Here is a 54,366-nt window from a genome sequence, read left to right on the forward strand (position 1 = left end):
AGCAGGAGCAGGAGCAGGAGCAGGAGCAGGAGCAGGAGCAGGAGCAGGAGCAGGAACAGGAACAGGAGCAGGAGCAGGAGAGCGCCGAGGGCGACCCGGGCTCCGGGGCGGCCCGGTGACTGCGGAGTCCGGGACGCCTCCCGAGCCCCAGCCATCCCCCGAGTCCCCGCTGACCCCCGAGCCCCAACTGGCCTCCGAGATCCCGTCGGCCTCCGAGCGCGTGGTCGGCGTCGGCCCGCACCCGCGCCCGTGGCCGGAGGGCGACCACTTCGATCCCGAGCTCCTGGCCGCCGGCGACCGGCGCAACGTCGAGGACCATTTCCGGTACTGGCGGCGCGAGGCGATCATCGCCGAGCTCGACACCCATCGCCATGAGCTGCATGTCGCGATCGAGAACCTCGAGCACGACGCGAACATCGGCTCGGTGGTGCGCACGGCGAACGCCTTCGCGGTGGGGGCGTTCCACATCGTCGGCCGACGTCGCTGGAACCGGCGCGGCGCGATGGTCACCGACCGCTACCAGCACGAGATCCACCATCCCGACGCCGCGCATCTCATCGCATGGGCCCGGGAGCAGGGGCGACCCCTCGTGGTGATCGATCTGGTGCCCGGGGCGATGCCCCTGGAGCGCACGGCGCTGCCTCGCAACGCCCTGCTGGTGGTGGGCCAGGAGGGCCCCGGAGTGAGCGCCGAGATCCTGGACGCCGCGGACCTCGTCGTGGGCATCACCCAGTTCGGATCCACGCGGTCGATCAACGTGGCCGCGGCGGCGGCGATCGCGATGCACAGCTGGATCCTGCAGCACGCGGAGATCCCCGACCTGCCCCTGCGCTGAGGGCGGTGTCCGCCAGGGACCTCCGACCGGTGGTCGCCCAGCGCACTGTGGAACAATGGGCACGATCGAACGACCCTGCGCGGCAACTCCACGCCGCCGGTCGTCTCAGACCCTCTTCAGCGAAGGAGAATGCCCCATGGCAGTCGCAACCCCGGATCAGTACGCAGAGATGATCGACCGCGCGAAGGCGGGCAAGTTCGCCTACCCGGCTGTGAACGTCTCGAGCTCCCAGACGGCCATCGCCGCCCTGCAGGGCTTCAGCGATGCGAACACCGACGGCATCATCCAGGTGTCCTTCGGCGGCGCCGAGTACCTCTCCGGTTCCACCGTCAAGGACCGCGTCGCCGGCTCGCTCGCTCTCGCCGAGTTCGTGCACGCGGTCGCCAAGAACTACCCGATCAACGTCGCGCTCCACACGGACCACTGCGCCAAGGAGGTTCTGCCCACTTGGGTCGAGCCCCTGATCGAGTGGGACCTCGAGAACCGCGTGAAGAAGGGCCTGAACCCGCTCTTCCAGTCGCACATGTGGGACGGCTCCGCCGTGCCGGTCGACGAGAACCTCGAGATCGCCGAGCGTCTGCTCGAGAAGTCCGTCGAGGCCAAGAAGATCCTCGAGATCGAGGTCGGCGTCGTCGGCGGCGAGGAGGACGGCGTGGTCGCCGATGTCGATGGCGACAAGCTCTTCTCCACCCCCGAGGACGGCCTGAAGACGGCCGCGAAGCTCGGCCTGGGCGAGCGCGGTCGCTACCTGACCGCCCTGACCTTCGGCAACGTGCACGGCGTGTACAAGCCGGGCAACGTCAAGCTGACCCCGTCGATCCTGCTGGACATCCAGAAGGCCGTCGGCGCCGAGTACGGCAAGGACATGCCGTTCGACCTCGTCATGCACGGCGGCTCGGGCTCCTCCATCGAGGAGATCCAGACCGCTGTCGACAACGGTGTCATCAAGATGAACATCGACACCGACACCCAGTACGCCTTCACCCGCCCGGTGGTCTCGCACATGTTCGAGAACTACAACGGCGTCATGAAGGTCGACGGCGAGGTCGGCAACAAGAAGGCGTACGACCCCCGCGCCTGGGGCAAGAAGGCCGAGGCCGGACTGGCCGCACGCCTGGTCGAGGCAGCGGAGAACCTCCGCTCGGCCGGCACCCACGTCTGAGCAGTCGTGAGCTGAGCTGCCGCTGAGCAGCACTGGTCAGCGCGCGGGTCACTGCGCAGGCCGCACGACACAGGAACCCCGGAGCTTCGGCTCCGGGGTTCTGTCGTTCCTGGGGGCGTCGCCCCCGGGCCGATGACGACGGGAGCTGGCTATATAGCCACCTCGCGTCACCATCAGCCCGCCGACGACACAGCCCCGGACGTCGCCACCTGCTGCAGTGGGTCGGCTCAGCTATGCAACGGGTCGGCTCAGCTATGCAACGGGTCGGCTCAGCTATGCAGCGGGTCGGCCCAGCTATGCAGCGGGTCGGCTCAGCGGTGCAGCGGCTCGACTCACCAGCGGTTGCCGGCGGCGCGCCCCATGACTCGCTTCAGGGCGGGCAGCACATCGGCGAGGAAGACGCCGGCGATCACGATCCCGATGAGCATGAACAGCATCGACGTGCCGCCGCGGCCGATGGGATAGGGCAGCGAGAGGAAGCCGAGCAGCATGGCCACGCCCGTGAGGACGCACCAGAACACCTTGGTGCGCTTGCTCGCGGCGACGTAGGCGTCGGCGCGGAAGCGCAGGGCGTTCACGAACGCCCAGACCTCCACAGCCAGCAGGGCCAGGGAGAGCACGAGGAAGATCCACATCTGGATGACAGCGACCATCGGATCAGGATACGGGGGCCGGCTGGGCGGATCCCGGATCCCGGATCCCGGATCCCGGATCCCGGATCAGCGTCGGCGGTCCGGATCCGAGCGGTCCGAGATCAGCAGCTCGATCGCCTCGGTGGTGGCCGGCGGCTCCAGGGCTCGCATCTCCTGCGTCATCGGCCTCGGACCGATCGCATCGCCATCGGCGGCGACGACCAGGCTCGGCAGGAACTGTTTGGCCTCGACGGAGGTCAGACCGGTCGCCTGCAGCAGGTCGATCGCGAGGGAGCGCAGCTGGATCGCCAGGGTCACGCCCTCGAAGTGCCCGGCGCGGCCGGGCCGGACGCCCTCGTCGTTGCGCAGGAGCATCTCCGGAGTCAGGTACGAGCAGAACAGGCGCAGCTTGCGGCGTGCCGTGGTGAAGTCGACCTCGTCGTGCGCGACCGCGGCGGCCAGCTCCGTGACGGCATCGCGTGCGGCCAGCAGCGCATCGGCCAGCGTGGAGTGCGCATCCCCGTGCACGGCATCGAGGAACTCGGTCTCCCGTCGGGCGATCACCCGCATGTTGCGCATCGCCCGGTCGGAGCCGATCAGCAGGTGCTCGAGGCGTCCGACGTCGCCGGCATGGCGCAGCCCGGTGGGGGAGAAGGTGGCCATCTCGTTGGCGACGTCGTTGGCGAGCATCCACTCGTCCGTGTACTTCTGGGAGGTGTCGCGGATCGTCACCAGCGCGGCCTGGGCGACGCCCCGGTCGCCGCTGCGCGCGGCCAGGGCCAGCGAGACGAGGGTGTCCTCGAGCTCCTGGTAGAAGGAGATCGCGGCGCGGCTCTGCAGGCGCCGGGGGTCCCCGGAGAGCAGCAGGTGGATGATGATCGCGACCACCACACCGGTGACCGCATCCAGCACCCGGCCGCCCGGGGTCATCCCCGGCGTGATGGGCATGATCATCACCAGCAGCGACTGGATGGCGGTCTGGAAGCCGAAGAGATTCGACTTGTCGATGAAGCGTGCCGTCATCCCGGCGCAGAACACGACCACGAGGATCTGCCAGGTGCCGGATCCGATCACGGAGCGGGCGACCTCGCCCAGCAGCACCCCGAACATCACCCCGGAGGCCATCTCGACGATCTTGCGCATCTTCTTCTCGATGCCGAAGCCGATGATGATGAAGGCGACGATCGAGGAGAAGAAGGGGAACTCGTGGTTCCAGAGCAGGCCGCTGATCGCATAGGCGAGCGCGGCGGCGACCGCGGCGCGGCCGACGGTCAGGACGTCATTGCGGCCGCGGCTCAGGCCGGTGCTGAACCAGCCGACGACCGCGCCGCGGGCCCGCTCGAGCCGTGACGGGTGGGAGGCGCTGCTCGGGCTCATCGCCGCACCGGATCCTCGAGCCGCATCTGCAGCAGGTCCTCGAGGTTGAAGGTGTCGCCGTCGCGTGCACCGCGACCTACCACCAGCGGTGCGAGGGTCGGCTCGGGGGAGGAGCCCTGCAGCCGTGCCCGCAGCCCGCCCTCGACCCGCATCACGTAGTACCGGCCCTCGGCGTCCACGGCCAGCGACTGGTCCTGCTTGAGGTACCAGCCCTCGAGCGCGGTGCGGATGCTGCCGGAGCCGGTGTAGGGCTTCGCGCGCAGCGGGATCGGGGCGATGCCGGCCGCGCGGAACTGCTCGATCGCCGCTCGGATGATCGCGGTGGCCTTCTTGTGCTCGGCCTGCCGGGCGGCGTGCAGCGCTCGCTCCTTGACCGCGAACACCTCCTGCCGGTGTCGGGTCCAGTCCTGCTGGTCGCCCTGTGCATTCATGCGATCCATTGTTCCAGGTCCGCGTGACGAGCGCTCGGGGAAGCCGTGGCCGGGCCGTGCGAATCCTGTGGTGGGGACGTGCACGCGCCGGAAGATGTCAGCGTCCCGGCGTGGCTCCGAGCTTGGCGGTGGCCGGGCGTTCGCCGTGGTCGCGCTGGACCACGATCGGCTCCTGGGAGGCGTCGAGCCAGATCGACGCCTCGTCCTGGTCGTCGGACGCGCCGATCACGACCTGCACCGACAGGGCCGCATCCAGCGGGACCGCGCGGCGCACCACGGCGAGGGCGATCGGGCCGAGGTCCGCATGCAGCGCCGCGGAGGTGACGGTGCCGACGAGCTTGCCGTCGGACCCACCCAGGCGCACCTCTCCGCCCGGCGCGGCGGGCACGTCCCGGGAGCCGTCGAGGTGCAGCATCACCAGGCGGCGTGGCGGCTGCCCGAGGTTCAGGACCTTCGCGACGGTCTCCTGCCCCCGGTAGCAGCCCTTGGTGGTGTGCACGGTGGTGCGCAGCAGATCCAGCTCATGGGGGATGGTGCGCTCGTCGACCTCACGGGTCGCACGGGCGCGATGATCGGCGATCCGCAGCGCCTCCCAGGAGCTCATCCCGGCCAGGTGCTCTGCGCGCCACGGCAGCCCGGGCAGGAACTCGGCCTCGAGCACGGTCAGCACGGCGCCGACGGGATCCTCCGGATCCGGGCCGTACGCCACGCCGCCCGGGGCGACCTGCGGCCAGGCCTCGGACCAAACGGCGACGGGATCGGGAAGGCCGAGCTCGGGAAGCACCTCGGCGGCGGGTGCCAGGGCGCCGAGGACGCGCAGGTCATCACGGTCGATCAGCTCGACGCGCGCCGCGAAGCGCATCATCTCCAGGTAGGTGCGCAGGCCGGCGCGCCGCCCGGCGTCCAGCACCAGCAGCAGGGCGTCCTCGTCGAGGACGACCGCCGAGGCGAGGTGCTCGACGCGACCCTGCGGGGACAGCACGGCGAGACTCGAGGACGAGCCGACGGGGGTCCCGGCCAGAACCTGCGAGGTGATCGTGGTCATCCAGGAGCGGGCATCCGCTCCCCGCACCTCGAGCACCTCGAACTGGCCCAGGTCGACGACCGCCCGGTGATCCAGCAGGCGGCGCTGCTCCCGCAGCGGCGCACCGTAATGGGCGGGGACGGCGGCATCGGGGCCCTTGCCGAGCACGGCCCCCGCGCTCAGAAGACGGGGAAGGGGTGAGGACGGATCAGGCACGGTTCAGCTCCACGGAGAGGTAGGGGGCCATGGTCGACCCCTCGGTGTCGGTGGCGGGGACCCGGTGCTCCCACAGCCACATGAGGCGACCGTTGATGTACCCGAACATCCGGGTGTCGGTGACCTCGGCGCCCTCCTGCGCGGCACGGGCGAGCTGGATGCGTGGTCCACGGACCTCGCCGGCCCAGCTCTCCTCGGCGCCGTCGCTGCGCTCGAAGCGCGCCTGCAGCGCATGGGACACGAAGGCGGCCGGGTCGCCGGGCTTGGCGGCACGCGCCGCGGCGAGGTCCTGACCGGGGACGGCGTCGCCGACGGACCAGATGCCGTCCTCGCGCATCAGCAGCGTGCGCTCGCCGGATCCCGCGGGGGCGGGCGCAGCGGCGTCGTCCCGGGCGAAAGCGCTGGTGGGCGGCAACGGTGCGGGGTCGTCGACCTCGTGGATCGTGGACCGCCAGGCCAGGGTGCCGTCCTCACGGGCGGTGCAGACCAGCTGCTGTTCGATGCGACGGTCGGGAACGTCCGTGTCCCCGGGGCGATGCACCGCACCCTCACCCGTCCAGGTGCCCACCAGCCAGGCCAGCGGGTACAGCGATTCAGGGAGCGAGGTGTCGAGCGAGATGGGCATGGGGGCTGCTCAGACGATCAGCGGTTGAACAGGCGGGTGAGCACGAGGATGGCGAAGGCCAGGGTTCCGAGGCCCACCAGGACCACCAGTGCGATGAAGAACAGGGAGAGAGCGCTCATACCCGGAGTCTATCGCCCCGGATCGACCCGTGAGGCATGGGTGGTGACCGGCACAGATCAGGGGATGAGGATCACGGCGAGGTGGGCGACCACGCCGATCGTCGCCACGGGGACGGCACCCACCGCCAGTGACGGAAGCGGTTCCTTCGCGACGAGCGAGGAGCCGACGAGGAGCTGTGTGCAGGCGGCACCGATCGCGGTCAGGAGCCCGGCACCGATCGCGATCGGCAGCGCGATCCCGGTCAGGCTCGTGGCGAGCAGGGCGGTGATGCCGGTGCCGGCGGCGAGGGCGACCACGAAGCGCAGCGTGGCCGGCATGGGGGCGATGTTGAGCAGGAGCGTCGCCGCCAGACCCGCGGTGATCGACGCGACCAGGCCCTCGCGGCCCAGCTGGACGGCCTCCACCTGGGCGATGACCCAGCAGGCCGCGGTGCCGGTGAGGAACACGCCGGCGACCGTCCCGGTGAGGGAGGCCGTGAGCTCACGACGATCCGCGCGGAGCATCTGCTGGACGAACGCCGCGAACACGCCGATGGCGCAGACCATCAGGATCCCGGACACGGGCGTGAAGCGCTCAGGGGCGGAGACGGCGACGGCGGCGCCCGCGATCCCGACCGTGGTGATCACGATCCGTGTGCCGAGGGCGGAGGGAAGCTCCAGGAGATTGGGCCAGCCGATGCCCGCCAGCAGAGCGATCGCCCCGACGGCGATGCCCATCAGGACGGGCGAGGCGGGGCCGGTGAGGGAGACCAGGGTCAGCAGGAGCGCGAGAGCGGCGCTGAGCGGGGCGCGCTCGGGAGCGGTCATGATGCCTCCCTCGCACTCGGTTCCGGTCTCTTCGCAGTCGCCGACGAGCGTGGTCGGACGGGCGCTACAGTGTCAGTCTACGAGTGCCCGCAGGCAGGGGCATACTCGGCACCTCGTTCTGATGCTCGGAAGGACCTCATGATCACGACGGCTGCCTTGTCGCAGACCCACCGCGACGCGGCCCGTGACCTGCTCGATACGGTCACCGCCCACGATGGAGTCGCCCCTCTGGATGAAGCGGCACGACTCGCTGTCGCCGGGGGAGACGCACACCATCTCCTCCTCGAGCACGAGCCGACGGGGGAGGCCGACGGCGATCGGCTGCTCGGCTACGCGAGCGTGCTGACCGACGGCACGGTCCAGGGCATGGTCCATCCCGCGCACCGCCGACGCGGGCACGGCACCGCGCTGCTGCAGGCGGCCCTCGACCTGCACGACGAGCCCGGCGTGTGGGCACACGGTGCGCTCGAGGGGTCCCTCGCGTTCCTCGCCGCCGCCGGTCTCCAGGAGACCCGTCGGCTGCTGACTTTGCACCGCCCGCTCGACGCCGATCATCCCCTCGCTCCGGTTCCCGCGCCGCGGCTCGAGGGGCTGCACCTGGATGCCTTCGACGCGGACCGGGACGCGGACCGCTGGGTCCAGGTCAATGCTCTCGCCTTCGCCGACCATCCCGAGCAGGGCGCCCTGACCCGCGCCGATCTGGACCAGCGCATGGCCGAGCCCTGGTTCGACGCCCAGGACATGGTGGTGGCGCGCTACGAGGGAGAGCTGGTCGGCTTCGTCTGGATCAAGCGCGAGGCGCCCGAGCAGGCCGCGAAGGGCGGCGCAGAGCCGACGGATATCCAGCCGTCGGACGCGGAGATCTACGTGGTCGCGACGGACCCCTCGGTGCAGGGGCAGGGTGTGGCCGGCTTCCTGCTGGCGGCGGCGCTGGAGCGGCTCCGGACCGCCGACGTGCCGGGCGTCGAGCTGTACGTCGAGGCCGACAACGCCCCGGCGCTGCGCCTGTACGAGAACTGGGGCTTCGTCGTCTCGGGCCGCGACGTGCAGATGCGTCCGACAGGGAAGGGCTGATCGATGCGCGTTGCTCCCGGGAAGCCGCCCCCCGTCCTCGCCGCCGGTGCCCTCACCTGGCGCGAGGGGAAGAAGGGCCTCGAGGTGCTGCTGGTGCACCGGCCCCGCTACGACGACTGGTCGATCCCCAAGGGGAAGCTCGACAAGGGGGAGACCTTCCCCGAGGCCGCCGTGCGCGAGGTCGTCGAGGAGACGGGGTACCGGGTGCGTCTGCACCGCCCCCTGCCGGCCGCGGTCTACCTCCTGCCCGACGGTCGCACCAAGATCGTGCAGTACTGGTGCGGCACCGTGCGGGCGAAGTCGGCCCCCGGCCCCGTGGATGCCCAGGAGATCGACGAGGTGAAGTGGGTCCGTCTGGACGCGGCCGAGAAGCTGCTGACCCGTCAAGGGGACCAGGTCTGCTTGGCGACCCTGCGTCGTTTCCAGCAGGACGTGGAGCTCGTGACCGTGCCGATCATCGTGCAGCGGCACGGCGCGGCCCGTTCCCGCGCGAAGTGGCGCAAGGGGGAGGCGAGCCGCCCGCTGAACTCGAAGGGCCGCAAGCAGGCCCTCGCCCTTCCGCCGCTGATCGACGCCTTCGATCCCCGCAGCGTGCTGAGCAGCCCGTGGGAACGCTGCGTGTCCACCATCGAACCGCTGGCCCGGGTGGAGGGCCTGAAGATCCGCACGAAGGACGAGCTCACCGAGCACGCGCACCAGGAGCACCCCTCCCGGACCCGTGCCGTGATCGAGCGAGTGCTGCACGAGGGTCGGGGCACCGTGGTGTGCACCCACCGCCCGGTGCTGCCCACGGTGATCGGTGCCGTACGGGCCGTCGCGCAGGCGAGCGCGGCCCTCGAGCTCCCGAAGTCGAACCCGTTCCTCGCCGCGGGCGAGGCGCTGATGCTGCATACGACGCCGCAGGGAGCGGTCGTCGCGATCGAACGGCACCTGCCCAACATCGAGTGAGCGGTCGCCGCCGCGGCAGGGCGAGGGGACGCCGCAGCGAACGGACGCCGCGGCGCGAGAACGCGGTGACGTGAGAACGCCGTGACGAAGGCCGACGGACGAGGGACGAGGGACGACGGACGACGGACGAGGGGACGATCAGCATGAACCAGTGGGACGTGAACTCCGGAAGGTCTGACGACCGGGGGTACCCCGAGAACCAGGGGACGAGCTGGGACGGGTATCCGGCTGCCGACCCCTACGCGACGGGACACCTCCCTGAGGGGCAGCACGTGGAGGGACCGCGCGAGACCGATCCCTACGCGGTCGTCCCGGAGGGGTCCGTCGGCCCCTCTCCCTACGACCCCTCTCCCTACGGCCCCGCTTCCGTCTACCCGGGGACCGGCTATCCGGGTCAGCCCGGGACAGGCCTCGCCGGAGGGCCCCAGCACGCCGGCTACCCGGGCGGGCTGTACGCCCCGCTGCCCGCGACCTCGGGGTCGGCGATCACCGGATTCATCCTGGGGATCCTCTCCTTCCTCCTCTGCCCCGGACTCCTGGCTCCCGTCGGCATCGTCTTCTCGATCCTCGGGATGCGCGACACCTCACCTACGCGCGGCACTCCCCGCGGCGGCCGCGGCCTTGCCATCGCCGGCTTGGTCCTCAACATCCTCATCCTCGGGATCCTCCTGCTGATGGTGCTGCTGTTCGTCATCCTGGCCGCCGTGGAGTCGGCCTGAGCACTTTCCGCTCACCTCGTGATCGCCTCCTGGCCAGCCCGTGGCCACCGGGGCCGGGTGCCGCCGTGCACCAACTGTGACCTGATCGTCCTTACCCCCTGACCTGCGAGTTCATGGGGACTATCGGGCTGTTCATCTGGAGTTCATGCAAGGGCGGGCGCGGTGTCACCTGCGCTCCTTAGCGTCAGCGGCGTCAGACATCCCCGCACGACGTCTCCACATCTTCTCGGGCCCTCGGCCCCCGAAAGGACCTGCAGTGAACGTTCGCAAGAACAAGCTCGTCTCCCTCGCCGCGCTCAGCCTCGTCGGCGGTCTCGCCCTCTCCGCCTGCGGCGACTCCTCCGGCGCCGGGAGCGACGGATCCGACGGCGGCGGCGCCGCCGCGGGCGGCGGCTACGCCGAGCTGACCGGCAACCTCGCCGGCTCCGGCGCCTCCTCGCAGCAGAACGCGCAGACGGCCTGGACCGAGTCGTTCATGGGTCTCACCCAGGCCGAGGGCGGCGACCTCACGGTCACCTACGACCCCACCGGCTCCGGCACCGGCCGCGAGCAGTTCCTCAGCGGCCAGGTCAAGTTCGCCGGCACCGACGCAGCCCTGGAGGAGGAGGAGCTCGCAGCCTCCGCCGAGGTGTGCAACGGCGAGCAGGCCTTCGACCTGCCCGTGTACATCTCCCCGATCGCCGTGGTCTTCAACATCGAGGGTGTCGACTCGCTGAACCTGTCGCCCGAGGTCATCGGCGCCATCTTCGCCGGCGACATCACGAACTGGAACGACCCGAAGATCGCTGCGGACAACCCCGACGCCACGCTTCCTGACCTGGACATCGTCCCGGTGCACCGCTCCGACGACTCGGGCACCACGGAGAACTTCACCGAGTACCTCTCCGAGACGGCCCCCGATGCCTGGACCCACGGTCCGATCGAGACCTGGCCGATCGAGGGCGGCCAGTCCGGTGACGGCACCTCCGGCCTGATCTCCACCGTCGAGGGCGGCAACGGCACCATCGGCTACGCCGACGCCTCCCAGGCCGGCAACCTCGGCACCGCCGCCATCAAGGTCGGCGGCGAGTTCGTCGAGTACAGCGCCGACGCCGCGGCCAAGGCCGTCGACGTCTCCCCGCGTGCCGAGGGCCGTGAGGACAACGACATCGTCGTGGACCTCGATCGCACGACCGAGGAGGCCGGCACCTACCCGATCGTCCTGGTCTCCTACCTCGCGCTGTGCGGCTCCTACGCCGACTCCGCCGAGGGCAACGCCGTGAAGGCCTACGCCTCCTACCTCGTCTCCGAGGAGGGCCAGCAGGTTGCCGCCGAGAACGCCGGCTCCGCGCCGCTGTCCTCCGAGATGTCCGCCGAGGCCCAGAAGGCGGTCGACGCGATCTCCGTCGGCTGATCACTTCTCCTGCGCGCGGGTGTGCCGCCCGGCCGGTCCTGGCCCGGCGGCACACCCGCGCCACCGCCCCCCACTCCGTGAGCTCCGAGGAAGGCCCCTGTGAGCACCACTGACGTCACGCCGAAGACCCCGGAGGCGACCTCTCCCTCCATGGCGAGCAGCCGCCGCCGCATGGGCGACTCGGTCTTCTCCGCCCTGAGCATCGGCTCGGGCCTCCTGATCTTCGTGACCCTCGCCCTCGTCGCCGTCTTCCTCACCACCGAGTCGATGCCCGCCGTGATGGAGAGCAAGGAGATCATCGGGGATGCCTCGGCGTTCTCCCTCCTGGAGACCACGCTCCCGCTGATCTTCGGCACGATCCTCGCCGCGGCGATCGCCCTGGCCATCGCGATCCCGGTCTCGATCGGCATCGCGCTGTTCATCTCGCACTATGCTCCGCGGCGGCTGGCCTCCGGCCTGGGATACATGATCGACCTGCTCGCGGCAGTGCCGTCGGTGGTCTACGGGCTCTGGGGCGGCATCTGGCTGGTCCCCAAGCTCGAGCCGCTCTACCTCTTCCTGAACTCCACCCTCGGCACCTGGCCCTCCTGGCCCGGCTTCGTGCCTTTCGTGGGCGGCGAGCCGGTCGTGGCCCTGTTCGCCGGCGACCCCACCGCCCCCATGCGCAACCTCGCTTCCGCCGCGATCGTGCTCGCCGTGATGATCCTGCCGATCATCACGGCCGTGGCCCGCGAGATCTTCCTGCAGACCCCGCGCCTGCAGGAGGAGGCGGCTCTCGCCCTCGGCGCCACCCGCTGGGAGACCATCCGCACCGTGGTCCTGCCCTTCGGCAAGTCCGGCGTGGTCGCCGCCTCGATGCTGGGCCTGGGCCGTGCGCTCGGCGAGACCATGGCCGTGCTGATGATCCTCGCGCCCGGCGCGACGTTCTCGTTCCACATCCTCGAGGTCGGGATGCACCAGTCGATCGCGGCGAACATCGCCTCCAAGCAGGCGGAGGCCTCCGGCACCGACATGTCGCTGCTCATCTTCACCGGCCTGGTCCTGTTCGTCCTGACCTTCATCATCAACGCCCTTGCCCGCTGGATCGTCGCCCGCAGCGGCGTCAAGAGCTGAGGTCCCCATGACAACCACGAGCACCAAGGGCCCTGCGGCCCCGCCTGAGCAGACCGGGTCGCCGGTCCTGCGGCGACCCCACGACGAGCGCCGTCTGCCCTGGTTCCACCTGGTCCTCACGGGCCTGGCCGGGCTGCTCGTCGCGGTCGCGCTGCTGGCGATCTTCGATTCGCTCTCGATCCCTGCGGCGATCCTGCTGGGCTTCGTCCTCCACCTGGCGTTCGGGTACCTCTACTCCCGGATCCGTGAAGGGCGACGCTGGGCGACTGATCGGCTGATGACCCTGGTGGTGATCGGTGCCTTCGCGATCGCCATGTTCCCGTTGGTCTCGCTGCTCTGGGCCGTCATCGGCCGGGGCCTGACCCGCGTCCTCGCCGCAGCCCCCTCGCCCTTCGCCTTCTGGACCACCGACATGTCCGGGATCATCGGCGGCGCCGAGGCCGGAGGCGTGGTCCACGCGACCATCGGCACCCTCCTGATCACCCTGTGGGCCTCGATCATCTCGATCCCGATCGGCCTGTTCACCGCGATCTTCCTGGTCGAGTACGCGGACCAGGGCTGGCGCCGGGTGCTGGGACAGGGCGTCACCTTCCTCGTCGACGTGATGACGGGCATCCCCTCGATCGTCGCGGGCCTGTTCGGACTCGCCCTGTTCATCGCCTTCATGCCCGACCAGAGCGTGCGCATGGGCATCATGGGCGCGGTCGCCCTGTCGCTGCTGATGATCCCCACCGTGGTGCGCTCGAGCGAGGAGATGCTGCGCCTGGTCCCGATGGATCTGCGCGAGGCGTCCTATGCGCTCGGCGTCCCGAAGTGGCTCACCATCGTCAAGGTCGTGCTGCGCACCGCGATCGCCGGCCTCACCACCGGCATCACCCTCGCGATCGCCCGGGTGATCGGCGAGACGGCCCCGCTGCTGCTCACCGTGGGCATGGTGACCTCGGTGAACTGGAACATGTTCGACGGCCGCATGGCCACGCTGCCCACGTTCATCAACCAGCAGTACCGGGCCGGCAGCGCCAACTGCATGAACGACACCGTCACGAACCCGGTCACGCAGGAGGTCTACGCCTGCTCGATCACGACGAACATCGATCGTGCCTGGGCCGCGGCCTTCACCCTGATCGTCATCGTGATGGTGCTCAACATCGTCGCCCGACTGGTCAGCTACTACTTCTCCCCGAAGCTCACCCGCTGAGCCGTCGCTCCACCCGAAAGGACCCCTGATGGCAGCCCCTCAGCCGATCAACGTCGAGGACCTCAACATCTACTACGGCGACTTCCTGGCCGTGGAGGGCGTCGACGTCCAGATCCGCCCCCGCTCGGTGACCGCCCTGATCGGGCCCTCCGGCTGCGGCAAGTCGACCTTCCTGCGCACGCTGAACCGCATGCACGAGGTGATCCCCGGCGCCTACGCGCAGGGCAAGGTCGAGATCAACGGCGAGAACATCTACGACCCGCGCGTCGACCCGGTCAACGTGCGCCGTCGCGTCGGCATGGTCTTCCAGAAGGCGAACCCCTTCCCGACGATGTCGATCCGCGACAACGTGCTGGCCGGCGTCAAGCTCAACAGCCGACGGATCTCCAAGAGCGCGGCCGAGGAGCTGCTGGAGGGCTCCCTGAAGGGCGCCAACCTCTGGAACGAGGTCAAGGACCGCCTCGACAAGCCCGGGATGGGTCTCTCCGGCGGCCAGCAGCAGCGCCTGTGCATCGCCCGCACCATCGCGGTCAAGCCCGAGGTCGTCCTCATGGACGAGCCCTGCTCGGCGCTGGACCCGATCTCCACCCTCGCGATCGAGGACCTCGTCCACGAGCTGAAGGAGGAGTACACGATCGTGATCGTCACGCACAACATGCAGCAGGCATCCCGCGTCTCGGACCGCACCGGCTTCTTCAACATCGCGGGCACCGGCAAGCCCGGTCACCTGATCGAGATCGACGACACCCAGCAGATGTTCACCAACCCCTCGAACAAGCAGACCGAGGACTACATCTCCGGCCGCTTCGGCTGATCCTGCCGATGGGCCGTGGGTGTCCACCCAGGGTCTGACATCAGGGGCGGGATATCGATCTCCGGGTCGACGCGGAGTCGCCCCCGTGCGCACGATGCTGGGATGCATGAACACCGCTCCGTTCCCCGCATCCGCTCCGTTCCCCGCACCCACGGACACCCCCGTCGGCCCGTACCAGCCGGCACCCGCCGCGACGCCGGCGAACGCCGTGCCCGCGGCGCAGCTCCCGCACACCGCCGGCCACGCACCGGTCCAGCACCAGGGTCACCCGGGCTTCAGCGCGGGGCACCACGCCCCGGTGCTCTCTGCCCGGCACCTGACCATGACCTACGGCACGACGGGGACCGCGACCCACGCGCTCGCCGGCGTGGACCTCGACATCGCCCGGGCCGACTCCCTGGCGGTCATGGGCCCGTCCGGTTGCGGCAAGACCACCCTGCTGCACATCCTCGCCGGGATCCTGCGCCCCACCTCCGGCACCGTCCAGCACGACGGCACCGATCTCGCCGCTCTCGGCGACCGAGCGCGCACCCGACTGCGCCGCAGCGACTTCGGCTTCGTCTTCCAGGATGGTCAGCTGCTGCCCGAGCTCACGGCCATCGAGAACGTGATCCTGCCGCGCATGCTCGCGGGCGTCTCCCGCCGTACCGCGACCGCCGAGGCCGGCGGCTGGCTCGACCGGCTGGGCCTGCAGGGCATGCACGAGCGCCGGCCCACCCAGCTCTCCGGCGGGCAGGCTCAGCGCGTGGCCATCGCCCGCGCCCTCGCCGGGCGCCCCTCGGTGGTCTTCGCCGATGAACCCACCGGTGCCCTGGACCAGGCCACCGGCCAGGCCGTGCTCGACATCCTCGTCCAGTCCTGCCGGGACTCCGGCGCGAGCCTGGTCATGGTCACCCACGACGCGAAGGTGGCCGCCGTCTGCCGCCGCACGGTCGCCATGCGCGACGGCCGCATCGCCCAGGAGTTCGTCCGCCCCGACGCCACGGCACAGGGAGTTCCTGCCCAGACGTCCGCCGCCGCGTCCGTCGAGCCGTCCGCCTCCGCGTCAGTCCGGCAGTCGGCGCAGGCAGCGGCCCAGCGCCTTCAGCAGGGCGAGGTGACCCGATGAGCACGCTGCTCGGCGCCGCGCCTCTGCTCCTGCGCCGACGGGGCGCGCTCGCCGATGTGCTGCCCGTCATCGCCTTCGCCGCGGCGACCGCGATCATCGCGACCGTCGTCGGCGGGGCCGCGGCCTTCGTCGGCCGTCTCCCCTCCGGAGAGGCCCCGATGACGGGCGAGGCCTCCATCATGGGGTTCCTCGTGATGTGCGCGATCATCGCGTCCGTGCTGCTGGTGCCCAGCGCCGTCGGCCTCGGCGGATCCGCCGCCCGGCTGTCCCTCGCCCGGCGCGAGAAGGACCTCGCCACGATGCGCCTGGTGGGCGGAACCAGCGGCCAGGTCGGCTCGGTGGCCGTGCTCGACGTCGCCGCCCAGTCGCTGCTCGGCGCGCTCATCGGACTCGGCGCCCACCTCGCCGTGACCCCCGTCCTGACCCGGCTCGACTTCGGGATCTCCTCGTTCACGGTCGGCGACCTGCTGCTGCCCTGGTGGGCCTATCCGGTGCTGGTCGTCGCGCTCGTGCTGATCGCAGCCGGTTCGGCCGCGGTGTCGCTGACCGGCGTGATCCTCAGCCCGCTGGGCGTGGCTCGCGACTCCCGCGTGGTGCGCATGTCCGTGATCCGGGTGATCATCTGGGCCGCGCTGATCCTGGGGTTCGTGGTCTTCATGAACGTCGGAGGGCAGCTGCTGGGCAACGCGGGAGGCGGGATGGCCGTCATCGCGATCATGGTGCTCTTCGTGGCCGCGATCGTCGCCGGCATCAACGTCGTGGGCCCGTTCATCGTCTGGATCACGGCGCGCACTCTGGCCAGGATCGCCCCGACACCGTCGCTGCTGGTGGGCGCACGCCGCCTCGCCGGTGACCCCCGGGCCGGGTGGCGGGCCGTCTCAGGTATCACCTTCGCCTTGGTCATCGCCGGCTTCCTCACCATGATGACGACATTGAGTGAGGCCTCCTCCCCGGAGGAATCGATGATGTTCGTGGCCATGACCACCGGCGGGCTGCTCACCCTGGGCATCTCCGCGGTGCTTGCTGCCGTGAGCACCGGGGTCTCGCAGACAGCCCGGGTCATCGACCAGGCCCCTCGCCTGCGCGCCCAGCACATCGCGGGCGCCGAGGTGGGCCAGCTGCATCGGGCGCGGCTCGCCGAGATCGCCGTGCCCGTCGGTCTCAGCTCGATCATCGCCACGGGCACCGCCCTGCTGGTGCTGACGACGTTCCTGGGCGGGGCCCCGAACGATCCGATGATGGCCGTGCAGTACCTGGTGTGCGTGCTCGGTGCGTATGCGCTGGTGATCCTGGCCGTGCTGGTGGGCTCCCCGCTCGTGAAGCGGTACGCGATGCGCACTGCCTGAACCGTCTGGCCCGTCTGAACCGTCTGAAGCGTCTGAACCGGACTGAGCTGTCTGAACCGTCTGAACCGTCTGAACCGTCTGAACCGTCTGAACCGTCTGAACCGGACTGAGCTGTCTGACCGGGCTGAACTGTCTGACCGGGCTGAACTGCTCGACCGGGGAGAACTGTCCGATCCGTCTGGGCCGCGTGGGCCGGGTGGAATGGCTTACGTCGCGGGTGACCAGGCGGCCTCGAGACCGCGAGCGGCCGACCCCTTCCCGGGCCGGCCGCTCGTCCTCGTCGTCCCGGCAGAGCTGTGTCATCGCGGTGCCGTCATCGCGGTGCCGTCGACGCGCATTCGCCGGGACGCAGGCCACTAGGGTGGAGCCATGAATCTTGAGTCTGTCGCCCCGAACGCCGTCCCTGAAGGTGCGCACCTGATCGATGTGCGCGAACAGTCCGAATGGGATGCGGGCCATGCCCCCACCGCCCAGCACCTGCCGGCCAGCACGCTGATGGAGAACCTCGACAAGCTGCCCGAGACCGATGACGAGCTGTACATCGTGTGCCGCAGCGGCGGCCGCAGCTTCCAGGTCGCCCAGTGGCTGAACGCCAACGGCTTCGAGGCGATCAACGTTGCCGGCGGGATGGACATCTGGTTCGAGTCCGGCCTGCCGATGGAGTCCGATGGCGAGGGCGACGCCTTCGTCCTCTGAGCGAGGTCTTCCGCCTGCGACGACACGGAGCGAGAAACCGCCCTTTCCCCCCAGGCGGGGTGGGCGCGTGGAGCGTGATCACGCTGAGGGCGCAGCCCGTAAGACCACGGTCTGACACCGGTGGGGGGATATCGATCCAGGGGCCGATGTGCCTGCAGGGGTGCGGGCAGGATTCTGGGGCGCATGAACATCGCGCCGCTGGCATCCTCCGCCCCGACGGGCCCGAGCACCTCGATGACCGCGCTGCTGGCCACTGCGCCCCTGCTGCTGCGCCGCCGCGGCGCCCTGGCGGACATCCTCCCCGTCATCGCCTTCACCGCCGCCACCGCGATCATCGCGACAGTCGTCGGCGGGGCCGCCGCCTTCGCCGCTCGCACCCCGTCCGGAGAGACGCCCATGACGGGCGAGGCCTCGATCATGCGGTTCCTGCTGATCTTCGCAGTGTTCGCCTCGGTGCTGCTGGTCCCCAGTGCCGTGGGGCTGGGCGGATCGGCGGCCCGGCTGTCCCTCGCCCGCCGGGAGCAGGACCTCGCCACGATGCGCCTGGTGGGTGGCACCGGCGCCCAGGTCGGCTCGGTGGCCGTGCTCGACGTCGCCGCGCAGTCGTTGCTGGGGGCGGTCTTCGGGCTGGGGGCGCACCTGGCGGTGACCCCTGCACTGGCCCGGCTCGACTTCGGCATCACCCCCTTCACCGTGGCGGAGCTGCTGCTGCCGTGGTGGGCGTACCCGCTGCTGGTGGTCGCTATGGTGCTGATCGCTGCGGGCTCTGCCGTGGTATCGCTGGCCGGAGTGGTCCTCAGCCCACTGGGAGTCGCCCGTGACTCCCGGGTGGTGCGCCTGTCCATCGTCCGCCTGGTGATCTGGGCACTCCTGATCGCGGGCTTCATGATCTTCATGAACATGGGCGGAATGCTGCTCGGCTCGGTCGGGGTCGCGATCATGATCCTGTTCATCGGGGCGATCGTTGCCGGGATCAACGTGGTGGGACCCTTCATCGTCTGGGTCACCGCACTCGTTCTCGCCAAGATCGCCCCCACGCCCTCGCTGCTGGTGGGCGCACGCTGCCTCGCCGGAGACCCCCGGGCCGGGTGGCGGGCCGTCTCAGGTATTACCTTCGCGCTGGTCATCGCGGGGTTCCTGACCGTAATCGCGACCCTGGGGGAGGCCTCCAGCCCTGAGGACGCGATGATGTTCACCGCCATGACCACCGGAGGCCTGCTCACCCTGGGGATCGCCGCGGTGCTCGCCGCGGTCAGCACCGGCGTCGTCCAGACTGTCCGGGTCATCGACCAGGCCCCACGCCTGCGCGCCCAGCACATCGCGGGCGCCGAGGTGGGCCAGCTGCATCGTGCCCGCCTCGCCGAGATCGCCGTCCCCGTCGGTCTCAGCTCGATCATCGCCACGGGCACCGCACTCCTGGTGCTGACGACGGTCTTCGGCGCACCGAGCGATCCGACGATGGCTGTGCAGTACCTGGCGTGCGTGCTCGGCGCGTATGCGCTATTGATCCTCTCCGTACTGGTGGGCTCGCCGCTCGTGAAGCGGTACGCGACGCGGGCCGCCTGAGCGGTGCGCGCGGCTGCGCGGCGCGCGCGGCTGAGCGGCGCACGCCGCACCGACCCGCCCCGACGGTGCGCTTCTGATCGATGTGCGCGAGCGGTCCGAAGAGGACGCGGGCCATGCGCCCACCGCCCAGCCCCCACCGCCCAGCACCTGCCGGCCAGCACACACCGCCCACCGCCCACCGCCCAGCACGCTAGCGGAGAGCCTGGAGAAGCTTCCCGAGACCGACGATGAGCTGGACATCGTGTGTCGCAGCGGCGGCCGCAGCTTCCAGGTCGCCCAGTGGCTGAACGCCAACGGCTTCGAGGCGATCAACGTCGCCGGTGACATGGATATCTGGTTCACCGAGCGATCCCGTGCCCTGAGCGACCCCTCCGCCTGTCGCGACACGACGGTGGGCACCCGCCGAGTCCACGGATTCGTGTCACCGGTGGCACGTTTCGAGGGAATCGGTGGCGGTGTGCGCTCGCCCCGTCCGCCAGCTCCCCCCGATCGCTCTCAGCAGCTCCCGGAGCCTTCCAGTCCCACCGATTCCCTCGATTCGTGGCATTGGCGGCACGTTTCGAGGGAATCGGTGGGCGTGGTCCTGGCTGTGGCGATGGCGATGGCGATGGCGATGGCGATGGCGATGGCGATGGCGACTGCGGCTGCGGTCGCACCCCTGCCGGGGCGCGGAGGCGTGACGCCGCTCAGGTGCTGATGAGGTTCTTCAGCAGCGCGTAGCCCACGAAGGCGAACACGTCGATCAGGGTGTGCGCGACCACGAGCGGCATCGTGCGCCGGGTACGACGGTAGAACTCGCCGAACACCAGGCCCATCGCAAGATTTGCGAGGCCCGGGCCGATCCCTTGGTACGTGTGATAGGCGCCGCGCAGCACTGCGGAGGCGATGATGATCTTCCGACCCGACCAGCCCAGCCGCTCCAGGCGCTGGTAGAGGTAGCCGACGACGATGACCTCTTCGAGTACGGCGTTCTTCAGCGCGTGCAGCACGAGCACCGGCACGGTCCACCAGTGGGTGTCCAGCGCTGCGGGGATCACCTCGACGGTCGCCCCGATAGCACGGCCGATGTAATACACCGCCAGCCCGGGCAGCCCGATCCCGGCCGTGAGCGCCACGCCCCAGGCCAGGTCCTTACCGGGCTGGCCGAGATCCAGGCCCAGATCCTTCAGGGCCTGGGCGAGGGAACCGGCCGTGATCGCGAGCAGCAGCACCACCAGCACGACGGGCACCAGCGTGAACGTGATCGAGAGCAGCTGGTAGAAGAGATCCAGCCACGGGTTCTCGCGGATCGATGTGTTCAGCGAGGTCGACTGCGTGGACAGCGGCCCGGCGGCAAGGGCCTGCACCAGCGCGATCAGCGAATACACGGCGCTGCGCCCCAGGGAGAGGGCGAGGACGACGACCACCTCGACCCGCACCCAGGTCCTGCTCGGAGTCACGGTCTGCACATTGCCCATGGTCTCACCGCCGAGGCGCCCTGTGCCCTGTGCCCTGTGCCCTGTGCCCTGCGCGGCGCCCGGTGCCTGCCGGATCGCCTCCGAACCCGGTCATGACAGACTCGGAGCATGACTGATCTTTCGCAGAACCAGGCCGCCACCAGCGATTCCCGTCCGGCCGTGCTCATCACCGGGGCGAACCGCGGGATCGGCCGCGCCGTCGCCGACGAGCTCGCCGCGGACCACCACCTCATCCTGGGCGGTCGCGACGAGCAGGCGCTCGACGAGCTCGCCGCGCAGTTCCCGTCGGCCCGGACCTTCGTCGCCGAGCTCACCGACTACGAGGCCGTCGCCCGCGCCGTGGACGGCCTCGATCTGCAGAACGGCCTCGCGGGCGTGGTCCATTCCGCGGGGATCCTCGAGAACGGCACGGTGGAGGAGTCCGTGCCGGGCCAGTGGACGCAGTCCTTCGAGATCAACGTGGTGGCCGTCGCCGAGCTGACGCGGCTGCTGCTGCCGCCCCTGCGTGCCGCCGGCGGCACCGTCGTGATGATCAACTCCGGTTCCGGGATCAATGCCGTGCGCACCCGCGGCGCGTACAGCGCCTCGAAGTTCGCGATGCGCGGCCTCGCCGATTCGCTGCGCGCCGAGGAGCGGGACAACGGGGTGCGGGTCACCTCGATCCATCCGGGCCGCGTGGCCACGGACATGCAGCGTGAGCTGCGCTCCTACGAAGGCGGCGAGTACCAGGAGGAGAACTACCTGCAGCCCACCTCGGTCGCCTCGACTGTGGGCCTCGCGCTGCGTCTGCCGGCGGATGCGTCGCTCGAGTCGGTCTCGATCCGGCCCCGCTGAACCGGTCAGCGGTTCAGCGGACCGGGCCCGGAGACCGTGCGGTCGCCGGCGACCCGGAAGCGCCAGGGGAACAGCTCCGGGTGCGAGGCCTCCTCGCGCAGACCGATCCGGGGTCCGACGGCCAGGGCCGGATGCGGCATGAACGGCGCCTCGCCCGGCAGCTCCCCGTCGGCCCGATCCCGCGGGTCGAGCCTGCCGCTGAGGTGCATCGCCTCGGAGAGGGCCGGATCCGCGCTGCACAGGTCCAGCCCGTCGTCGGCGAAGGTGATGCCGCAGGCCACGGTGGCACGCCCGGGGCCGCGTGCCAGATCCCGCTCGGTGCGGCACACCCCGTTCGCCCGGCGCCGCGCGAAGGCCAGCTCGCTCCCGCCGACGATCTCGCCCGCCCGGATCAGGCACCCGGTGCCCGTGCCCTCCGCGTCGGCGACGATGTTCATGCACGAGTGCAGTCCCATGTGCCGGTACACGTACAGGTGCCCCGGCTCGCCGAACATGGTGGCGTTGCGGGCGGTGGGCCCGCGGAAGGCGTGGGAGCCGGGATCCTCTGCGCCGACGTACGCCTCGATCTCGGTGATCCGCAGCGCGACGCCCCGGCCGCTGAGCACGCAGCCCAGCAGCAGCGGGGCCAGCTCGAGCACCGGGCGGTCGAAGAACTCCCGGGGCAGGGGAGGGCCAGCGGCGACGGGATCCTCGGTCACGGGCGCGGGGTCCCGGTCACTTCATGAGCCGCTTCACGGCGCCCATGATCTCGTCCATCTTGCGGTCCAGCTCCTCCCGGTCGCCCGAGGTCGCGGCGTCGTGCACACAGTGGTGGATGTGGTCGTCGACCAGGCCCAGCGCCACCGACTGCAGGGCCTTGGTGACCGCGGAGATCTGCGTCAGCACGTCGATGCAGTAGGTGTCCTCCTCGACCATGCGGTGCACGCCGCGCACCTGGCCCTCGATGAGCTTGAGGCGCCGCAGGTAGGGCGACTTCGACCCGTGGTATCCGGGGTCGCCCTGGGTGCCGTGGTCGCCGGGCTGCGGCTGCGGCACCGGGTCCACGGCGTCGGCCCCGTCAGCGGCGATGCTCTCGGAGCTCACGCCGTCCGCGTTGCCGACCGTGTCGTCGGCGCTCATCACGCCTGCCCGCCGGAGTCGTCGTCGAGATGGCCCACGAGCGCGGCGGCGTAGCCGACGTAGGTGTGCGGGCTCAGCGCCAGCAGGCGATCGCGCTCCGCGTCGGGCAGGCCCAGGGAGCCGATGAACTCCCGCATGCCCTCGCCGTCCACGCGGTGACCGCGGGTGAGGTCCTTCAGCCGCTCGTAGGGGTTGTCCATGCCGGTGGTGCCCTGCACACCGAGGGTGCGCATGACCGACTGCACGGCCTCGCCGAGCACCTCCCAGTTGCCCTCGAGATCCGCGGCCATCGCGTCCGCGTCCACGTCCAGGCCCGCCAGGCCGCGGCGCAGGTTCGAGATCGCGAGCAGCGAATGTCCCAGCGCCGGGCCGATGTTGCGCTGGGTGGTGGAATCGGTGAGATCGCGCTGCAGACGCGAGGTGACCAGGGTCTGCGAGAGCGAATCCAGCAGCGCCCCGGAGATCTCGAGGTTCGCCTCGGCGTTCTCGAAACGGATCGGGTTCACCTTGTGGGGCATCGTCGAGGAGCCGGTGCCGCCCTGGGCGGAGAGCCGCTGGCGGAAGTAGCCCATCGAGATGTAGGTCCAGAAATCGGTGGCCAGGTTGTGCAGGATCCGGCCGGCGCGGGCGATGTCCGCGTAGATCTCGGCCTGCCAGTCGTGGGACTCGATCTGGGTGGTCAGCGGGTTCCAGGTGAGGCCGAGGTGCTCGACGAAGGTGCGGGAGATCTGCTCCCAGTCGGCCGACGGCACGGCGACCGCGTGGGCGGCGTAGGTGCCGGTGGCGCCGTTGATCTTGCCGAGGGTCTGGTTGGCGGGGATGCGGCGCGCCTGGCGGCCCAGGCGATGGGCGAAGACCGCGATCTCCTTGCCCAGCGTGGTGGGGGTGGCGGGCTGGCCGTGGGTGTGCGAGAGCATCGGCACCTCGGCGGTGTCCTTCGCGAGCACGGTGAGGTCCGCGATGAGGTCCTCGAAGGCCGGCAGCCACACCTCGTGGACGGCGCCCTTGATCATCAGGGCGTAGGAGAGGTTGTTGACGTCCTCGCTGGTGCAGTAGATATGCACCACCTCGGCCAGCGGTTCGAGGCTCGTGCCGGCCAGACGACGCTTGACGTAGTACTCGATCGCCTTGACGTCGTGCACCGTCTCGCGCTCGATCTCGGCGTGCTCGGCGATGCCCTCGGCACCGAAGTCCTCGGGGATGGCGCGCAGCAGGGCGCGCTCGTCCTCGGTGAGGGTGCGCAGATCGGGGATCACCTCACCGTCGAGCAGGTGGATCATCCACTCGGTCTCGACTACGAGGCGCGAGCGGTTCAGTGCGGCCTCGGAGAGGTGGTCGACCAGCGGGGCGGTCTGCGCGCGGTAGCGGCCGTCGAGAGGGGTCAGGGCGATCGGCGGCGTGATGTCCGCGAAGGAATGAGCCATGGGGGCATTCTCCCAGAGTCTCCGCACCGGGTGGGCGGCGGCTCGCATTCTGGCGGTCGCTGCAGGACGGTGCGGGATGGAACGGGACGGGACGTACGACGGGCCGGGACGATGCGGGACGGACGACGGGCCGCCCGGGAGCGGGGATGCTCCTGGACGGCCCGGTTGCTGAGGTCGGATCGGCCTGAGCGTTCTCAGTCGCGCACCTCGCGGCGGCTGCCGCTCTCGTCACCGATGCCGGTCACGGCCTCGACGATCGCGGAGAGGACGCCGACGATCACGCCAGCCAGCAGCGCCCACCAGAAGGTGTCGAAGTCCAGGGTCAGGCCCAGCAGGCCCGAGACCCAGCTCGTCAGCAGCAGCATCAACGTGTTGATGACCAGCTGGAACAGCCCCAGGGTGAGGCAGGTGATGGGGAACGTGAGGAACGACAGGATCGGCTTCACGATGGTGTTGATCAGCGCCAGGATCAGCGCGATCACGGCGATCGTGATGACCTGCGTGAGCACCGTGGCGCTGTCGTCGCCCAGATGCATGCCGGGCAGGATCAGGGCGGTGACCCACAGCGCGAGGCCGGTGACGATGATGTGTCCGAGGAATCGCATGGCTCCATTGTCCCCGGTGCGGCGGCTGATTGCATGGGGGAAACCCGCATGATGTGGGCGATCGCGACACGGACGGCCGACGGCAGGTCCGGCAATCCGCCTACCCTGGGGGCATGCCCACCACGCCCGACCGGGACGCCGTCCCGGCACCGCCCGAGACCGTCCGCCTGCGCTCCACGCTCGAGCAGCTCCCCGCCTACGTGGCCGGCAAGCCCGCCGCCGACGACGGGATGCGACGCTTCAAGGTCTCCTCGAACGAGTCGCCGTTCCCGCCGGTCAAGGCCGTGCGCGACGCCGCCACCGCGGCGCTCGAGGGCACGCACCGCTACCCGGACGCCGCCGCTCGCGAGCTGCGGGAGGCGCTCGGGACCAAGCACGGGGTGGACCCGTCGCAGATCGCCCTGTCCACCGGCTCGGTCGCGGTGACCGGTGACCTCGTGCGGGCGCTCGTCGACCAGGGCGACGAGGTCGTCTACCCCTGGCGCTCCTTCGAGGCCTACCCGATCCTGGTGGGCTCCCACGGGGGCGTCCCGGTTCAGGTGCCGCTCACCGAGGAGCTCGAGTACGACCTCGACGCGATGGCGGCCGCGATCACCGATCGCACGCGCCTGGTCATCCTGTGCACCCCCAACAACCCCACCGGCGCCTCGCTGACCACCGAGCAGATCGAGGGCTTCCTCGAGCGGGTCCCGGAGGACGTCGTGGTCGCGATCGACGAGGCCTACCGCGAGTTCCACGATCCCGCCACGGTGGCCGGCACCGCCGGGATCTTCCGCCGTCACGGGAACGTGGTGCTGCTGCGCACCTTCTCCAAGCTGCAGGGTCTGGCCGGCCTGCGCATCGGCTACGCGGTCGCCCATCCCCGCCTCGCCGCAGCGTTGGGCCAGGTCACCGTGCCCTTCGGGGCGAGCGTCCCCGCCCAGGCTGCGGCGCTCGCGAGCCTGCGCGGAGACGTGCAGGAGGAATTGGGCCGACGGGCCGTGTGGATCCGGGACGAGCGCTCGCGGGTCCTCGCCGCGCTCGCCGCGCAGGGGTGGCAGATGCCGTCCGCGCAGGGGAACTTCGTGTACTTCCCGCTCGGGGAGCAGACGGCATCGTTCGCGGAGTTCGCCGACTCCCGCGGCCTGGTGCTGCGCGCCTACGGCACCGACGGCGTGCGGGCCACCATCGCCGAGCAGGAGGCGAACGACCTGCTCATCGAGATCGCGGGGCAGTGGCGGCAGCGCTGACGTCGACCACGACGCTCCCGGCCACGAGGTCGTGCGGGCCGCGGCCGCTGGCGCGCAGGCAGGTCACGGCCTCGGCCGCCATCAGCCCGTACACGAGGACCGTCGCCGCATAGGCGATCCGGTCGCCTTCCTCGAAGCCGCCCCAGATCGCGGCGATGGTGGTGATGTGACCGGCCTGCCAGGGCACCAGGATCTTCAGCGAGTTCCGTGCCAGTGCTCGCCCGAGCGTGATCTGGCCGCCGTCCGCGACGTCCTTGACCCGCAGTCCGACCCGGTGCTTCCCCCACGTCGCCTGACGGGGCCCGGACTCCGCACGAGCGGCGATCACCGTGGCGATCGCCGGCGGCACGACGCTCACCGCATACGCATAGGTGCGGCTCTGACCGAGGTCGGTGACCGCGTTGACGGCGAGGCCGAGCGGGATCATGGCCGCAGCGATCCCCAGGTACCCGGCGCAGTCGCGCAGATACCCGGTCACTCGACGTCGGACGAGCGGGTGCATGAGCCCATCCAAGCAGTCCTCGTCACCGAGGTCCATGGTCAGGCGTGGGAGGACGGGGAGGGGGAGTGGGAGGGGAAGGGCCGTGCCCTCCCACGGACCTCGCGGCATTCAGAAGCGCCCGCTCCCCGGTCGACGTCAGGACGCGCCGACCTAGTCCACGGAAACGTGTCGCTGGGGGCACGTTTCCGTGGAATCTGCGCCTCGCGGGATCGGGCGGGGCCGGTATGGCTCCGCCGCGGACCCCGGCGCGGCAGGCAGCGGGGGATCTTCGACCTCGGCCCCCGGGGCGGCAGGCAGCGGACACCTACGGCTTCGGGCCCAGGGTTGGCAGGGCTCCGCCCAAGGCCCGGCCGGCAGGCAGCGGACATCTTTGACCTGTGGCCCGGGTGGCAAGCAGTGGACACCGCTGCGCCTTGCGCGGCGCGGCCGGTAGCCTGGTGCGCAGCAGAACGAGGCCGACCTGTGGGCCACTCGCGACCGGAGCGGACGGCTCCGGTGGCCAGGAGAGGACCACGATGCAGGGGCGCAGCAGGGCCACGACGATCGATCCCGACAGGGGCGGTCGGCTCGGGGGTCGTCGCGCCTACGTCGTCTGGATCGCCGCGATACTCGCCTACTCGGTGGCCGTCCTGCAGCGCACCACGATGGGCGTCTCCGGCCTGGAGGCCACCGAGCGCTTTGGCACCTCGGCCACCATCGTCTCCACCTTCGTGGTGCTCCAGCTGCTGGTCTACGCCCTCGCCCAGATCCCGGCCGGTCTGCTCCTGGACCGCTACGGCTCGCGCGTCACCCTCACCGCGGGTGCGATCCTCATGGCCCTCGGTCAGCTCCTGATCTCCCAGACCGATCTGGTCTCGGTCGCGATCGTCGCCCGCATCGTGGTCGGCGCCGGGGACGCGCTGACCTTCTCCAGCGCCGTGCGCCTGGTCCCCGCCTGGTTCCCCGCGAGCAAGGTCCCCATCCTCACCCAGCTCACCGGCATCCTCGGCCAGGTGGGGCAGATCGCCTCCGCGGTGCCGTTCGTCGCCGTGCTCACCATCGCCGGCTGGGGCACCGCCTTCTCCACCGCGGCCGGGGTCAGCGCCTGTGCCGCCCTGCTGGCGCTGCTCGTGGTGCGGGCCAGTCCGGCCGGTATCCCGCGGCCCCGCACGAAGCAGAACCTCACGCGGATCCCGCTGGTCCTGGGGCGCATCATCAAGCACCCGGCGACCCAGCTGGGCTTCTTCACCCACTTCACCGCCGGCTTCACGGGCATCGCCTTCTCGATGATGTGGGGCTACCCGTATCTCACCGCAGGGGAGGGGCTCAGCCGCCCGGCCGCCTCGGCGATCATGACCGTGCTGGTGGTGGTCTCGATCATCGCCGGTCCGGCGATCGGGGCCCTGACCACCCGCCATCCGCTGCGTCGTTCGAGCCTCGTGCTGGTCATCCTGGCCACGATCGTGGTGCCGCTGGTGGCCCTCGTGCTGTGGCCCGGGCCGGCGCCGATCTGGCTGCTGCTGTTCCTGGTGGCGGGCTTCTCGATCGGTGGACCCGCCTCCTCCGTCGGCTTCGACTTCCCTCGCACCGACCTCGCCAAGCATCGCCTCGGCACTGCGACCGGCATGGTGATCATGGGTGGGTTCCTCGGGGGCCTGATCTCGATCCTCCTGATCGGCATGGTGCTGGACCTGATGCGGCCGGACGGGAACTACGACCTCGTCGCCTTCCGCACCGCCTTCGCCGTGCAGATCCCGATGCTGCTGGTCGGGACCGCCGGCATGCTGATCACCCGACGCAGGCTCCGACGCCGGATGGCCGCCACCGGGAAGGTCGTTCCGCCGTGGCGCGACGTGTGGCGCAACGGCCGCTGGCGCCGGATCTGATCGGTCGCAGACGCCGGGTCCGAACGGACGCAGACGCCAGATCTGACCGGCGGCTGGCGTCGGATCTGAACGACTGCTGGCGTCGGATCTGAGCGCGCCATCCCCAACGGATCAGGGGCCGTCCGAAAAGCCCCTTGCTGTGCCGGTCCCCGGTGACGTAGCGTTCCTCCCAACACTTAATTTCAAGGAGGAAGTATGTCGTTCACCCTGGGCATCGTAGGGATCGGTCAGTTCGGATCGCACTTCGCCGAGCTGTTCGCCGCCCATCCCGAGATCGATGCGCTCTACGCCGTCGACGCCGTTCCCGAGCGGATCGACGCCGTCGAAGCCCGGGGCGTCACCTTCGATCGACGCTTCGACACCTACGAGGATCTGCTCGCCTCGGACGTCGACGCGGTCGCGATCTTCACCCAGCGCTGGACGCACGGCGAGCACGCCCTGGCCGCCCTGCGCGCCGGCAAGCACGTCTACTCCGCGGTGCCGATGGCGATCCACGAGGACGAGATCCGGCAGATCACCGAAGAGGTGCAGCGCACGGGCCTGGTCTACATGATGGGCGAGACCAGTCAGTACAACGCCGCCGTGGTGCTGGCCCGTCGCATCCACCGCTCCGGTGCCTTCGGTGAGGTCTTCTACGCCGAGGGCGACTATGTCCACGACATGGATCTGGGCTTCTACGACGCCTACAAGTACTCCGGTGGCGACGCCTGGAAGTCCACCGCGTCCTACCCGCCGATGCTGTACCCGACCCACTCGATCGGCGGCATCCTCGGTGTGCTGGGGGAGCGGCATGCCGTCTCCGTCTCGGCGCTGGGGCGGCCCGACACCCGCGGCGACGGCGTGTTCGACAAGGACGTCTCGATGTTCGACAACGACGTCTCCAACGCCTTCGCCCTGTTCGGGATGGATAACGGAGGCGCCTTCCGCACCAACGAGCTGCGTCGCGTGGGCTACCCCAGCCACAAGCGCGAATCCCGTTTCCGCTTCTTCGGCGAGGAGTCCTCCTTCGAGGAGACCGTCGACGTGACCTACTGGCATGACAAGAAGCGCGTGCTCGAGGTGACCGACCTGATCAGCACCGACCGCACGATGGCCCTGGACGACCCGCGACTGGCCGACGTCTCCGAGGCCCTGCGTGACGCCTTCGTGGCCGGCGCCGCCCGCGCCCACCACCAGGCCCGTCTGCCCAAGGAGTTCCTGGGCATGCCCAACGGGCATGAGGGCGCCCACCACTTCCTGGTCGACGACTTCGCCCGCGCGGTGGTCGACGGCAAGCAGCCGATGGTCAACGCCTGGCAGGCGGCCCGCTACACCCTGCCCGGCGTCATCGCGCACCAGTCGATGAACCAGGGAGGGGAGCGCCTGGAGATCCGCGACCTCGGCGACTGCCCGCTGCCGGTCCAGGACCTCGACGCCGACCAGGAGCCGCTGGACCTCGACGCGCTGTACGCCGAGCAGGAGGCACGCAAGGGGCCCGACGCCGAGTGAGGCGCTCCCGCGCAGGCCGGGAGGTGCTGCGCGGGATCCGGTGGCCGGCGGGCGGGACGGATGGTCGTCCCCGCCCGCCGTTCGAGTCGGTGCGGTCAGGTCGGGACAAGGTCCCGTGCACAGGGAGGTCCGCCTAGTGTGGGTGCTCCGGGCCTGGTGCGGCGACGTCGCCGCACCGCCCGCGATGGTCGAGGAGGCCGAGCGCATGGACGACGCGACCGAGGACCTGCAGCAGCGCGATGACCTCGCTGCGCAGCGGAAAGACCGCCCGCAGCCGGCGGACGAGGAGCCGCCGCCGTGGGACGCCGACGCCCTCGGCGTGCTCATGGCGCCGTTCACCGGCACCGAGCTGCCCGCCTGGATCGACGGTGTCCTCGATGCGGGTCTCGCCTCCGTGATCCTCTTCGGAGACAACACCCCGGATCCCGCGACCGCCCGTTCACTGGCTCGCGCCGTGCATGCCCGCTCCGCGGACTGCGTCGTCGCGATCGACGAGGAGGGCGGGGACGTCACCCGCATCCAGTCGGGCACGGGGTCGCCCCTGCCCACCGCCTGGGCCCTGGGCGAGGTCGACAGCACGGAGCTGACGCGGCACGCCGGGCACGCCCTCGGCGACATCCTCGCCGCCTGCGACATCGACCTCGACCTCGCCCCGGTGCTGGACGTCTCCACGGACCCCGCGAACCCGGTGATCGGCACCCGCTCCTACGGTGATGATCCCGACCGTGTCGCCGCGCATGCCCGGGCCTTCGCGACCGGGCTCATCGAGGCGGGCCTGGGTACCTGTGCCAAGCATTTCCCCGGTCATGGGGCGACGTCCACCGACTCCCACACCGCGCTGCCGTGGATCGCTCTTGATCGTAGGCAGCTGGAGCGCGAGCACCTCGCCCCGTTCCGGATCGCCCCGTGGCTCGACGCCGTGATGACGGCCCATGTGCTGGTGCCCGCCCTCGGCGAGGGGCCCGCCTCGATCTCGCCCTGGGCGCGGCCGCTGCTGGACCGCACCGTCGGCGGCACGTTCCGCGGGATGCTCATCACCGATGCCCTCGACATGGCTGCCGTCGCCGCCGATCCCGGCTACGGCGAGGCCGTGGTGCGGGCCATCGAATCCGGGGCGGACCTGCTGTGCCTGGGCACCTCGATGCGCCGCGACGCCGAGCAGATGCTGCGCGAGGCCCATGACGCGCTGGTGGCCGCGGTGGAGAGCGGCCGGCTCAGCCGGGAGGAGCTGCATGCCCGCGCAGAGGGCACCCGCGAGCACTGCCGGACCCTGCGCACCCGTCGTCGCTTCGTGCCGCTGCGCGACCTGGACGAGTCGCTCGAGCGCGCCGAGCGCCTCGGGGCCGACGCCGCCGCCCGTGCGGTCCGTGCCCGTGGCGCCCACCTCGAGCTGGGACCGGTGACCGTGCTGGACCTGCGCGCCCGGGCGGACCATGCCTCAGCGGCGCGCTCCCAGCAGCTGGTCGAGGTGCTGCGTGATCGCGGCCTGCAGGCGGACGTGCCCGACTACCCGGACCAGATCGACGAGCGCGCCCAGGTCCTCGCGATCACCCGGCTCCCGCGCAGCGACCTCGACGAAGAGGCCCGGCTCGCCGCACTGCTCGCACGACGCCCCGACACGATCGTGGTCCACGTGGGCGTGCCAGCCGCAGCCCCGGACCACCGCCGCCTGGTGCTCGCCCACGGTGCGGGCCGCACCATGATGCGGGCGGTCGTGGATCTCCTGCTGGAAGGCGGCCGCTGATGCGCGTGCTCGGGATGATGTCCGGGACCAGTCTCGATGCGATCGATGTCGCCCTGGTGGAGTTCACCCGGGATGCCGAGGAGCCGAGTCTGCTGAGGGCCCGGCCGGTGCACGTCGGTGAACGGCCCTGGCCGGGTGAGGCCCGCGACGCGCTCCGCGCGGCGCTGCCCCCGGCGCCCTCGGACGCGGCCACCTGGAGCCGCCTGCACGCCGCGGTCGGCGATGCTTTCGCCACGGCCGCCGCCGAGGTGCTTTCCGCGCAGGGTGGCGCCGACCTGGTGGCCACCCACGGGCAGACCCTGTACCACGACGTGCAGGACGGCCGCGTGGCCAGCACCCTCCAGATCGGCGACCCGAGCCGGATCGTCGCCGCGACGGGGACTCCGGTGATCCACGATCTGCGCAGCGCCGATGTGGCGGCGGGAGGCCAGGGTGCACCCCTGGTGCCGATCCTGGACCAGCTGCTGCTGGGCACCGATCCCGACGAGCGCACCGCCGTGCTCAACATCGGCGGGATCTCCAATGTGAGCGTGGTGGGCGGGAGCGAGAACGGACGAGGGGTTGAGAGCGGGCCGGCGCCGGGGGCGGTGATCGCCGGGGATCTGGGCCCGGGGAACTGTCTGCTCGATGCCGCGGTGCACGCCGCGACTGGCGAGCCTGCCGACCTCGATGCCCGTATCGCCCGCACCGGCACCGTCGATCACGCAGCCCTCGCGACTCTGCTCACGGACCCCTTCTATGCTCGGCCGCTGCCGCGCTCCACCGGCCGGGAGCACTTCGACGGCCAGTACGTGCGAGGGATGCTCGAGGCGGAGGGAGCAGGGGGGATCGACGCGCTGTCCCTGCCGGACCTCCTGGCGACACTCACGGAGCTCACCACCGTGACCATCGCCCGGGCGATCGGCGAGCTCGGCGCGAGCCGCGTGGTGGCCTCCGGCGGCGGGATCCGCAACCCTCTGCTGCGCGAACGTCTCGCCGCCCAGCTCGCCCCCGTACCCCTGCTGGACGCCGACGACCTCGGCATCCCGGCCGATGGCAAGGAAGCGCTCCTCATCGCCCTGCTCGGGTATCTGAGCGCCCACGGCCTGCCCGGCACCCTGTCCCGTGCCGACGGCACCTCCCACACAGGGGCTCGCTCGCCGGTGGTGCTGGGCTCCCTCACCCCGCCCCACGCGCTGCGCGGGCGTCAGTACGCCTCCAATGCGCCCGATTCGGTCCCCGTCGGCCGTCTGGAGATCACGGACCCAGCCGGGACCGCACGATGACGAGCACGCGGCCCCCGGCCCGCAGGATCTCGGTGTCCCAGCGCATCCCGGCGTCCTCGCCCCACGCCGTGTCGCATCCGATCGCGATCCGTATCCGGTCCCGCTGTTCCTGCTGGTCGTCGCGGTGATCGGGGCACTGTGGTCGCGTCGCACCACACGCGCGGCGCGGCAGAACCTTGACCTTACGGTTCCGTAAGTTACGCTACCGTCGTGAGCGTTTTCCGATCTACGATCCCTGATGTCGCGGCCCAGGAGCCGATGGTCCAGCTCCTGTCACCCGACGGCACCCGCACCCCGCATCCCGAGCTCGACGCTGTGATCGCCGGGAACGGCGGCGAGGACGACCTCGCCTCCCCGGAGCGCCTGCGCGGCTACTACCGCGACATGGTGATGATCCGCGCGGCGGACCTCGAGGCGACGAGCCTGCAGCGCCAGGGCCAGCTGGGCCTCTGGGCGAGCGCTCTGGGCCAGGAGGCCGCCCAGATCGGCGCCGGGCACGCCTCCCGCGAGCAGGACTATCTGGTGCCGACCTATCGCGAGCACGGGATCGCCTGGGCCCGCGGCATCGAGCCGTGGCGCCTGTTGGAGTCCTTCCGCGGGGTCAGCCACGGCGGCTGGGACCCCAACGCGCTGCGCACCCACCCCTACATGATCGTGCTCGGCTCCCAGGCCCCGCACGCCGTCGGCTACGCGATGGGCCTGCAGCGCGACGGCGTCGTGGGCACCGGGAAGAAGGAGACCGACACCGCGGTGCTGGCGCTGTTCGGCGACGGCGCCTCGAGCGAGGGGGAGGTCTCGGAGTCCTTCACCTTCGCCGCCTCCTTCCAGGCCCCCGTCGTCTTCTTCACCCAGAACAACCAGTGGGCGATCTCCGTGCCCACCTCGGTACAGACCAGGGTCCCGCTCGCGCAGCGCTCCCGCGGCTGGGGCATCCCCTCGGTGCGCGTGGACGGCAACGACGTGCTCGCGGTCCTCGCCGCGGTGCGGGACGGGCTCGACGCCGCGCGCGCCGGGGAGGGCCCACGGTTCATCGAGGCCGTCACCTACCGCATGGCCGCGCACACCACCAGCGACGACGCCTCCCGCTACCGTCCCTCCTCCGAGGAGGAGGAGTGGGCGGCGAAGGATCCGATCCTGCGCCTGCGCCGCCACCTCGAGCAGCTCGGGGAGATCGACGAGGAGTTCGTCGCCCGCTGCGACGAGGAGGCCCACGACCTCGCCATGCAGCTGCACCACCACATCCACGGCATGGAGGACCCGGACCCCCTCGGCATGTTCACCCATGCCTACGCCGAGCCTCATCCGATCGTCGAGGCCGAGCGCGAGCAGTACCTGGAGTACATCGCCCAGTTCGAGGACGAGGGCGGCGACGAGAACGCAGACGACGCGACCCCGTCCCGCGACCAGAACGCCGAGCAGGACACCGCCGAGCAGAACGGGGAGCGCGCATGAGCAGCACCACCCTCCCGATCGCCAAGGCGATCACCGCCGGGCTCCGCGACGCGATGCGCGCGGACGACAAGGTCCTGCTGATGGGCGAGGACATCGGGGTGCTCGGCGGGGTCTTCCGCGTCACCGACGGCCTGCACTCCGAGTTCGGCTCCCAGCGTGTGGTCGACACGCCCCTCGCGGAGGCCGGCATCGTCGGCACCTCCGTGGGTCTGGCCGTGCGCGGCTACCGGCCCGTGGTCGAGATCCAGTTCGACGGCTTCGTGTTCCCGGCGTTCAACCAGATCACCACCCAGGTCGCGAAGATGCACAACCGCACCAACGGCGCGGTGCACATGCCGATCGTGATCCGAATCCCGCACGGCGGCGGCATCGGCGCGATCGAGCATCATTCCGAGAGCCCGGAGGCGCTGTTCGCGCACACCGCCGGCCTGCGGATCCTGGCCCCCTCGAACGCGCACGACGCCTACTGGATGACCCGGCAGGCCATCGAGTGCGAGGACCCCGTCATCCTGTTCGAGCCCAAGAAGCGCTACTGGGTCAAGGGCGACGTGGACCCCGACCAGCGCCCCGAGCTCTCCCCGTGGCAGGCGGAGGTGGTGCGGCCCGGGACCGACGCGACGCTGCTGGCCTGGGGGCCGAGCATGCCGCTCGCGATCGAGAGCGCGGAGGCGGCCGCCGAGGACGGCATCGAGCTGGAGGTCATCGACGCCCGTTCGCTGGCACCCATCGACTATCCGACGATCGCCGCCTCGGTGAAGCGCACCGGGCGCCTCCTGATCACCCACGAGGCACCGGTGCTCGGCGGGCTCGGCGGGGAGATCGCCGCCCGCATCTCCGAGGAGTGCTTCTATCACCTGGAGGCCCCCGTGATGCGGGTGGGCGGCTATCACCTGCCGTACCCGCCGGCACGCATGGAGCACGCCTACCTCCCCGACCTCGACCGCGTGCTCGACGGCGTGGACCGCCTGCTCGAGCACTGACGTCCGCGCGCCTGCGTGAAAGGATTGCCCCATGACACACGAGTCAGACCAGACTGCGACTCCCTCCTCCTCGATCGTGACGATCGCCCTCACCGATCCCGGTGAGGGCCTGACCGAGGCCGAGATCATCGACCTCAAGGTCGCCGTGGGCGACACCATCGCCATCAACGATGCGGTGGTCGAGGTGGAGACCGCGAAGAGCGCTGTCGAGCTCCCGAGCCATGTGGCCGGCACCGTGGTCGAGATCCTGGTGGCCGTGGGCGACGAGGTCCCCGTGGGCACCCCGCTGCTCCGCGTCGACACCGCGGGCGGGCCGGCGCCCTCCGTCGGGGGCGGCGCCCCGTCCACCACCGCAGCTGCAGCCCCGCCTGCCGGCGCGGACAGCTCTGCGGCGACTGCCCCTGCGGCCGCGGATGACGTGCAGACCGCCGCCGAGGTCGCTCCGCAGGAGAGCCCGACGGACGCTGCGCCAGCCGCAACGTCGGATGCCGACGGCGAGCCCAAGAACCTGGTCGGCTATGGCGCGAAGGCGGCCCCGCAGCGTCGCCGTCGGCGTCGCAGCGCACAGGACGACGGCCCGCAGGTGCCGATCGACCGCATCCTCGCCAAGCCCCCGGTGCGCAAGCTCGCCCGGGACCTCGGCGTCGCCCTCGCCGATGTGTTCGCGACCGGCCCCGACGGCACCGTGACCCGCAACGACGTGCTCGCCGCGCAGCAGCGGGCCATTGGAGGCGACGTCCCGACCAGTGGCGCCCCGCAGGACGGCGAGTACTTCCCCGAGGAGTCGCCGCAGGTCCCCGAAGGCCTGGGAGGCGCGATGAAGTCCACGCGGGATCAGTCCTTCGCCGGGGTCACGAGCGATGACCGCACCACGCGGGTGCCGATCCGCTCCGTGCGCAAGCGGACCGCGGAGGCGATGGTGGCGTCGGCCTTCACCGCCCCGCACGTGACGGTCTTCAACGAGATCGACATGACCCGCACCGTGCAGATCGTCTCGGACCTCCGAGGTTCCCGGGAATGGGCCGACGTCAAGATCAGCCCGCTGGTGGTGATCGCGAAGGCGCTGCTGGTCGCGATCCGCCGGAACCCCGAGGTCAATGCGTCCTGGAACGAGAAGGACCAGGAGATCGTCTACAAGCACTTCGTGAACCTGGGCATCGCCGCGGCGACCCCGCGCGGGCTCATCGTGCCGAATCTCAAGGACGCGCACCTGATGACGCTGCGGGAGCTGGCCGAGGGGATCAACGACCTCGCGAAGACCGCCCGGGCCGGGCGCACCTCGCTCTCCGACACCCGGGAGGGGACCATCACGGTCACCAACTTCGGCGTGTTCGGCATCGACTCCGGCACCCCGATCCTCAACCCGGGCGAGTCCGTGATCCTCGGCGTGGGCGCCATCAAGGAGAAGCCCTGGGTGGTCGATGGGAAGATCGAGATCCGCAAGGTCGCCCAGCTGGCGCTGAGCTTCGACCACCGCCTGATCGACGGCGCGCTCGGCTCCGAGCTGCTCCGCGACATCTCTGCCGTCCTGGAGGATCCCGCCCTGGGCCTGGTCTGGGGTTGAGCGACCGGTGCGGCGCTGTGGCGCGTGAGGAACCGCGCAGGGACCTCAGATCCTGTGGATCCTGTGATCGCCCCGGCGCTGTCCTCGGTACCCTGATCCGGTGACTCCGAGCCCGCCCCCTCCCTCGATCCCGCGCCGCGAGGATCCGCGGATGCACACGGTCGAGATGGCTGCGCTGCGGTTCGACGATGTCGACCAGACCACGGACACCTTCGGCTCCGGCCCCGTGCAGGTCCCGCTGCCCTCCTGGAAGATCGCACTGCTGGTCGCAGCGGGCGGGGCAGCGGGCGCCATGCTGCGGTTCGCGGTCGTGCTGATCGTCCCCACCGTCAGCACCCCCACCCTCGTCGAGCTGCCCTGGGCCACGCTCTGGGTCAACCTGCTGGGCTGCCTGGGGCTGGGCACGCTCACCGGCGTGCTCGAGGCGAGGCCCGGGAGGCCCTGGGTGCAGCCATTGCTCGGCGTCGGGCTCTGCGGCGGGTTCACCACGATGTCCACGGTGGTCCTCGAGGGCTCTGCGATGGTCGGGGCGGACTTCCCCCTGGAGGCCTTCGGCTACGCCCTGCTCACCGTGGTCCTCTGCCTGCTCGCGACCGTGGCCGGGCTCCTCGGAGGGCGACGTGCCGCCCTGGCTCTCGACGCCCGGCGTCCGTCGGAGGGATCGGCGGGATCGGCGGGATCGGAGGAGTCGACGGATCCTGACGACCTGATCGTCGTCGAGGACATGGACACGTACGACGAGCTGGAGGCTCGCCCAGATCACTCAGATCACTCAGCTCGCTCAGCTCGCTCAGGTCGCCCAGGTCGCTCGGATCGCTCGGATCACGCAGACCACCGAGATCATGGCGGTCGCGGCGATCGGGACGCGGGAGACACGGGGGAGGAGCCATGAGCGCGGGGACCGTCCTGCTGGGGACTCTGCTGGTGGGCATCGGCGGCGGCGCCGGGTCGGCGCTGCGCTGGTGGCTCCGCGAGGTCGGCATGCGCCTCGCGGCCCGGCGCATGAACCAGGGCGACGTGCGCATGAAGCCGTGGCTGACCCTGCTCGCCAATGCTCTCGCCTGCTTCCTGCTCGGGATCGCGGTGGCCCGTCTGGGGTCCGCCGTCTCCGGGGCGGCCGAGCTCGGCTTCCTGCTGGTGGGCATCGGCTTCTGCGGAGGGCTGTCCACGCTCTCCACCGCCGCCATGGACGTCGTCGATCTGATCCGCCGCGACAGCTTCGCGATCTCGGTCGGGTACTTCCTGCTCACGATCGGCATCGGGATGGCCGCGCTGTGGATCGGTCTGGTGATCGCATCGTGACCGCTGCCGTTCCACGGCGCGTCTCGGCACCGGTGATCGCGCTCGTGCTGGTCACGCTGCTCGTGCTGGCGCTGATCTCGGTGCTCGCGGCCGATGCCGCCAGCGGGGACAATCTCGTGCTGCGCGACGCGGGGGCGCTGTCCCGCGCGGGCGGCCCGATCGCCTCGATGATCGCCGACCTGGCGGCCGCCCTCACGCTGGGCGGCGCGGTGGTGAGCGGCTGGCTGCTGCGGGAGCAGGCCGACCGCGCCCGGGCGATGACCCTGGTCGCGATCGGCGCCGCGACCACCACCCTCGCCCGGGGCATGTCCCTGGCCTTCTCCTATGCGGTGGCGACGGGCCAGAGTGTCGGCTCCGCCCGTTTCGGCTCCGACCTCAACGTGTTCCTCGCGACCGATCTCGGCATCTGGCTCGTGACCGCCGTGGCGATCGCCGCGACCGCGACCACCATCGCCGTCACCGGGACCTCGCGCGGCACCGCGCGGACAGTCGCGGTCGCCGCGGGTCTGGTGGCCTTCTCCAGCGCCATGACGGGGCACGCCGGCGGGGGAGAGGACCACGAGGTCGCCACCTCGACCATGCTCGTGCACCTGCTCGCGGTCGGCATCTGGCTGGGCGGCCTCGCGGTCCTCCAGCTGCTGCCGGCCACCTCGCGGGACGACATGGCCGTGGTGCGCGGCTATTCCCATCTCGCCCTGATCTGCTGGATCGCGCTCGCGCTGAGCGGCGCGTGGGCCCTCGTGGTGCGCATGAACTCCCCGTCGGACATCCTCACCAGCGCCTATGTGCAGCTCGGGGTCGCCAAGGCGGTGCTGCTGATCGTCCTGGCGGTGTTCGGCGCGCTCCAGCGCCGACAGGTCGCGACCGGTTTCGGTTCCAGCGCGGCCGGCACACAGGCGGCGGGCACCTATCGGCGGCTCGCCGGGCTCGAGCTCGCGCTGATGGGGCTGGCCGTCGCGATCGCCGCCGCCATGAGCTCCTCGCCGCCTCCGGCCGACGCCGGCACCCCGCCGGCAGGTCCCGCCGGGGTGCTCACCGGATATCCGCTGCCCGGCGCCCCGGACCTGGGGACGGTGCTCACGGCCTGGCGCCCTGATCCCTTCGGGATGATGCTCGCCTGCGTGCTGCTGCTGGTGTGGTGGCGGCCGCGGGGCCCGCGGCGCGATCGCGCCGCGAGCATCCGACTGGTCCTCGGTGGGCTCACGCTGGTGCTGCTGACCAGCGGCCCGCTGAACGTGTACGGGAAGGTGCTGGTCTCGGCACATCTGCTGCAGCACGTGCTGCTGCTGGCCGTCGCCGGGGTGCTCATCGGCAGCGCGGTCACGATTCCGGGGCTGCTGCGCCGTCTCCTGGCCCCTCGGGTGTGGCTCGCGGCGCTGGTGGCGGCCGCCCCGGTGGCGCTCCTCGGTGCCGCCTATGCGGGACCGTTCCTGCGTATCGCGCTCGACGGGCACGCCGCCCACCTGGCGCTGCAGATGCTGGCGCTGTGCGGCGGGGTGCTGATGACGCTGGCCGTGCGCACCGTGCCGGGCACCCGCCGGCGTGCGCTCGCCGCGGCGGCACCGTGCGCGCTCGGCCTCGCGGCAGGGATCCTCCTGCTCAGCACCGACCTGCTCCTGGCTGCGAGCTGGTTCGGCGCGACCGGTCGCACCTGGCTGCCCGACGCACTCGCCGATCAGCAGCGTGGAGGGATCGGGGTGCTCGTGGTGAGCGTGGTGACCGGGCTCGGCGCGACGATCGCGCTGCGCGGACACGGGACGGTCGCCGACGCACCTGCCGCGACGCCGGTCGCGGCACCGACGAGCACTCGCTGAGGGACCTCGGCAATCGCTCGCCGGGGGACCTCAGCAGGCGCCGGGCCCAGCCGAGCTGACGCGCTGCAGAGCAGGTCAGGCGAAGAGGTCCCGGACCGAGCGCAGACGCGCCAGGAGGGTGTCGCGGTCCGCGGCCGGGACCAGCTTCTCCCCGGTCCCGGGCGTCGTGGCGGTGGCGCGGGCGGTCACCTTGTGCGCGCCGAACACGCCGCTGAGGCGACCCAGCACCCCGGCGCCGGCCGAGGAGTCCGTCACGGGCACGGCGCTCTCGGATCCGGCGCGCAGCTGCTGGAACCTCCGCAACGCCGAGGAGCTGTCCTCCAGGGTCGCCGCCAGCACATAGGCGGCCACATCGGCCTGCTCGACCAGCACGGGCAGGGCGCCACCGGCGACCCGCTGCTGACCGAGCACCACAAGATCGTCGCGGCCCCGGGGGAAGGCTCCCAGGAACAGGTCGAGGTCACCGCCCGCGGTGCGGGGCACGACGTCCTCGGGAAGGTGGCCGGCACCGGATTCGTAGCCGGTCGCGAGCACGATCAGGTTCGGGGCGTAGCGCAGGTGCCCGGCGTGGTGGGCAGGGCCGTCGTGGAAGACGGTGCCGTCCTCGGTGACGCTGGTGACCGCGCCGGCGGGGGTGATGCGCCCTTCCCGCACGCGGGCGAGGACATCATCGGAGATGATCACCGAGTCCTCGAGCAAGGGCGCGACGGGCTCGGGCAGGCCGGCATCCTGCGGAGCGCCGACGGTGCGGCTCACGACGGCCTCGGCGATCTTCTCGTTGAGGCCGCCCAGCAGTGCGGGCTCACGGGATGCGGCGACGTCTCCGGGCACCCCGCCGATGCGGCGGGGCACCACCCAGTGGCCGGTCCGGATGGACCAGCGCACCTCGAGGGCGCGGCGGGCGGCGTCGACGGAGATATCCGCCGCGGATTGGCCGGAGCCGACCACGAGAACCCGCTTGCCCTCGAGCCCGTCGGGCCCGGTCCAGTCCTTGGAATGGATGACCTGCACGGACTTCGGGACGTCGGCGGCCCAGTCGGGGCGATGCGGCCGCTCGGCGATCCCGTGCGCCGAGACCACCGCGCGGTAGATCAGGACCTCGCCGGTGGACAGCTCGACCTGCCACACGCCGTCCTCGAACGGACGGGCATAGCGCACGTCGATCCCGGGGCGGAAGTGAGCGGTCAGCTCGTGGCGGGCGGCATAGGCGCGCAGGTACTTCGCCATGTGCCCGGGGCTGAGGAACTCCGGGAAGGCCACGGGCTGCAGCATGTCCTCGTACTGGGTGAACTCCCGGGAGGAGATCATCTCCATCGAGGGCCAGATCGGGGAGTCCGCACGCTCCTCGTTCCAGATTCCGCCGACGTGCTTGGCACGGTCGACCAGGTCGAAGGGGACCTCCAGCGCCTTCAGGGCCGCTGCGGCCGCAAGGCCCGCAGGACCGGCACCGATGATCAGCACCTTCTCGCGGCTGGGGATCTGGTCGTGATGGTCGGGCATCGAATAGAGCCTTCCGAGTCGGGCGGCGCGCGGTGCCCGGGACGTTCCCCGGACACCCGGCTCAGCGGCGGGCGGACGCTGGCCATTCTAGGGGTCACCAGTCTCCCACCGGACCGGACTTCGCAGGACGCCCTGCCTGCGTGATCTCGCGCTCGCGTCCCGCTCGGCATCTCAGCTGAAGCTGGTCAGCAGCGCGGAGACTCCCAGGGTGATGATGATCGTGCTGGTGACGTGCGCGAGGATCACATGGTCGCGCACGAGGCGACGGGCACTCGGTCGCAGCGGAACCAGATCCGAGGCGCCGCTGGAGGCCTGGATCATGACTGCGCCGTACACATAGTCCGCAAGGGTCCGATCCGGTCCTGAGGTGCCCGCCATCGCGAAGGCCTCGCCATGGGCGTCCTCCGCGGCGTACTCGACGGCGAAGGTCATCACGGTGCCGATCCAGGCGGTGATCACGGCGGCGACCGTCACCGCGAGCAGGACCTGGATCGGCACCCCTGCGGGCCGGGTGACCAGCAGTCCGATGGCGAGGGCTGCGGTGAGCAGGAGCTGCAGCACCTCGCCGCTGGCCCCGCTGCGCCCGACGGACCACCGGTACAGCCCCACTTGCTTGCGCGTCCGGGACAGCCGGGCGGTCCCCACGAATCGCTCCCGCGGCTGACCGGTCAGCGCGTAGTACGTCAGGCCCGAGAACAGCAGGGAGTGCAGCGAGATCACGACGATCAGCAGCAGCAGGAGGGCGGACAGGCTCTCGTCGTCGCCGCCGAGGCCGGGTCCGCCCAGCCTCGGGACGACGACGAGCGAGATGAGCATGCCCGCCGGGAAGGCGAGGAGCAGGGGGACGGCGACGCGGAGGTTCTCCGAGAGGAACCGGTCGCGCACAGGGCGTGGCCTGCGCAGCCGGCGGAACCAGCGGGCGAGCCGCGATCGACGGGCCGATGGTCGGGAGGTCAAGCTCGGGGCCGTCAGCTCCGTGGCAGAGGGCTCCCCGCCAGGGAGCTCTGCTGCCTCGGCGCGACGGCGGAGCTCCGCCCGCCCCGCGGGTTCCACCCGAGACGTCGTCAGGAGGCCGACCGCGCGCGGGACGCGGGGGCGGGCCACAGCTCGCGGGCGGTTCATCGGCGCGCCGGAGGACGTCATGGCAGCACGGCTGCGGCTTTCTCGCGCGCCAGCTGCAGGGCGCCGGGAAGGCCGGTGGGCGCGGTGGTGTAGCGGCGCCCGTCGGCCTCGAGCCCGATGATCACCTCGTCGTGGATCGGGCCGGCGGTGGCGAGCACGGAACCGGCCAGCACCACGGGCAGGCCGCAGTCGGGATCCAGGTGGCGCACGGTGTCCATGACGTGCCGGATGGCGGTATCGAGGATCTCCCGGGCCGCAGGATCCTCGGGGAGCGCGCCGGGCAGCCGTGCGAAGCGGCCCAGCGCGGCGGGGGAGCCGGAGGGCAGCACATCGTCCAGAGCGCGGATCAGGTCCTGGCGGGGATCGCCGGTGGGGGAGGGCGGCAGCAGCCCATCGCGGAGGTCGAGGTCGAGCATGTCGCCGAGCGACTCGGTGAGCAGGGTGCGCCGTCCCCGGCTGTCGAGGTCGGCGGCCACCGCCTGCACGGTGCGTCGGCCCAGCCAGACGGCGGAGCCGATGTCGCCGAGCAGCCAGCCCATCCCGTCGCGGCGAGCGACCGCCTCCCGGCCCTGGAAGCGCACGGAGACCGCGCCCGTGCCCGCGAGCACGAGCAGGCCGTCGTCCCCGACCCCCCCGGTGAGGAAGGCGGTGCGGAGGTCGTCGGTGATCAGGATCCGTCGGGCGTCGATGCCCAGCTGCGCGAGCCGCTCGGCCACGGCGCGCTGCACCTCGTCGGCCCGCGCCGGCCCGGCCCCGGAGATGCCCAGCGCGACCGCCGCGACCTCAAGGCCCTCACCCAGCGTGCGTCGGCCCGATGCGAGGACCTCGCGGACGGTCTCGGCGATATGGTCCAGCGCCGCAGCTCCCGAGGAGCGCAGGTTCGCGCCGGGGCCCTCCGCCTCCGCGATCGCGTCTCCGACGAGCGGTGCGAGGACCAGGCGTGAGCTGGTGCCCCCGATGTCCCCGGCGATGACGACGGGCGTCGACGTGGTCGTCTCAGCGTCCATGGTGGTCTCCCTCCGGCGATTCTCCGCGCGGATCCCCCTCGTCGCGGATCCCCATCGTAAGGCGGCCGCGCCTCCCGCGGAGCCGCCACCTGGAGCTGTCGCGGGGCGTCACCGGGCACCAGCGCCGGGAGCCACCACGGGGAGCAGTCACCGGGAGGCACCTCGGCGCGGGAGGGCAGGCCCCGGGGGGATCACTGGCTACCCTGGTCCGTGGCGGCGAGGTCGTTCCGGGGTCACGGATGATCCTGCAGCGCGATCCTCCTCGGCCCGCCTCTCACCGACCGGTGCCCACGACGACCTCGATCCGACCCCAGGAGCCCCCGTGACCGATCCCCGCCCCGACGACGCCGCCATCCCCCTCGATCTCGTGGATCTGTCCTCCCCCACCGAGGAGCGCAACCCGGCCAGCGCCGAGCTCGACTCCCTCGATGCCCGCGGCATGGTCGATGTGATCCTGGGCGAGGACGCGACGGTCGCCGCCGCGGTGCAGGAGCAGGCCGGGCCGATCTCCGAGCTGGTGGAGATCTGCGTGGCGGCGGTCGCCGCGGGCCGCACGGTGCACTACCTGGGCGCCGGCACCTCGGGCCGGCTCGCGGTGCTGGACGCCGTCGAGCTCGCCCCCACCTTCAACGCGGACGAGTCGATGGTCGCGGCCCACCTCGCCGGCGGGGCCGGTGCGTTCCTCGCCGCCGTGGAGGGTGCCGAGGACGATGCCGAGGCCGGAGCCGCGCTGGTGCACGAGGTGTGCGTCGCAGGCGATGTCGTGATCGGACTGGCCGCGAGCGGGCGCACCCCCTTCGTGCGCGGGGCGCTGCAGGCCGCCCGCGCCGCCGGGATGCCCACCGCGCTGATCTCCGCGAACCCCCGGGCCGAGCTCGCAGGCGATGCGGACATCCCGATCCTGCTGGACGTGGGCCCCGAGGTGGTCACGGGGTCGACGCGGATGAAGGCCGGCACCGCCCAGAAGCTCACCCTGAACGCCCTGTCCACCGCCATGATGGTGCGCCTGGGCACCACCTTCGGGAACCTCATGATCGATGTGCGCCCCACCAACGAGAAGCTCGTGGGCCGCACCGTGCGGATCCTCGTGCAGGCCAGCGGTGCCAGCGCCGAGGAAGCCGGGGCAGTCCTCCAGGCCGCCGGCGGCAGCGTGCGCGTCGCGCTGGTCGCCCTGCTCTCGGGGGCCGACGTCGACCGTGCGGCCGCAGCCCTCGCCGACTTCCCCCGGGACCCGCAGCGCTCCGGTGACCCCGCCGGCATCCGCTCGGCCGTCGCCGCGCTCGCCGCGCAGAACTGAGAACGGGGCGAACGCCCCACGATAATTCTGTGGACTCCGCACGCGCCGATCCCTACACTCGTCGCCGTGAAGCTCTGATCAGCCCCTGACCCACCCGCGCCCCTGCGAACCGGAGCTGATCCATGCCCTCATCACCCCTGAACCCCTCCGCGCTCGTCGCCGCCCCGACCGGCAGCGGCGACCCCGCCCTGCACCTGCGGGCCGACGGGATCTCCTTCTCGTTCCCCGATCGCCGCGTCCTCACGGACGTGAGCCTCGTGGTGCCCGCCGGCCGTCCCACCGGCCTGCTCGGGGAGAACGGCAGCGGCAAGTCCACCCTGCTGCGCGTCCTCTCCGGCGAGCTCGCACCCGACGGCGGCACGACCTCCGCCCCCGGTCCCCTCGGCGTCCTCCAGCAGGAGCTGCCCTTCGGGGCCGAGGCGACCCTGGCCGACGTCCTCGCCGACGCGCTGGAGCGCTCGCGCCGTCTCGAACGGGAGCTCGCCGAGGCGGGGGAGGCCCTCGGCGCCGGCGGCGGTGCTCCGACCCCGGCGGCGAGCCGGCGCTTCGACGAGCTGCTCGCCGAGGCGACCCTGGCCGACGTCTGGAACGCCGACCAGCGGGCGGAGACCGTGCTGGCCGGGCTGAGCCTCGCCGGGGTCGACCAGCAGACCGCCCTCGGCGCGATCAGCGGCGGCCAGCGGGAGCGGCTCGCACTCGCGCATCTGCTCATCGCCCGCCCCACCACCTGGCTGCTCGACGAGCCCACCAATCATCTCGACGACGACGGGGCCGCCTTCCTCACCGCAGCGATCACCGCCCATCCCGGACCGGTGCTGATCGCCAGCCACGACCGCGCCTTCCTCGACGACGCGACGACGACCCAGCTGGACATGGACCCTGCCGAGTCCCCGCTGCGCACCGAGGTCGGCGGCCTCAGCGTCTACACCGGAGGGTTCAGCGACTACCTGCTGGCGCGCTTCGAGGCCCGCGATCGCTGGGAGCACCGCTTCCGCACCGAGCAGGAGGAGCTCACCGTGCTCCGCCGGGCCGTGAAGGACTCCGAGACCGTCGGACACGCCGGTGCGGCGCCCCGCACGGAAGCACGGGCCTCGAAGAAGTTCTATGCGGACCGCAATGCCGCCGTGGTCTCGCGGCGACTGCGGGAATCCCGGGCACGGCTCGCGCAGCTCGAGGAGGAGCAGGTGCGCAAGCCCCCGGCGGAGCTGCACCTCACGCACCTGCCGGATGCTCCGGGGCGCGGCCGCGGCGGGGGAGCGGGCACCGGCTCCGTGATGCTCACCGCGAGCCGCGTCGCGGTCGAGGGACGGCTCGCCCCGACCTCTTTCAGCCTCTCGACAGGCGATCGGCTGCTGGTCACCGGTGCCAACGGCTCGGGGAAATCCACCCTGCTGGACACGGTGACGGGACTGCTCGACCCGACGTCGGGCAGCGTGGACCGACCACGCAGCCTGCGCATCGGCCATCTGGGGCAGGACGACGAGGCCGTGCCCGGCCGCACCGTCGGCGCCCACCTGCGGGCGGCCGCCGCCGGCACCGAGGAGCCGCCGCCCGAGGACGGCGCCGTGCCCGAGCTGTTCGGACTCGTGCACCCACGGGACCTCACGCGACCGCTCGACCTGCTCTCCCGCGGGCAGCTGCGCCGCGTGATGCTCGCGGCGCTGCTGCTGGACCCGCCCGAGCTGCTCGTGCTCGACGAGCCCACCAACCACCTGGCGCTGGTCACCGCGACCCGGTTCGAGAAGGCCCTCGAGGACTGGGGCGGCACCGTGCTGATCGCCTCGCACGACCGCTGGCTGCGCAGCCGCTGGCAGGGAGAGGTGCTCGCACTGGGCACCTGACCGGTCGAGGAGGTGCTCGCACCGGGCGGCTGACCGGTCGAGGCGGCAGGACAGGCCTCCGCCGTCACACAGGTTCATGTTCCTCGCCGACACCGCGGGTATCGGCCACGCTGGGCACGAACCCGTCTTCCGAAGGAGCCACCATGTCTGCCACGCCCGCGCAGCCCCAGAAGTTCGAGACCCTCACGATCCATGCCGGCCAGACCCCGGACTCCGACGCCGGATCGCGTGCGCTCCCGATCCACCAGACCACGAGCTTCGTGTTCCCGAGTGCCGAGTCCGCCGCGGACCGCTTCGCGCTCGCCGAGGCCGGCCCCATCTACTCGCGCATCAACAACCCCACCCAGGGTGCGGTCGAGGACCGGGTGGCGGCCCTCGAGGGCGGCGCCGCCGGCCTGCTGGTCGCCTCCGGGCAGAGCGCCATCACGCTGTCGATCCTGAACCTCGCCGGCGCCGGGGACTCCGTGGCGGTCTCCCCGAGCCTGTACGGCGGCTCGTACAACCTGTTCAAGCACACCCTGAGCCGCCTGGGCATCACCCCGCAGTGGGTGGAAGATCCCACAGACCCCGCCTCCTGGCGGGCGGCGGCCGACGAGACCACCCGCGCCTTCTTCGTCGAGTCGATCCCGAACCCCAAGCAGGACATCCCGGATCTGCGCGCCATCGCCGACGTCGCCCACGAGATCGGAGTGCCGCTGGTCGTCGACAACACGGTCGCCACCCCGTTCCTGCTGCGCCCGCTCGAGCACGGCGCCGACGTCGTCGTGCACTCCGCCACGAAGTTCCTCGGCGGCCACGGCACCTCGATCGCCGGTGTGATCGTGGACGGCGACAGCTTCGACTTCGCCGCCCATGCCGAGAAGTACCCGCACTTCAACGAGCCCGACGAGTCCTACAACGGTCTCGTCTTCGCCGGCCTGCCCGCCGCCTTCGCGACGCGTGCCCGCACCAACCTGCTGCGCGACCTGGGCCCCGCCGTCTCCCCGTTCAACGCCTTCCTCATCGGGCAGGGCCTGGAGACGCTGCCGCTGCGCATGGAGCGCCACCTCTCCAACGCCCGCACCGTCGCCGACACCCTCGAGGCCGACGATCGTGTGGCCTCGGTGACCTGGGCCTCCCTGGACTCCTCGCCGTACAAGGCGACCGCCGACAAGTACCTCCCCAAGGGTGCGGGCAGCGTGCTCGGCTTCGTCCTGCCCGGCGGGCTCGAGGCCGGCCGACGCTTCGTGGACGCGCTGACCCTGCACTCCCATGTCGCCAACATCGGCGACGTGCGCAGCCTCGTCATCCACCCCGCCTCGACCACGCACTCCCAGCTCTCCGAGGACGAGCAGCGCGCCGCCGGCATCGAGCCCGGCTTCGTGCGCCTCAGCGTCGGCATCGAGCACATCGACGACATCCTCGCCGACATCGAGCAGGGACTCGTCGCCGCGAGCTGACCGCGGCCTGCGGGACGACGGCTCGCGGAGCGGGCATGCAGGCATCGTCGATAGGCTGGGAGACATGAACTCCGACCTCGCGACCCTGCCGCCCTCACCGCTCGCCGCATGGCCCCCGGTCTGGACCCCGGCCGCGGCGATCTTCGACTGCGACGGCCTCCTCGTGGACACCGAGGGCCAGTGGGTGGCCCTCCAGGATCGGTACCTCGCCCGCCACGGCGCCGCCCTGGATCCTGCGACCCGTCGCGCGATCACCGGTCGGGCCGCCGAGGTCGTGGTGGTCACCATCGCGGAGGCTGTGGGCAAGGACCCCGTGGAGGTCGGGAAGGAGCTGGTGGAGGAGCATCGACGCACCGTCGGCGAGAAGCTGACCCCCATCCCCGGCGCCCTGGACACGCTGCGGGCGATCGCCGCCGTGCGGCCCGTCGCCGTCGCCTCGAACTCTCCGCGGGATCTGCTCGAGGTCAAGCTCGCCGGCCTCGGCATCGCCGACGTCGTGGACGCCTCGATCGCGATCGAGGACGTCGACGCCCCCAAGCCCGCCCCGGACATGTACCTCGCCGCGGCCCGGGCGCTGGGCGCCGAGCCCTCCGAGTGCCTGGGCTTCGAGGACTCCGAGACCGGGGCCGAGGCCGCGCTCGCCGCCGGCCTGCAGCTGATCGCGGTCCCCTCGATCCCCGGCCAGGACCCGCGTGCGCCGCGCCGGCTCGACTCCCTCGCGGACCCGGTGCTGGCCACCTGGATCGCCGGCTGGGAGAGCACCCGATGAGCCCGACGAGCGCAGCCTCCGCGCCGAACCGCTTCACGGAGGCCTTCGGCGACTGGACCCCGCAGGCCGTCGTCTTCGACTGCGACGGCCTGCTGCTGGACACCGAGACGGTCTGGCAGCGCGCCCAGGACACCGTCGTCGGCGCCCGCGGCGTGACCCTGTCCGCGGCCGACGAGGCCGCGCTGCACGGGTCCACGCTCGAGGACGCCGCAGCGCTGATCGCGGCGCGGGCCGGGCAGGACCCGCAGGCCATCGATGCGGACCTGCGCCGTGAGTTCGACCGGGAGCTCGGCACCGGGATCCGGCTGATGCCCGGCGCCGAGGAGATCGTGCGCCTGACCGGCGCGACGGTGCCGCTGGGGTGCGCCTCCAACTCCTGGCTGGAGTCCCTCGAGGAGAAGCTGGTCCTGGGCGGCCTGCGCGAGCATTTCACCGTGCTCGAGGCCTCGGACACCGTCGAGCGCGCCAAGCCGGCCCCGGACATGTATGCCGCGGCGGCCCGCGCCCTCGGCGCCGATCCGGTGCGCACCCTCGCCTTCGAGGACTCGGGGACCGGAGCCCAGGCCGCCCGCGACGCCGGACTGCGCCTGATCGCCGTGCCCGCGCCCGGCCACCCCGTCCCGTCGGCCGATCTGGTCCTGGGGGACCTCACCGATCCGGAGCTGGCGTCCTGGATCGCCACCTGGTGAGAGCCGAGGGGAGAGGGGCCGGAAGGCCCGTCGGGCGCGGGGCGGCGAGGGCCGTGGCGGGAACTGTTCCCGAGGAGTCCGCGTCGTCGCTGGTCATGGCTCCTCGCGCACGAGGATGTCCACGCATGTCACCTGAGTTGGCCTCGATGCCGCGGGGCAGTGTTCACTGGACCCCATGACCACTCCGCACGACGACCCCTCCGCGCCGCTGACAGCCCGAGCCCATGGATCCGCTCTGCGCGGCCGCGGCTGGCTGAACACCGGTGGCGTCGACCTCGATCTGGAATCCCTGCGCGGCAAGATCGTGCTGCTGGACTTCTGGACGTTCTGCTGCGTGAACTGCCTGCATGTCCTCGACGAGCTGCGGCCGCTCGAGGAGAAGTGGGCCGATGAGCTCGTCGTCATCGGGGTGCACTCCCCGAAGTTCGAGTTCGAGAAGGACCCGGACGCGCTCGCCGCGAACATCGAGCGCTACGAGGTCACCCACCCGGTCATCGACGACCCGGAGCTGGAGACCTGGACCGAGTACGGCGCCCGCGCCTGGCCCACCCTGATGGTGCTCGACACGCACGGACGCATCGCCGGCAACCTCTCCGGCGAGGGGCACGCCGCGAACCTCGACCAGCTGATCGAGCGGCTCGTGGCCGAAGGGGAGGCGGACAGCTCCCTGCGGCGCGGTCCTGCGCCCACGGTGCTCACCGAACGGACCCCGCAGACCCTCCGGTTCCCCTCGAAGCTCACGCCGCTGCCCGATGGCCGCCTCGTGGTCTCCGACGCCGGTCAGCACCGTCTGGTGGTCTTCCAGGACGACGGCCAGACGGTCGACGAGGTGATCGGCACCGGCACCCGCGGCCACACCGACGGCGACTCCGAGACCGCCCAGTTCACCGAACCCAACGGCGTGCTCGCCCTCCCGCACGAGGTCGCTGTCGAGGTCGGCTACGACCTGCTGGTGGCCGATACAGCCAACCACCTCCTGCGCGGGGTGAAGGTGGGCCAGGATCGCCTGCTGCGCTCCCGCACGGCGACCGAGGTGTTCACCGTGGCCGGCAGCGGAGCCCAGTGGATGCAGGGCGAGCCCCTGCCCCGGGGCGAGGGCGATGCCCGCGACTACGCGCTCTCCACCCCGTGGGACCTCACCTGGTCCCACGTCCTGAACCGGGCCGTGATCGCGATGGCCGGCATCCACCAGCTGTGGACCTACGACCCCGTCACCGGCGCGCTCCTCGTGCTCGCGGGCACCACCCAGGAAGGCCTGGTCGACGGCCCGGCCGTCACCTCCTGGTGGGCGCAGCCCTCGGGTCTGGACGAGCTGCCCGACGGGCGGATCGCCGTGGCCGACTCCGAGACCTCTGCCGTGCGCATCCTGGATCCCCACACCATGCAGGTGGGCACCCTCGTGGGCCAGGGCCTGTTCGACTTCGGCCACGTCGACGGCCCCGCCGGGCCCGACGGCGTCGCCCGGCTCCAGCACCCCCTCGCGGTCACCGCCCTGCCCGACGGCAGGATCGCCGTGGCCGACACGTACAACGGCGCGATCCGGATCATCGAGGAGCATGACCTCCAGGACCCCGAGGTGACCGCCGAGGTCACCGTCGTCACGGTCGCGACCGATCTCGACGAGCCCTCCGCGGCGATCGTCGGCCCGCCGGTCGACGGCATCGGCCAGCTGATCGTCGTGGAGTCGGGGGCGCATCGCGTCACCTGGGTGCCGGTCGCCAAGGCCGCCGAGCGTGTCCTGGACAAGGGCGCGCTGCGCTCCGAGCGGCCGGTCACGGAGGTCGGCCCCGGCCCCCTCACCGTGCGCGTCCTGTTCACCCCTCCCGAGGGCCACAAGCTCGACAACTCCCTGGGCCCGTCGACCCAGGTGACGGTCTCGACCACCCCGTCGGCCATGCTCACCGCCGGCAGCGGAGTGGGCACCGACCTCGAGCGCACGCTCGAGCTGGACCCCGCCTACTCCGAGGGCGTCCTGCACGTGAACGCGCGCGCCGCCTCCTGCGATGCGGATCCGGCCGTGGAGTTCCCGGCCTGCCATATGCACCAGCAGGACTGGGGCGTGCCGATCCGTGTCGTCGACGGCGCCCCGACCCATCTGGACCTGTCCCTGCTCGCCTGAGTCGACCGCTGACCCCGCTGAGCCCCGACGTCGGAAGCTGACCTGTGGACCTGATCACCGAATTCCTCCTGGGCGACGACATCGCCGTGACCCTCCTGGTGCTCGGCGTCCTCGCCGTCGCCGCGCTGGTCGCCGGCGCCGTCGTCCCCAGCCGCCTGCGCCGCGACGAGGACGCACCCGAGATGGACGACGGCCTCGGCCGCAGCCTCGGGAGGCAGCTGACGGCTGCCGGCTCCCTCATCCTGTGGGTGGGTCTGCCCGCTCTGGTGCTGCTGTACCTGGTACCCGGATCGACCGACGACCGCATCCTGCGCTCGGCGATGATGCTGGTGGGGCTGCTGCTGGGTCCCTTCGCCGCCTGGCGCGGACTGGCCGTGCAGCTCTCCGCCCTCGGGCTCGACACGGAGCGGCGGCCCGCGCTGATCTCGCGTCTGGGGGCTCTCGCCGTCACCGGCGCGCTCGCGGTCGCGATCCTCCCGATCGTCCTCGTCGTGTGGTTCCTGCACGCCTCCGGCTCCTCGGCCCTCCTGGCCCTGGCCGCCGGCGCCGCGATCTCGGCGCTCGCGATCCGCGTGACCTCGGCGCCGCTGGACACGGCGGCCGCCGCCGCGACCGTCCTGGTCGGCACCGACGAGCACGAGATCGGCGCCGATGACGAGGACAACCTCGGCATGCCCCACCTGCGGGCGTCCCGGATGTTCCGGCGCGGGGCGGGGCTGAGCGCCGACCTCGTCGCCCTGACCTCCGCAGCCGCAGCGCTGGGCATCCTGCTGGGAGTCCCCGTGCTGGCCGGCGAGGGCATCCTGGTGGTCCTGCTCGCGCTCGGCGTCGCGATGCTCGCCGCCGGCGTCGTCGCCGTGGTCCCGCACCTGGGCAGCGCCGGACACGAACGCGGAGCGCTGCGCCTGGGCGGTCTCGTCCCGGCCGTGCTCGGCGGCGTCGGCATGGTCGTCGCGGCAGCGCTGTGGCTCCCGTCGGCCTACAAGGAGCTGCGCTTCGCCCAGGTCGGCATGGAGAACTTCACGGACCCGGCCGTGGCCGGCCCCGAACCGCTCCCGCGCGCGCAGCTGGAGCCGCAGATCGAGCAGGCCGTGGCGGACATGGGCCAGTGGATCGAGACCACGGACGAGACCCGTGACGCGAGCGCCTTCCTCGACGTGCTCACCCTGTACACCGTGTCCCCGAGCACCGTCGTGGCCGCGTCCCTGGGCCTCGGCGTCCTGGCCGCTCTGGCCGCGGTGCTGCTGCTGGACCGCACCGGTCACCGCACGGGCGGGACCGTGCTGCGGGCCGCCCGCACCAGCCGTACCGGTGGCGCCCTCGGCGTGACCTCCGCTCTCGGCTCGACCGCGCTGATCGCAGCGGGCGCGCTCGCCCTGGTGATCGTCATCGCCGGCGTGATCTCCGTGCTCAGCGCCGGGGTCCCCACCCTGGCCCTCGCCCTGCTGGCCCAGGCCGGCCTCGGCGCCCTCGTGGTGGCCGTGGCCTACGCCGGGTCGCTGATGGCACCCAGCCTGGTGGACCGCCCCGGCATCGAGCGCGGGCTCCGCGATGCCGCGTCCGGAGCGGCGACCGGCCCCCGGGCGGCGATGCTGCTCGCCGGCGTCCTGACCGCCCTCGCGGCGCTGTGGCCCGTGGTCAACGCGCTGCAGACCGCCGCCCGTGCGACGACGGTCTGGGAGGACCGGGCGCTCCATGCCCTCAGCCCCGCCTCGCTGCCCGTGCTGGCCGGCGTGGGACTGGGCGTGCTCACCGTGCTGCTGGTGACCTCGTGCCTGCTGGACGGCGCGCGCCGGCTCGGAGCCGAGGCCGTGGTCGAGACCCGCGCCGCGATGCTCGAGAACCGCAGCGGTGCGGCGCTCGACGACCTGCCCGAGATGGTGCGCCGCGCCGTGCTGCCGGCCCTCGTGGTCGTCGTGCTGATGCCGCTCGTCGCCGGGTTCGGGCTGGGCCCCGCAGCCCTCCCGGGCCTCGTGGTGGGTGTGGTGCTGAGCGCCGCCGCTCTCGGTCTGTGGACCCTCGGCGCCGGCTCCACCCTCGCGAACGCCTCCACGGTCATCGGTCAGGGACGCTACGGCGGCCCGGGCTCGTGGGGCCACTCCGGCGCGCTCGGCGGCGCCGTGCTCACCGGGACGCTGCGAGCCACGATCGGGTCCGTGGCGCTGCCGCTGGTGCTGGTCACCTCGCTCCTCTCCGCGCTCGTGGTGAGCTCCGTGGTCGGCATGGCCACGGACGGGACCAACGTGTTCCTGCGCTGGGGGATCGCCGTGGTCGCCCTGGTGATCGCGCTGACCTGCTGGGTAGTCTCCGCGACCGCCACGGAGGTCGACCTCGAGGACGGCGAAGGGGAGATCTCCAAGCCGCTGTTCGCCCGCGCCGAGGAGGGCCAGGAGGACACCCTGGACGCCATGGACTGGGAATCCGAGGACGAATCCGCCCGGCAGGTCACGGTCCCGACGCGCACGTCCGGCAGGTCCAAGCGCGGCAAGCGCCGTGGGGTGAGCGACGAGGACTGAGGCTCCGGGGCGAGGCGTCGAGCGCTGATCCTATTGGCCGATCCCGGCCCGCGGATCGATCCCGGCTCTCTCGCGCGCGGGAGAGGGGACGCTCCTATGGTGCGTCAAGTGGATAGTGGTGGGTACTCAAGGCGGCGGTAGAGGTCTCGAGCGACGTAGCGTTTCAGGCAGCGTTTGATCTCTCTCGGGGTCTTTCCCTCGGAGGTCCTTCGGGCGGTGT

48 protein-coding genes are annotated in these 54,366 nt (G+C 71.5%); 33 read left to right on the top strand and 15 right to left on the bottom strand.

The annotated features are described in order from the left end of the window. Positions 1-169 precede the first annotated feature (169 nt). Positions 170-835 (top strand): TrmH family RNA methyltransferase, encoded by a 666-nt coding sequence (locus INT49_RS17105; protein WP_377802393.1) that lies wholly within the window; start codon positions 170-172, stop codon positions 833-835. A gap of 136 nt (positions 836-971) precedes the next feature. Further along, positions 972-1,997 (top strand): class II fructose-bisphosphate aldolase, encoded by a 1,026-nt coding sequence (fbaA, locus tag INT49_RS17110; RefSeq protein WP_193118957.1) that lies wholly within the window; start codon positions 972-974, stop codon positions 1,995-1,997. A 332-nt stretch (positions 1,998-2,329) separates the two neighbouring features. Here the strand turns inward: fbaA and INT49_RS17115 are convergent, their stop codons facing one another. The 6 genes from INT49_RS17115 to INT49_RS17140 all read right to left on the bottom strand — a co-directional run bounded on the left by INT49_RS17115 (position 2,330) and on the right by INT49_RS17140 (position 7,228). Continuing rightward, positions 2,330-2,650, bottom strand: a complete 321-nt coding sequence (locus INT49_RS17115; RefSeq protein WP_193118958.1) for a DUF2516 family protein — start codon at positions 2,648-2,650, stop codon at positions 2,330-2,332. A 66-nt stretch (positions 2,651-2,716) separates the two neighbouring features. Then, positions 2,717-4,006 carry an FUSC family protein gene (locus tag INT49_RS17120; RefSeq protein ID WP_193118959.1) on the bottom strand — a complete coding sequence of 430 codons (1,290 nt, stop codon included), beginning with the start codon at positions 4,004-4,006 and terminating at the stop codon, positions 2,717-2,719. Beyond that, positions 4,003-4,437 (bottom strand): hypothetical protein, encoded by a 435-nt coding sequence (locus INT49_RS17125; protein WP_193118960.1) that lies wholly within the window; start codon positions 4,435-4,437, stop codon positions 4,003-4,005. Before INT49_RS17125 ends, INT49_RS17120 begins: the two co-directional genes overlap by 4 nt. A gap of 97 nt (positions 4,438-4,534) precedes the next feature. After that, positions 4,535-5,677, bottom strand: a complete 1,143-nt coding sequence (gene ygfZ, locus INT49_RS17130; protein ID WP_193118961.1) for a CAF17-like 4Fe-4S cluster assembly/insertion protein YgfZ — start codon at positions 5,675-5,677, stop codon at positions 4,535-4,537. Then, on the bottom strand, positions 5,670-6,302 hold the full coding sequence (locus tag INT49_RS17135) for an FABP family protein (protein ID WP_193118962.1): 633 nt from the start codon (positions 6,300-6,302) through the stop codon (positions 5,670-5,672). The genes ygfZ and INT49_RS17135 overlap by 8 nt, the downstream gene beginning before the upstream one ends. A gap of 176 nt (positions 6,303-6,478) precedes the next feature. Further along, positions 6,479-7,228 (bottom strand): hypothetical protein, encoded by a 750-nt coding sequence (locus tag INT49_RS17140; protein ID WP_193118963.1) that lies wholly within the window; start codon positions 7,226-7,228, stop codon positions 6,479-6,481. Between the two features lie 138 nt (positions 7,229-7,366). Between INT49_RS17140 and mshD the strand changes: the two genes are divergently transcribed. The 12 genes from mshD to INT49_RS21660 all read left to right on the top strand — a co-directional run bounded on the left by mshD (position 7,367) and on the right by INT49_RS21660 (position 19,900). Beyond that, positions 7,367-8,302 (top strand): mycothiol synthase, encoded by a 936-nt coding sequence (mshD, locus tag INT49_RS17145; RefSeq protein WP_193118964.1) that lies wholly within the window; start codon positions 7,367-7,369, stop codon positions 8,300-8,302. A gap of 3 nt (positions 8,303-8,305) precedes the next feature. Continuing rightward, complete coding sequence (locus tag INT49_RS17150) at positions 8,306-9,250, top strand: NUDIX hydrolase (RefSeq protein ID WP_193118965.1); 945 nt, start codon at positions 8,306-8,308, stop codon at positions 9,248-9,250. A gap of 143 nt (positions 9,251-9,393) precedes the next feature. Further along, complete coding sequence (locus tag INT49_RS17155; RefSeq protein ID WP_193118966.1) at positions 9,394-9,969, top strand: DUF4190 domain-containing protein; 576 nt, start codon at positions 9,394-9,396, stop codon at positions 9,967-9,969. Between the two features lie 256 nt (positions 9,970-10,225). Further along, positions 10,226-11,362, top strand: coding sequence for a phosphate ABC transporter substrate-binding protein PstS (pstS, locus tag INT49_RS17160; protein ID WP_193118967.1), 1,137 nt, complete (start codon positions 10,226-10,228; stop codon positions 11,360-11,362). Between the two features lie 99 nt (positions 11,363-11,461). Next, a complete protein-coding gene (gene pstC / locus INT49_RS17165) occupies positions 11,462-12,475 on the top strand; it encodes a phosphate ABC transporter permease subunit PstC (protein ID WP_319021683.1) in 1,014 nt (337 codons plus the stop codon). Between the two features lie 7 nt (positions 12,476-12,482). Continuing rightward, positions 12,483-13,673: a phosphate ABC transporter permease PstA gene (pstA, locus tag INT49_RS17170; RefSeq protein ID WP_193118968.1), complete on the top strand. Its 1,191-nt coding sequence runs from the start codon at positions 12,483-12,485 to the stop codon at positions 13,671-13,673. A 28-nt stretch (positions 13,674-13,701) separates the two neighbouring features. Further along, the gene (pstB, locus tag INT49_RS17175) at positions 13,702-14,487 is read left to right on the top strand and encodes a phosphate ABC transporter ATP-binding protein PstB (protein WP_193118969.1); all 786 of its coding nucleotides are present in this window, start codon (positions 13,702-13,704) and stop codon (positions 14,485-14,487) included. A gap of 106 nt (positions 14,488-14,593) precedes the next feature. Next, a complete protein-coding gene (locus tag INT49_RS17180; protein ID WP_377802388.1) occupies positions 14,594-15,595 on the top strand; it encodes an ABC transporter ATP-binding protein in 1,002 nt (333 codons plus the stop codon). Beyond that, a complete protein-coding gene (locus tag INT49_RS17185; protein WP_193118970.1) occupies positions 15,592-16,941 on the top strand; it encodes an FtsX-like permease family protein in 1,350 nt (449 codons plus the stop codon). Before INT49_RS17180 ends, INT49_RS17185 begins: the two co-directional genes overlap by 4 nt. Positions 16,942-17,310: 369 nt before the next feature. Continuing rightward, positions 17,311-17,637: a rhodanese-like domain-containing protein gene (locus tag INT49_RS17190; protein ID WP_193118971.1), complete on the top strand. Its 327-nt coding sequence runs from the start codon at positions 17,311-17,313 to the stop codon at positions 17,635-17,637. Positions 17,638-17,820: 183 nt separating this feature from the next. After that, entirely contained in the window at positions 17,821-19,203 is a 1,383-nt protein-coding gene (locus tag INT49_RS17195; RefSeq protein WP_226850831.1) for an FtsX-like permease family protein, read from the top strand. A gap of 76 nt (positions 19,204-19,279) precedes the next feature. After that, complete coding sequence (locus INT49_RS21660; RefSeq protein WP_343922140.1) at positions 19,280-19,900, top strand: rhodanese-like domain-containing protein; 621 nt, start codon at positions 19,280-19,282, stop codon at positions 19,898-19,900. Here the strand turns inward: INT49_RS21660 and INT49_RS17200 are convergent. Beyond that, positions 19,890-20,651: a CPBP family intramembrane glutamic endopeptidase gene (locus tag INT49_RS17200; protein ID WP_377802387.1), complete on the bottom strand. Its 762-nt coding sequence runs from the start codon at positions 20,649-20,651 to the stop codon at positions 19,890-19,892. The two genes, INT49_RS21660 and INT49_RS17200, sit on opposite strands and share 11 nt — an antisense overlap. A gap of 117 nt (positions 20,652-20,768) precedes the next feature. Between INT49_RS17200 and INT49_RS17205 the strand changes: the two genes are divergently transcribed. Continuing rightward, on the top strand, positions 20,769-21,494 hold the full coding sequence (locus INT49_RS17205; protein ID WP_193118973.1) for an SDR family oxidoreductase: 726 nt from the start codon (positions 20,769-20,771) through the stop codon (positions 21,492-21,494). A gap of 5 nt (positions 21,495-21,499) precedes the next feature. Here INT49_RS17205 and INT49_RS17210 read toward each other — a convergent pair whose 3' ends face one another. From INT49_RS17210 to INT49_RS17225, 4 genes are all read right to left on the bottom strand, one after another. Beyond that, a complete protein-coding gene (locus INT49_RS17210; protein ID WP_193118974.1) occupies positions 21,500-22,192 on the bottom strand; it encodes a DNA-3-methyladenine glycosylase in 693 nt (230 codons plus the stop codon). Positions 22,193-22,208: 16 nt separating this feature from the next. After that, complete coding sequence (locus INT49_RS21615) at positions 22,209-22,613, bottom strand: metal-sensitive transcriptional regulator (RefSeq protein WP_193118975.1); 405 nt, start codon at positions 22,611-22,613, stop codon at positions 22,209-22,211. Beyond that, positions 22,613-24,037 (bottom strand): adenylosuccinate lyase, encoded by a 1,425-nt coding sequence (gene purB, locus INT49_RS17220; protein ID WP_193118976.1) that lies wholly within the window; start codon positions 24,035-24,037, stop codon positions 22,613-22,615. Before purB ends, INT49_RS21615 begins: the two co-directional genes overlap by 1 nt. Positions 24,038-24,231: 194 nt before the next feature. Beyond that, positions 24,232-24,642, bottom strand: a complete 411-nt coding sequence (locus INT49_RS17225) for a phage holin family protein (RefSeq protein WP_193118977.1) — start codon at positions 24,640-24,642, stop codon at positions 24,232-24,234. A 113-nt stretch (positions 24,643-24,755) separates the two neighbouring features. Here INT49_RS17225 and INT49_RS17230 point away from each other — a divergent pair, with 113 nt between their 5' ends. After that, positions 24,756-25,871, top strand: coding sequence for a histidinol-phosphate transaminase (locus INT49_RS17230; RefSeq protein ID WP_193118978.1), 1,116 nt, complete (start codon positions 24,756-24,758; stop codon positions 25,869-25,871). On the opposite strand, the gene INT49_RS17235 is transcribed toward INT49_RS17230, so the two are convergent. Continuing rightward, positions 25,837-26,373, bottom strand: a complete 537-nt coding sequence (locus INT49_RS17235; protein WP_193118979.1) for an RDD family protein — start codon at positions 26,371-26,373, stop codon at positions 25,837-25,839. The genes INT49_RS17230 and INT49_RS17235 overlap by 35 nt on opposite strands. Before the next feature lie 515 nt (positions 26,374-26,888). Between INT49_RS17235 and INT49_RS17240 the strand changes: the two genes are divergently transcribed. The 10 genes from INT49_RS17240 (at position 26,889) to INT49_RS17285 (ending at position 39,847) form a co-directional block, all read left to right on the top strand. Beyond that, positions 26,889-28,238 (top strand): MFS transporter, encoded by a 1,350-nt coding sequence (locus INT49_RS17240; RefSeq protein ID WP_193118980.1) that lies wholly within the window; start codon positions 26,889-26,891, stop codon positions 28,236-28,238. Between the two features lie 195 nt (positions 28,239-28,433). Then, positions 28,434-29,726, top strand: a complete 1,293-nt coding sequence (locus INT49_RS17245; RefSeq protein ID WP_193118981.1) for a Gfo/Idh/MocA family protein — start codon at positions 28,434-28,436, stop codon at positions 29,724-29,726. A gap of 205 nt (positions 29,727-29,931) precedes the next feature. Next, positions 29,932-31,470, top strand: a complete 1,539-nt coding sequence (locus INT49_RS17250) for a glycoside hydrolase family 3 N-terminal domain-containing protein (protein WP_193118982.1) — start codon at positions 29,932-29,934, stop codon at positions 31,468-31,470. Continuing rightward, entirely contained in the window at positions 31,470-32,735 is a 1,266-nt protein-coding gene (locus INT49_RS17255; protein WP_193118983.1) for an anhydro-N-acetylmuramic acid kinase, read from the top strand. The genes INT49_RS17250 and INT49_RS17255 overlap by 1 nt, the downstream gene beginning before the upstream one ends. 258 nt (positions 32,736-32,993) lie before the next feature. Continuing rightward, entirely contained in the window at positions 32,994-34,187 is a 1,194-nt protein-coding gene (locus INT49_RS17260) for a thiamine pyrophosphate-dependent dehydrogenase E1 component subunit alpha (protein WP_193119001.1), read from the top strand. Further along, positions 34,184-35,167, top strand: coding sequence for an alpha-ketoacid dehydrogenase subunit beta (locus INT49_RS17265; RefSeq protein WP_193118984.1), 984 nt, complete (start codon positions 34,184-34,186; stop codon positions 35,165-35,167). The genes INT49_RS17260 and INT49_RS17265 overlap by 4 nt, the downstream gene beginning before the upstream one ends. 31 nt (positions 35,168-35,198) lie before the next feature. Then, positions 35,199-36,731 (top strand): dihydrolipoamide acetyltransferase family protein, encoded by a 1,533-nt coding sequence (locus INT49_RS17270; RefSeq protein ID WP_193118985.1) that lies wholly within the window; start codon positions 35,199-35,201, stop codon positions 36,729-36,731. A gap of 100 nt (positions 36,732-36,831) precedes the next feature. Next, positions 36,832-37,623 (top strand): fluoride efflux transporter FluC, encoded by a 792-nt coding sequence (locus INT49_RS17275; protein WP_319021685.1) that lies wholly within the window; start codon positions 36,832-36,834, stop codon positions 37,621-37,623. Continuing rightward, positions 37,620-38,033, top strand: a complete 414-nt coding sequence (locus INT49_RS17280; protein WP_193118986.1) for a fluoride efflux transporter FluC — start codon at positions 37,620-37,622, stop codon at positions 38,031-38,033. Before INT49_RS17275 ends, INT49_RS17280 begins: the two co-directional genes overlap by 4 nt. Continuing rightward, complete coding sequence (locus tag INT49_RS17285; RefSeq protein WP_193118987.1) at positions 38,030-39,847, top strand: CopD family protein; 1,818 nt, start codon at positions 38,030-38,032, stop codon at positions 39,845-39,847. The genes INT49_RS17280 and INT49_RS17285 overlap by 4 nt, the downstream gene beginning before the upstream one ends. Before the next feature lie 75 nt (positions 39,848-39,922). Here INT49_RS17285 and INT49_RS17290 read toward each other — a convergent pair whose 3' ends face one another. From INT49_RS17290 to INT49_RS17300, 3 genes are all read right to left on the bottom strand, one after another. Continuing rightward, entirely contained in the window at positions 39,923-41,347 is a 1,425-nt protein-coding gene (locus INT49_RS17290; protein ID WP_193118988.1) for a flavin-containing monooxygenase, read from the bottom strand. Between the two features lie 171 nt (positions 41,348-41,518). Then, positions 41,519-42,304, bottom strand: a complete 786-nt coding sequence (locus INT49_RS17295) for a DUF1345 domain-containing protein (protein ID WP_193118989.1) — start codon at positions 42,302-42,304, stop codon at positions 41,519-41,521. A gap of 182 nt (positions 42,305-42,486) precedes the next feature. Then, the gene (locus tag INT49_RS17300; protein ID WP_193118990.1) at positions 42,487-43,476 is read right to left on the bottom strand and encodes an N-acetylglucosamine kinase; all 990 of its coding nucleotides are present in this window, start codon (positions 43,474-43,476) and stop codon (positions 42,487-42,489) included. Positions 43,477-43,798: 322 nt separating this feature from the next. Between INT49_RS17300 and INT49_RS17305 the strand changes: the two genes are divergently transcribed. From INT49_RS17305 to INT49_RS17335, 7 genes are all read left to right on the top strand, one after another. Next, entirely contained in the window at positions 43,799-44,773 is a 975-nt protein-coding gene (locus tag INT49_RS17305; protein ID WP_193118991.1) for an N-acetylmuramic acid 6-phosphate etherase, read from the top strand. 122 nt (positions 44,774-44,895) lie between these two features. Further along, a complete protein-coding gene (locus INT49_RS17310; protein WP_193118992.1) occupies positions 44,896-46,614 on the top strand; it encodes an ABC-F family ATP-binding cassette domain-containing protein in 1,719 nt (572 codons plus the stop codon). 143 nt (positions 46,615-46,757) lie between these two features. Beyond that, positions 46,758-48,053, top strand: coding sequence for an O-acetylhomoserine aminocarboxypropyltransferase/cysteine synthase family protein (locus INT49_RS17315; protein WP_193118993.1), 1,296 nt, complete (start codon positions 46,758-46,760; stop codon positions 48,051-48,053). A 64-nt stretch (positions 48,054-48,117) separates the two neighbouring features. Beyond that, positions 48,118-48,822: an HAD family hydrolase gene (locus tag INT49_RS17320; RefSeq protein ID WP_193118994.1), complete on the top strand. Its 705-nt coding sequence runs from the start codon at positions 48,118-48,120 to the stop codon at positions 48,820-48,822. Further along, positions 48,819-49,511: an HAD family hydrolase gene (locus INT49_RS17325; RefSeq protein ID WP_193118995.1), complete on the top strand. Its 693-nt coding sequence runs from the start codon at positions 48,819-48,821 to the stop codon at positions 49,509-49,511. Before INT49_RS17320 ends, INT49_RS17325 begins: the two co-directional genes overlap by 4 nt. Positions 49,512-49,686: 175 nt before the next feature. Continuing rightward, on the top strand, positions 49,687-51,630 hold the full coding sequence (locus INT49_RS17330) for a thioredoxin-like domain-containing protein (RefSeq protein ID WP_193118996.1): 1,944 nt from the start codon (positions 49,687-49,689) through the stop codon (positions 51,628-51,630). A 44-nt stretch (positions 51,631-51,674) separates the two neighbouring features. Further along, positions 51,675-54,146 (top strand): sodium/proton-translocating pyrophosphatase, encoded by a 2,472-nt coding sequence (locus tag INT49_RS17335; RefSeq protein ID WP_193118997.1) that lies wholly within the window; start codon positions 51,675-51,677, stop codon positions 54,144-54,146. Positions 54,147-54,366: the final 220 nt, after the last annotated feature.

Source organism: Brachybacterium tyrofermentans (assembly GCF_014897585.1).
GTDB classification, from domain to species: domain Bacteria; phylum Actinomycetota; class Actinomycetes; order Actinomycetales; family Dermabacteraceae; genus Brachybacterium; species Brachybacterium tyrofermentans.

Bases quoted from the DNA above. Each gene is read 5' to 3' on its own strand.
- INT49_RS17250 (WP_193118982.1), top strand. From the start codon at position 29,932: ATGGACGACGCGACCGAGGACCTGCAGCAGCGCGATGACCTCGCTGCG.
- pstA (WP_193118968.1), top strand. From the start codon at position 12,483: ATGACAACCACGAGCACCAAGGGCCCTGCGGCCCCGCCTGAGCAGACC.
- INT49_RS21615 (WP_193118975.1), bottom strand. From the start codon at position 22,613: ATGAGCGCCGACGACACGGTCGGCAACGCGGACGGCGTGAGCTCCGAG.
- INT49_RS17330 (WP_193118996.1), top strand. From the start codon at position 49,687: ATGACCACTCCGCACGACGACCCCTCCGCGCCGCTGACAGCCCGAGCC.
- INT49_RS17280 (WP_193118986.1), top strand. From the start codon at position 37,620: ATGAGCGCGGGGACCGTCCTGCTGGGGACTCTGCTGGTGGGCATCGGC.
- INT49_RS17180 (WP_377802388.1), top strand. From the start codon at position 14,594: ATGAACACCGCTCCGTTCCCCGCATCCGCTCCGTTCCCCGCACCCACG.
- INT49_RS17150 (WP_193118965.1), top strand. From the start codon at position 8,306: ATGCGCGTTGCTCCCGGGAAGCCGCCCCCCGTCCTCGCCGCCGGTGCC.
- INT49_RS17240 (WP_193118980.1), top strand. From the start codon at position 26,889: ATGCAGGGGCGCAGCAGGGCCACGACGATCGATCCCGACAGGGGCGGT.
- INT49_RS17230 (WP_193118978.1), top strand. From the start codon at position 24,756: ATGCCCACCACGCCCGACCGGGACGCCGTCCCGGCACCGCCCGAGACC.
- pstB (WP_193118969.1), top strand. From the start codon at position 13,702: ATGGCAGCCCCTCAGCCGATCAACGTCGAGGACCTCAACATCTACTAC.
- purB (WP_193118976.1), bottom strand. From the start codon at position 24,037: ATGGCTCATTCCTTCGCGGACATCACGCCGCCGATCGCCCTGACCCCT.
- INT49_RS17245 (WP_193118981.1), top strand. From the start codon at position 28,434: ATGTCGTTCACCCTGGGCATCGTAGGGATCGGTCAGTTCGGATCGCAC.
- INT49_RS17140 (WP_193118963.1), bottom strand. From the start codon at position 7,228: ATGACCGCTCCCGAGCGCGCCCCGCTCAGCGCCGCTCTCGCGCTCCTG.
- INT49_RS17125 (WP_193118960.1), bottom strand. From the start codon at position 4,437: ATGAATGCACAGGGCGACCAGCAGGACTGGACCCGACACCGGCAGGAG.
- INT49_RS17265 (WP_193118984.1), top strand. From the start codon at position 34,184: ATGAGCAGCACCACCCTCCCGATCGCCAAGGCGATCACCGCCGGGCTC.
- INT49_RS17300 (WP_193118990.1), bottom strand. From the start codon at position 43,476: ATGGACGCTGAGACGACCACGTCGACGCCCGTCGTCATCGCCGGGGAC.
- INT49_RS17270 (WP_193118985.1), top strand. From the start codon at position 35,199: ATGACACACGAGTCAGACCAGACTGCGACTCCCTCCTCCTCGATCGTG.
- INT49_RS17190 (WP_193118971.1), top strand. From the start codon at position 17,311: ATGAATCTTGAGTCTGTCGCCCCGAACGCCGTCCCTGAAGGTGCGCAC.
- mshD (WP_193118964.1), top strand. From the start codon at position 7,367: ATGATCACGACGGCTGCCTTGTCGCAGACCCACCGCGACGCGGCCCGT.
- INT49_RS17290 (WP_193118988.1), bottom strand. From the start codon at position 41,347: ATGCCCGACCATCACGACCAGATCCCCAGCCGCGAGAAGGTGCTGATC.
- INT49_RS17205 (WP_193118973.1), top strand. From the start codon at position 20,769: ATGACTGATCTTTCGCAGAACCAGGCCGCCACCAGCGATTCCCGTCCG.
- INT49_RS17120 (WP_193118959.1), bottom strand. From the start codon at position 4,006: ATGAGCCCGAGCAGCGCCTCCCACCCGTCACGGCTCGAGCGGGCCCGC.
- INT49_RS17135 (WP_193118962.1), bottom strand. From the start codon at position 6,302: ATGCCCATCTCGCTCGACACCTCGCTCCCTGAATCGCTGTACCCGCTG.
- INT49_RS17325 (WP_193118995.1), top strand. From the start codon at position 48,819: ATGAGCCCGACGAGCGCAGCCTCCGCGCCGAACCGCTTCACGGAGGCC.
- INT49_RS17115 (WP_193118958.1), bottom strand. From the start codon at position 2,650: ATGGTCGCTGTCATCCAGATGTGGATCTTCCTCGTGCTCTCCCTGGCC.
- INT49_RS17315 (WP_193118993.1), top strand. From the start codon at position 46,758: ATGTCTGCCACGCCCGCGCAGCCCCAGAAGTTCGAGACCCTCACGATC.
- INT49_RS17255 (WP_193118983.1), top strand. From the start codon at position 31,470: ATGCGCGTGCTCGGGATGATGTCCGGGACCAGTCTCGATGCGATCGAT.
- INT49_RS17320 (WP_193118994.1), top strand. From the start codon at position 48,118: ATGAACTCCGACCTCGCGACCCTGCCGCCCTCACCGCTCGCCGCATGG.
- INT49_RS17235 (WP_193118979.1), bottom strand. From the start codon at position 26,373: ATGCACCCGCTCGTCCGACGTCGAGTGACCGGGTATCTGCGCGACTGC.
- INT49_RS17310 (WP_193118992.1), top strand. From the start codon at position 44,896: ATGCCCTCATCACCCCTGAACCCCTCCGCGCTCGTCGCCGCCCCGACC.
- INT49_RS17195 (WP_226850831.1), top strand. From the start codon at position 17,821: ATGAACATCGCGCCGCTGGCATCCTCCGCCCCGACGGGCCCGAGCACC.
- INT49_RS17155 (WP_193118966.1), top strand. From the start codon at position 9,394: ATGAACCAGTGGGACGTGAACTCCGGAAGGTCTGACGACCGGGGGTAC.
- fbaA (WP_193118957.1), top strand. From the start codon at position 972: ATGGCAGTCGCAACCCCGGATCAGTACGCAGAGATGATCGACCGCGCG.
- INT49_RS17225 (WP_193118977.1), bottom strand. From the start codon at position 24,642: ATGCGATTCCTCGGACACATCATCGTCACCGGCCTCGCGCTGTGGGTC.
- INT49_RS17185 (WP_193118970.1), top strand. From the start codon at position 15,592: ATGAGCACGCTGCTCGGCGCCGCGCCTCTGCTCCTGCGCCGACGGGGC.
- INT49_RS17260 (WP_193119001.1), top strand. From the start codon at position 32,994: ATGGTCCAGCTCCTGTCACCCGACGGCACCCGCACCCCGCATCCCGAG.